Here is a 53,518-nt window from a genome sequence, read left to right as displayed (position 1 = left end):
ACGGTGTCGGGCACCCCGGCCTCCGTCCGTCGCGCGGGATCGTCGGTCCACGCTTTCGGCAGGTAGAGAGCGACGTCGAGCAGGGTGTGCCCGGCTGGTGAGGCATAGGACAGGTGGACCGCGAGCTGGCAGTTCTCGATCTTCCCGGCGGTACCGGAATACTGCCGTTGCACGCCGACGGTGTGCACGCCCTTCTTCAGGTCACCGGTCTCGTCGATCAGCAGCACACCGTCCGGATGCCCGAGTTTGACCGCCACGAAGTCCCGCACGTCGGCGCGGACCTGCGTGTCGTCCCACCTGGCCCGACCGATCAGGTCCTGCATTCCTGCCGGCCCGTCGTCACCGGCGTGTTCCGCGATCGTCCAACAGTTCTTGGTCGGCAGCGGTGCCAGCAGCCCGGCCATAAAGTCCCGCACCCGCCGGCGGGGCTCAGGCCTGCCGAAGCGTGACGCGACCACGTCCATCAGCTCGTCGAACAGCCCCAACCATCGCTGGGCGTCTACTCTGTAGGCGGCAGCCACCGCCGTATCTTGGGTCCACACAACCACGAGACTCAGCGGTGGCTGTTCCATGCCCACGGACAAAACCACACCGCCACAGCAGGTCAGAACGGATCTCCTGCTGGAGTACTAAGGGGGAGTGGGCACCATTACCCACCATCGGCTCGACACCAGGCCAGGGGCGTTCGTCGCTCGAGAGACGGAGTTGGGCGATATCGCCTCGGTGACGGCACCCGCGGCGCAAGGCCGTGGTGGGGCGATGCTCGTCGTGGGTGACGCGGGGATCGGCAAGTCGACGCTCATCGGTGAGGCCGTCGCACGGCTGGACGGATGGCAGGTGCTGCGCGCCGGCGGTATCGAGTTCGAGAGCGAACTGCCCTACTCGGCCCTGCACCAGTTGTGCGCGCCCGTGCTCGACCACCGCACCGGGCTGCCCGCCCCGCAGCGCAGCGCGCTCGACACGGTGTTCGGGCTGCACGCCGGGGCCTCCCCGACCCCGATGCTGGTCGGCCTGGCCATCCTGGGCCTGCTGAGCGCCGTAGGCCGGCGCCGGCCGGTTTTCTGCGCTGTCGACGACGTGCAGTGGATCGACGCCGGATCGCGGCAGGTGCTGGCGTTCGTCGCGGCACGCGTGGCAGCCGAGCGGGTCGCCATGGTCTTCGCCGCCCGTGACGCCGCCTCGGTGTGGGAATTCGGTCGCCTACCCACCCTCACCCTCAGCGGGCTCACCGACTCGCAGGCCCTGACCCTGCTGCGGTATCGGACACCGATGGGCCACGACGCAGCGATCGTGCAACGGATCCTCGCCGAAGCGGCCGGCAACCCGCTGGCCCTGGTGGAGTTCGCCCGCGACACCGGACCGTTCGGTCTACCCGAAAACGCCGGGGACGGCACAGTGGAGCACCGGTTCGTGGGTCGGTTCCTGCGGCTGTCGGCATCCACGCGCTCCGTTCTTGCGCTGGCCGCCGCGGAGCCCACCGGCGACCTCGTACTGCTGCGGCGCGCCATGGCGATCCAGGGCCTGGACGCTGCGGATCTGGCTGCGGCCGAGGACAGCGGTCTGTTGGTGACCGGGCCGCGGGTGCACTTCGGGCATCCGTTGGCGCGTTCCGCGGTCTACCGCTCGGCCGGCGCCGACGCGCGCCGGCAGGCACACGCGGCGCTCGCCGCCGGCACGGACGAGGTCGATCCCGACCGTCGCGCCTGGCACCGGGCGAACGCGGTCATCGGCCCGGACGAGGAAACAGCGGCAGAGCTGGAGCGTTCCGCCGGCCGGGCACAGCGCCGCGGCGGATTCGCGGCCGTGGCCGCGCTCCTCGAACGCGCGGCACGACTGACACCGGGCCGGTCGCTGCAGGCACGCCGTCTCTTGGCCGCGGCCCGGGCACGGTTGAGTTCGGGGGCGCCCTCTGCCGCCCGGGAACTCGTGGACGAGGCAGAGCGTCTCCAGCCGGAGCCGGCCGACCGCTGCGCCGCGCGACTGCTGCGTGCGACGATCGACTATTACGTGACGCGCAGTATCCCGGCGACGGTCGCCCTCATCGACGCGGCCGACGGTGTGGGGCCTGATGAGGTCCGGGAGACCTACCTGGAAGCCTTCGCGTCGCTCATGTTCAGCGTCGACGAGCCCGGGAGGTTGCGGCGGCTCGCCCTGCACGTCCGGGAACGGGTACCCCAGCGGCGGCTGCCGCGTCCGGTCGACCTGCTGTTGCAGGCGTTGGTCGAGCAGAACCTCCGCCCGGTGGACGAGGCGATGCCCATGATGCGCCGTGCGGTCGACGCCTTCCGGGAGCACGGGCGGGCCCCCGACGCGGATCCGTGGTGGATGGAACGCGCCTGCGTGTTGAGCGTCGACAACGGGGACAGCGACGCCATGGAGGAGATCACCGACCGTCAGGTGGAGCTCGCCCGGGCGCAGGGCGCTTACGCGATCCTTCCCCATGCGCTGCGTTTCCAAGCAGTCGCCCGGACGATCGTTGGCCGCTTCGCCGACGCGCAGGTCTGCATCGTCGAGGCGCGTGCGGTCGACGAGGCCGCAGGGACGTCCAACCTCGTCGGGTCCGACCTTATGCTCGCCGCGTGGAGCGGAGACACCGACCGGTTCCGCGAGATCCAGGAGAAGCTGCACGGCTGGGTGGAGGTCAACCCCACCGCGCTGCACTACGCGAACGGCGTGCTGTGCAATGGCAGCCGCGACCACGAGGCGGCGCTCGACGCGTTGTTGCTGGTACGGGACCAGCACCGGCGCGGCGCGTATGTTGTCACCGCCTTCCACCACGAGTTGGTCGAAGCCGCCGCGTCCGTCGGACGTCCCGAGGAGGCCAAGGAGTCGGCCGAATGGATCGGGGATGTCGCACGGGTAAACCCGAACGCGTGGACGACGGGCGCGCATCTGTTGGCGTGCGCGCTGCTCGACCCGGGGCTCGGCGCACAGGACCTTTACCGCGAGGCGATCAGCCGGTTCGCCAGAAGCAGGCTGCGGGTGCACTACGCGCGTGCCCGCCTGCTCTACGGGCAGTGGCTGCGACGGGTCGGTCGCCGTAGCGAGGCGCGGGTGGAACTGCGCGCCGCGCACGAACTGCTCTCCACCATCGGCGCGCGTGGGTTCGCCGCCCGCGCCGCCCGCGAACTGGATGCCATCGGCGAGCCGACTCTGGTCGACGACGCCGATCCGCTCGCCGGGCTGACCGCACGGGAACTACTCGTCGCCCGCAAGGTCGCCGCCGGCGCGGGCACCAAGGAGGTCGCCGCGCTGCTGTTCGTCAGCCCGCGAACGATCGACGCCCACCTGCGCAACCTCTACCGCAAATTGAGCATCACCTCACGCCGGCAGCTGCGCGAACTTCTCCGCTGACGGAGCGGGCCGACCGAGCGACGAGAGGGCCCCGCCGGCACGGGACCGGCGGGGCCGTTGAGTCACGTCAGCGCCGATCCCGGTCGCACTCCCGTTCGGCCAGCGTCTTCAGCTCGGTCAGCCACGTCTCCAGACCCCCGCCGAGAGCCTCGGTGGAGAATCCGACGTCCCGTTCCACCTGCTCACCGCGCCACGTCTCCTCGGTACGCACCAGAACTCGACCGTTGATCTCGGCGAACGTCCACACGTGCACCCCCTGGTCGATACGCAACCCCGCACCGATCGCCGGACCTTCCCACCGAAGGCACTCCTGGTGCTGTAGCTGCCGGACGGTGGACGTGACGACCAGGGTGGTGGCGGGGTTCAACGCGGTCTCGGGTACCGCCGTCGTCCACCGGAACGATGAACCAGAACGCAGCGGGCCACGATCGAGCCGCTTGCTGGACAGGACCGGCTTCTGCCACGACGGCCAGCGTTCCACGTCGGTCTGAATCTTCCAGACGGTCCGTAGCGGTGCCTCGATCGTCGTCTCCGTCCGGTAGCGAATCTTCGCCGCGGTGTCGACCGTCTTTCCCGCACATCGCACCGTCGCGCGGTCGGAGCCGCCATCGCGCCTGGCTTCGGCCCGAGCCGGTGCGCCTGTGGTGCCCACGAGGCCGGACACCACCACTGCCATCGCGACGGCAACCATACGGTTCTTCATGCGGCGGCCACCGCCTCAGCGGTGCGCTTGAGTCGTTCGAGCCACATGGCGAGGGTGGCGTCGAGGCCCTCCTGGAACGGGGCAGGGTCGGCATCGACGGGCGGGCCGGCGAAGGACTCCTCAGTCGACACCTCCACCCCGTCGCTGGCCGAAGTGAGCGCCCAGACGTGGACGCCGAGGACGCCGTTCGGTCCGTCACCGTACCCTCGCCACACGAGGCGTTCCCGCTGCCGTACCTGAACGATCGTCGACTCGATCTCCATGCCCGCGGCGGACCAGCGAAACACGGAGCCCGGCGCGAGCGGACCGGGTGTCTCCACGCGTGCGTACGGGATTTCCGGCAGCCAGGTCGTCCATGCGTCGATGTCCGTGAGGATCCGCCACACGGTGTCCGCCGACGCGGTCACCGTGACGCTGTGACGGCTCACCACCGGGGCCGACACGTCAATGCCGGCCCCGGTGGTGAGCGTAGTTCTCTGCATCGTGAAGCCCTTCTGCGGTCACGGACGATCGGAACGCCGGGCATGAGTGAGCCGATGGATCCACACCCGGCACAAGCGATCGTGCCAAGTCGGCAACCGTTGGACATCGGCAAGATTTACCTAGTTCGTGGCACGTGGGCGTAGACGTCGCCCGAGTTGGCCTCGTGGGGCAGCGCCCGCAGGTACGCCGCCACCTGGTCCGCTGGACGCCAACCGTCGAGTGCGAACGCGCACCTACCGCCAACCAGCCAACAGCCTGGACCCGTCTTGTTCGACCGAGGGATGGCCAGTACCTTCTACTCGGCACGCCCGTTCCCGCGTACGTGACAGCCGCAGCGCAGCTGTTCCGCTACCACGAGCCTGTGTTCATCGGCCCGCCCTGGCCGCAGATCGACACCACCGACAACGAACGACACCAGGACTTTGCCGAAGCCGTACGTACCCCTGACGCCATGGTCGCTGCCTACACCCAACACGGCTACGAGCTCGGCAGGCACCCTGCCCCGCAGCGACGTCGCCTCCCGCGTCCAGTTCATTTGGCGACTCGGTGATGGGCAGGCGAACTCGGTAACGGGCAGGTGGATCGGTACCGCAACAGCGAGAAAATCCCGCTCGGCGTTGCTCGATCAATGACCTCGACGTCCACGCGTGGATCTATCGCGGTTTCGAACCAACCCGCGTCGTCGCGCCGATGGTCGTGGTCGACGAACTCGACCGCGCCGGTCGGCGATGCCGCGACGTAAGTGAACCCGTTCGGTGCGGTCGCGTTCGCGCCCGGGATGAGAAGGGCCTGGCGGGCTGCGGAGATCACCCGCACCCACGCCCGCTCGATGATCATCCGGCGGCCGAGCGCCGGGTCACGAGCAGTGCACGCCCTCAGAGAAGCGCGCGGGCACGTGGGTGCCGTTGGCGTCGCCAACGGTAGAAGCCGAGCCGGGCAGAGTGGGGTTGCGGAAGTTCGCTGGGCTGTTTACCGGAACCAGCGGCGTCGGTAGGCAACGACCACGAGGGCTGCCGCAGTCGTGGTGGCGGCGACGACTGGCACGGATTTCGCGTGTACCAAACTGCCGATCTTGGTGGTGGCGGCGGCGCGAGCGGAGGTGGTCAGGGTGGACTCGGCCTTACCGGTGGTCTGCGCGCCGGCTGTCAGCGAGCCACGTATCGTGCCGACGATGTGCTGTGAATCCTGCTTCGCCGAGGTAGCGCGCTGGGATGCCTTCTGGCTCAGTGTGTGGGCAAGCTGTGTCGCTCTGGTCTTCGCCGACTGACCGGCCTGGGTGATCCGCTGTTGGAGACTGCCGGCGGCGGAGGTCGTCTTGGTGCGCGCGCGGGTCTTGACGTCGGTCTTGGCAGTTAGTGCGGCGATGGTTTCGCCGAGTTCGGCGCGTGTCTGCTGGATATCGTGTCGGGTCTGGTCCAGGTTGCTGCCCTCGAGTGGCGTGCTCATGGCTGTCTCCGACTCGCTGCGCCACGTATCGTCTCGGCGTCGGCTCGCACGCTGTCTTTGGTTGCTGTGGGTGTGACCGGCATTGCCGCGCTGACCTGTTTCCTGCCGCGTTGGGCCGCGATCGCGGCGGCGATGGCGAGGACCACCGTGACGATCAGGGCGGCCACGGCGTCGGGCATGATCGCGGCCAGCGTCAGCACGAGCGTGGTGACGGCGGTCGCCCCGGCGAAGATTCCGAGCATCGCGCCGCCGCCGAGCAGCCCGGCGCCGACGCCCGCGCGTTTACCCTTGGCAGTCATTTCCGCGCGTGCCATCTTGAGCTCGTCGCGCACGAGCCGGGTGATCTGATCGGTGGCACGCTGCACCAGCTCGGCGACCGGCGCGTCTGCGGACGCGGTGCCGGGGTCGGCGCTGGATCGTTCTGACATCAGTGTTCTCATCTCTGTCGAACAGGGAGTGGTCCGAGGCGCTGCGCGGGGGTCACTGGCGCTGCGCCGTCGGCACGCTTTGGGGCCGGTGCGGTGGGGCGTCGATACGCACGCCGGTCATCGATGCGGAGCTGTTGTCGAACTGGCCCGCGACGTCAGCTGCCGGGAAGTCACCATCCTGGCGGCGACTTCGAAGCGTGAGCATGCTCGCCGCTCCGGACACCGCTCCAGCCGCGAAGGCAAGGATGAGCGTTTGCCGTGTGATCGACTTCCTCTTTCGCACCATGACAACCCCTTGTATCCGGCCTGACCATGTAGTCCTATTGTCGGACTGGCTGGCGGAGGTCAGGCATCTAATCGGCGGACTTGCATGAGAGCGACCGGTACTTACGCCGTGGTTGCCGTTTCCTTCTGCGAGAGGCGGCGGTGAGGAAGACTGGGAACCTCGATGTCCGTCGCATGGCGAAGGGGTCGCGTGCCTGCCCCCTCGCGGCTGTTGGCAGACCCCTGACCTGTACTGGCCGTCCTACAGGAGGGCGAGAGTGAGTAACGCGGATCTTGGCGCCCGCAGTGACCGTGGCAGTGCGTACGCCGAGCTGTCCCGCCTGGTCCGGAGCGCGGGTCTCCTCGACCGCCAGCCCTGGCGCTACGCGACGCGGATCGCGTTTGTGCTGGGTTGTCTCGGGGTCCTGGGAGTGGTGTTCGTCCGGCTCGGACCGTCGTGGTGGCAGACGGCTGTCGCAGCCGCCGTGGCGATGTTCCTTGGGCAACTCGCCTTCGTCGGTCACGACGCCGGGCACCGACAGATCTTCCGGTCCCGTCGGGCCAACGAGGTGCTCGGCCTCATCTGTGCGAACCTGCTGACCGGGATCAGTTACGGGTGGTGGGTCGACAAGCACAACCGCCACCACGCCCATCCGAACACTGAGGGCCGCGACCCTGATCTCATGGTGGCTCCGCTGTCGTTCACCCCGGGCCAGGCCGCGACGCAGCGTGGCCTGCGGGCCCTCTTCGTCCGGCACCAGGCGGCACTGTTCTTCCCTCTGCTGATGGGGGAGGGTGTGCACCTGCACGGTGCCAGCGTCCGGGCGATCATCAGCCGTCCTGGGCTCCGGCACCGACCGGTGGAGGCCGGCCTGCTCGTCCTGCACTTCGCCGCGTACCTCGGGGCCGTGTTCGTGGTTCTGAGCGTTCCGCAGGCGATCGTGTTCATCCTGGTCAACCAGGCCCTGTTCGGTCTCTACCTGGGCAGTTCCTTCGCGCCCAACCACAAGGGAATGCCCATCCTCACCGAGGCCGACGACCTCGACTACCTACGCCGACAGGTCCTCACCTCCCGCAATGTGCGCGGTGGCCGACTCCTCGACGCGGTCCTCGGCGGGCTCAACTACCAGATCGAACATCACTTGTTCCCCAGCATGCCCCGACCCAACCTGCGCCACGCCCAACCACTGATCCGCCAGTTCTGCGCAGAACATGGCATCGCCTACCACGAAACCACTCTGATCCAGTCCTGGGCGCAAGGGCTGGCCCACCTGCGGGCGATCGGGACCGGAGCGACCCACCGAGGCGCCGGCTGAATCTGCTCCGCGCCCGTCCTGGTGACCGATCATGGCCACCGAACTGGGACGGCGGATGCGGTGCGGAGGGGGACTTGGCGAAGCGTCGGCCAGGAAGAGGCGGCCCGGCGAGTGGTCACCGGCGCGGAGCCGGCCCGCTGGACTGCCGGATGGTCAGGTGCGTGGGCAGCAGCACGGTCTGACGGGACGCCGTTTCCCCCAGGTGCTCAAGGTGGTCCAGCAGCATCGACACCGCCACCCGGCCGGCCTGTTCGATCGGCGCGGTCAGGGTGGTCAGCGGCGGGCTGCAGAAGTCGGCGCCGAAAATGTCGTCGCAGCCCACCACACTGATCTCGCCGGGGACGTCGACGCCGCGTTCGGCCAGCCGCCGCAGGATGCCGATCGCCAGCAGGTCGTTGAAGGTGACGCCGGCGGTGGCGCCGGTGTTCAGCAGCGCGTCCGCGGCGACCGACCCGGAGCTGCGGGACACGCCGAACGGTCCGACGCGGGCCGCGGTGAGGCCGTGTCGGGCCATCGCGGTCCGCATCGCCCGCCACCGGGCCTGGTCGGCCCAGGAGGACGACGGTCCGGCGACGTACGCGATCGCCCGGTGGCCCAGCGAGACCAGGTGCTCGACGGCTTGCCTCACCCCGTCGGGGCTGTCGATGACGACGCTGCGGACCCGGGGGACGTTGCGGTTGACGGTGACGACCGGCAGTTCGGCGGCAATGTCGGAGAGGGTCTGCTCGGGAAGGCGGGAGGCGGCGAGGATCACCCCGTCGATCGACCGGCGCACCTTGTGCAGCAGGTGGTTCTCCAGCTCGGCCGAGTCCTCGGTGTCGATCAGCAGCAGGGCGTGGCCGGCGGCGCGCAGTTGTTGCTGCGCGCCGCGGATCAGTCCGAAGAAGAACGGATTCGTCGCGTCCGAGACGAGCAGGGCGACCGTTTCGGTACGCCCCGACGACAGCGCCCGCGCCTGGGTGTTGGGTACGTAGTTCAGCTCGCGGGCGGCGGCCTGGATGCGTTCCCGGGTGACCCGGTTGACCCGGTCGGGCCGGCTCAGCGCCCGGGACACGGTGGAGGCGGCAACACCGGTGAGGGCAGCGATGTCGGCGATGGTCACGCGGCCCTCCCGGCGTGACGCCGGACGGGGGGAGGACGCGCCTTCGGGGTTCATACAATCAGCAGAGCATCGATGGCAATTAATGGCAACCGATTGCCATTCGGTTTCCAAGGTTGTTACGTTCCCTCGCACGTCTCATCGAACCGGGGGAATGCCCGGGCGTCTGGCTATGTGTTCTCCACACCAATCTTCTCCGGACAGCCACCACCCAAGGAGCAGAGATGAACGCCACCCGTGCGCTTCTCGCGGCGGCCCTGGCCGTCACGGTCGCCATACCCGTCACCGCCTGCGATCCCGGTAGCTCTGCCGAGGGTGGCGGGACGCTCAACGTGCTCATCGCGGCGAACTCGATCTATCCCGAGGAGCAGAAGCAGTGGTTCGCCGACGTCTCGGCGAAGTTCCAGCAGCAGGCCGGGGCGAAGGTGACGTTCGAGACCTTCGCCAGCCCCACCGACGAACTCACCAAGATCCAGACATCGATGCTCTCCGGGCAGGGGCCGGACGTCTATGCCCTCGGCACCACCTTCACCCCGACGGCATACTCCACCGGCGCCTTCGTCGGCCTCACCGCCGACCAGTGGACGAAGGTCGGCGGCCGGGACCGGTTCCTGCCGGCCACCCTCGGCATCTCCGGCCCGGACGCCACGCACGAGGTCGGCATCCCCTTCAGCAGCCGCCCGTTCGTCATGGCGTACAACAAGGAACTTCTGGCCGCGGCGGGCATCGACAAGCCGGCCAGCACCTGGGACGGCCTGCGGCAGCAGGCCAGACAGCTGACCGGGGCCGGCAGGTACGGCCTGGCCGTGGCCTACGGCGACGGCTTCGACCCGTGGAAGTTCATCTGGGCGATGAGCATCCAGGCCGGCAACCCGCTGATCTCCGACGGCAAGGCACGCCTGACCGATCCGGTCACGGTCAAGGCATACCAGACGTACCTCGGCTGGCTCGCCACCGACAAGGTCGTCGACCCGGCGGCGACCGGCTGGAAGAACGCCCAGGCCATCGCCGCGTTCGGCGCCGGCAAGGCCGCCTTCCTGCCGATGGTCTCGGCGACCTCGAAGGTCACGCTGGACAAGTCCGCGGTCGCCGGTAAGTACGGCTACGCCCTCATGCCGACCGTCCCGCCGGGCGCCACCAGCCTGCCGTCGGGCGGCGTCGCCGCCACCAGCATCCTCTCCGGTGACAACCTGGTGATTGCCAAGTACAGCAAGAACCAGGACCTGGCGCTGCGCCTGGTCAACATGCTGACCACCGCCGAGTCGCAGGAGACCTACTACCGGACCTTCGGCGAGTTGCCGACCAACGCGGAGCTGGCGAACCGGCTGGTCGCCGACCCGGCGCTCGCCGCCATCGTGGACTCGGCGTCGAAGGCGCACGGCACCCCGTTCCACGGCGGGTGGAGCAAGGTGCAGCTCGCGCTGGTCAACGTGGTCGTCCAGTCGGTGCCGAACCTCGCCGCCGGCAAGGTCGACGACGCGTCCCTCAACGACCTGCTCACCCGGGCGCAGTCCGAGGCGCAGGCCGCGCTGGACAAGGCGAAGTAGATGACGGTCACCGACCCAGCGACGGCGGACGCTCCGGGCACCGGCGAAGCGCGCCGGGTCGGGGTGGCCCGCCCGTCCCCGTCGCGCCGCCGTCGCGGCTCGACCGCCGGCGGTGCCGCGGTGTGGCTACTCGCGCCCGGCGGCCTGCTCACCCTGACCGTCATCGTCGTGCCGTTCGTCGTCGCGCTGGTGATGTCGCTGCTCGACCTCGACCAGTACACCTTCCGGCAGTGGCTGTCGGCGCCGTTCGTCGGCGCCGGCAACTACGTGGAAGCGGTGGGCCGCACCAGCCTGCCGCACGCCATCTGGGTCAGCGGCTCCGCGGCGGTGATCGCGACGCTGCTCGCGTTGCCACTGGGGGTCGCCGCCGCGCTGACCACCCACCTGCCGTTCCGCGGGCGGTCGCTGATCCGGTCCCTCTACCTCATCCCGTACGTGCTGCCCGCCTTCGTCGTCGGCACCATCTGGCGGATCATCCTGCAACCCGACGGGGTCGCCAACCAGGGCCTGGCGAGCCTGGGCATCGCTGGCGGCCTGTGGCTGAACGGGCCGAAGAGCTACTTTGCCCTGATCGTCGTGCAGGCCTGGTCGGGCTGGCCGCTGGTCTACCTGCTCGCCCTGGCCGGCCTGCAGAGCATCGACGACAGCCTGCACGAAGCCGCCGCGCTCGACGGCGCGCAGTGGTGGGCGAAGCTGCGCCACGTCATCCTCCCGCTGCTGCGCCCCCCGGTCGCGCTCGCCGCGATCATTTCCCTGCTGCACATGGTGAACAGCTTCACCCTGCCGTTCGTGCTGTTCGGCGTCCCGAGCCCGCACGACGTGGAGGTGCTGCCGGTGCTGACGTACGTGGAGAGCTTCCAGAACCTGCGGTTCGGGCTGAGCGCGGCGATGGCCGTGATCTCGTTGGTGCTGATCCTGGTCCCGCTGCTGGTCTATCTGCGCACCGTCAAACTCGACGCGCCGGAGGCCGCCGCATGAACTCCGTGCATCGCCTGCTGCCGCGACCACTGCAGATCGGCCTGACGCTGATCCTGTTGACCATCGTCGGCGCGCCGGTCGGCTACGTCTTCTTCGCCTCGGTCAACACCGACCTGGCCGTGGCCGGCGGTGACTTCTGGCCGGAGCGGGTCAGCGTCGACAACTACGTCCGGATCTGGTCGACCGTTCCGCTCGGCCGGGGGCTCGCGAACAGCCTGCTCGTCGCCGGCACGGTGGCGGTGACCTGCGCGGCGGTCGCGGTCTTCTCGGCGTACGTCCTGGTCCGGCATCGGTTCCGGGGCCGGCGCACCGTGCTGCGCGCGTTGCTGGGCATGCAGTCGATCCCCGGCACGCTGCTGCTCCTGCCGGTCTTCGTGCTCTTCGCGACGATCGGCAGCAGCCTCGGTGTGCCGACGATCGGCACCCGGTGGTCGCTGGTCGTCACCTACCTCACGTTCGGACTGCCGTTCTCCACCTGGATCATGGTGACCTACCTGCGGGAGCTGCCCGGCGAGCTGATCGAGGCCGCCCGCGTGGACGGTGCCGGGAGCTGGCAGATCATGCTGCGTATCGTCATCCCGCTGAGCTGGCCGGGCCTGGTCGTCGCGGCGATCTTCGCGTTCCTGCTCGGCTGGAACGACGTGCTGTTCGCCTCGGTCATGACCGACGTGGACACCCGCACCGCGGCGGTCGTGCTGCAGGTCTTCGGCGCGGCGCAGGAGGGCGGGGCGATCCCGCCGTACGGGCAGATGATGGCCGCCGCCCTCGTCTGCGCGGCCCCGGTGGTCGCCCTCTACCTCGCCTTCCAGCGGTACATCGTCAGTGGGCTGACCGCGGGAGGTGTGAAGTGACGGCGTGGACGCTGTCCGGGTTCGGCGACGAGATCGATCCCGACCCGGCGGTGCAACTCGCGGTGCTCAATGCCCTCGGTGCCCGGCACATCGAGGTGCGCAGCGCGTGGGGCACCAACGTGGTGGAGCTCGGCGACGCCCAACTGGACGCCCTGGCGGAGGCGGTCGACGCGCGCGGCATGGCGGTTTCGGCGGTCGCGTCGCCCGTCGGAAAGGTCGACGTGACCACCGAGGACGGCGGTGAGCTCCACCGGCTACGCGCAGCCGTGGCGGCCGCGCACCGGCTGGGCAGCCGGTACGTCCGGATCTTCTCCTTCTACCGCCCGACCGGGGTCGCCCCGGCCGAGGTCCGCGCGGCGGTGCTGGCGCGGATGCGGGCCTTCGCAGCCCTCGCCGAGGACTCCGGCGTCGTGCTGCTGCACGAGAACGAGAAGGACATCTACGGTGATGTACCGCGGCGGATCGCCGACCTCGTCGAGTCGGTCGACTCGCCCGCGCTGCGCGTCGCCTGGGACAACGCGAACTTCGTGCAGGTCGGGGTGCGGCCCTACGACGACGGGTACGCGCTGCTGCGCCCGCACCTGGAGTACCTGCAGGTCAAGGACGCTATCGCAGCCACCGCGGAGGTCGTGCCCGCCGGCCACGGCGACGGCCAGCTGCTGCGGACGCTCACCGCGTTGCGCGACGACGGCTATGCCGGCTTCGCCTCCCTCGAACCGCACCTCGCCAGCCAGCACGACCTCGGCGGATTCTCCGGCCCTGCCGAGTTCGGCCGGGCGGCGCGCGCGTTCGTGAACCTCACCGCCTCGATAGGAGTGCATCTTCGATGACCGTTCTCAACGTCGTGATCACGGGCAGCGGGGTCATCGCCCGCACCCACGCCGGGGCGATCCTGCGGCACCCCGGACTGCGCCTCACCGCGCTCGCCGACCCGGACCCGCAGGCCAACGACCGGCTCGCCGGGTGGATCGGCGAGCAGGGCGGCCCGCCGCCGGCCCGGTACGCCTCGTTGGGCGAGGCCCTCGCGGCCGAGGCGGCGGACCTGGTGGTGGTCTGCACGCCCAGCGGTACGCACGCCGACCTCGCCGAGGAGGCCCTCGCGGCCGGCGTGCACGTGCTCGTCGAGAAGCCCCTCGATGCCTCCCTGCCGGCGGCCCGCCGGATCGCCCGGGCCGCCACGGACGCCGAGGCGGCCGGTCAGGTCTGCGCGGTGGTCTGCCAGCACCGGTTCGACCCGGCGAGCGTCGCGGTCGCCGCCCGAGTGCGCGCCGGCGACCTGGGGCGGCTCACCTCGGCGGTGGCCAGCGTGCCGTGGTGGCGGGGCCAGCGGTACTACGACTCGGCGGGCTGGCGCGGCACCTGGGAACAGGATGGCGGCGGCGCCACCATAAACCAGGGCGTGCACACCGTGGACCTGCTGCTGTGGCTGTTCGGCCGGCCCGAGGAGGTGTTCGCCTACACCGGCGTCCTCGCCCACGAACGGGTCGAGGTGGAGGACGTCGCCGTGGCGGCGATCCGGTTCGCCGACGGGGCGCTCGCCGTGCTGCACGCCACCACCGCGGCGTACCCGGGCCTCGGCGTGCGGTTGCAGGTGCACGGCTCGCAGGGGTCCGCGGTGGTCCACGACGACCAGTTGGAATACCTGCACACCGCCGACGGCCCGGACCCGTCCGCGTACGCCGACGGGCCCGACCGGTCCAGCGACGCCGTGCCACCGTCACAGCTGCGGGGGGCGACCAAGCCCGACGACGCCTTCGTGAACGGACACCTGCGGCAGTACCACGACACGGTCGAGGCGATCCTCGGCGGCCGGCGGCCGGGGGTCACGGCGGTCGAGGCGCTGCTCGATGTCGCCGTGGTCAAGGCGGTCTACCTCTCGGCGCACCTGCGTCGGCCGGTGTCGGTGCCGGCGGTGCTCGCCGGTGACTTCGACGATGCGCTCGCCGCCGTCGAGGGCTCCGCGGCCACGGTGTCGTCCGTCCTGCGGGCGGGGGTGGCGCGATGAGGTGGTCGGTGTTCACGGCGTCCACGCCGGACTGGACGCCGGAGGAGGCGGTCGGGCAGTTGGCGGCGCAGGGCTGGGACGGTGTCGAGTGGCGGGTCACCGACCAGGAACCGGCTCGACCGCCCGGGTTCTGGGCCGGCAACCGGGCGACCATCCCGTTGACCGGGCTGGAGGGTGAGCTGACCCGGATCGCCGCGATCACCCGCGAGGCCGGGCTGGCGCTGTCCGGCCTCGGCGCGTACGTGCCGGCGGCCGACCACGGCAACGTCGAGCGGGTGTTGGCCGCGGCCGCCGCGCTGGGCGCGGAACGGGTCCGGGTGACCATGCCGCAACTGGGCAGTGGCGACTATCGGGAGCTGATGGCCGGCGCCCGCCGGGACCTGGCGTGGATCGCCGGTCGGGCGGCGGAGCACGGGGTGACCGCGCTGGTCGAGCTGCACCACGGCACCATCGTCGCCTCGGCGTCGGCGGCGATGCGGCTGCTCGACGGCCTGCCGCCGGAGCATGCCGGGGTCATCCACGACATCGGCAATCTGACCATCGAGGGTTTCGAGGATCCGCTGGCCGGTTTTCAGATGCTCGGCCCGTACCTGGCGCACGTGCACGTGAAGAACGTCGCGTGGCGGGTGAGCGGCACCCGGGACGACGGGGGACCGCGCTGGTCGGCCGAGTGGGCGCCGTTGTGGGAGGGGCAGGCCGACCTGGCGGCCTATCTCGGCGCGCTGCGCCGGGTCGGCTACGACGGGTGGGTGACGGTCGAGGACTTCTCCACCGCCGTGCCGCTGGCTCAGCGGACCCGGGACAACCTGGCCTACCTTCGGGAGTTGGATCTATCGGTACGCGCGGACAAGTGCGAGCCTCTAACGGCCGCTCGTACATCTCGCACCGAATGAACACCGGCAACAAGTTCAGCGTGCAGTACGGCCGGATCGAGGCCCGCATCCGGGTGCCGAAGGGCAACGGGCTCTGGCCGGCGTTCTGGATGATGGGCGCCGACTTCCTCAGCGGGCGGCCGTGGCCGTACAACGGGGAGGTCGACATCATGGAGGTCCTCGGCCGCAACACGCTGGAGGCATACTCCACCCTGCACGCGCCGGCCTACAACGGCGGCAACGGGTACGGTTAGAAGTACCCGTCACCGGGCGGGGTGGCCTCTCCGGCGGCTTCCACGTCTGGTCCGCCGAGTGGGACAGTCGCGGCATCACCTTCAAGATCGACGGGCAGACGGTCTTCGTCGCCCAGCGCGGATGCTCGTCGACTACGTCCGTGTCTACCAGTAGCCCGGCCCCGAAGAAGTCCTCATCTCCCTGCCAACATTTCCGACACCGGCTCGCGGGCGGCTGCGTACCGCTGTGCTCGCCGTGGCGCTTGTCGCCATACTCGGCGGGACGCCGTGACGGTCGTACCTCGCCGGCCCGGCACCGGGCCGGCGAGGCTGTCCGCCCCGCCCGCTGGGCTGCTGCTCGCCCTCGTACCCGGGCAGACCACCGACGAGCGGATCCGGGACCTGGCCGGGCGGATCGCGGAGGGCCGGCGCGCCAACTCGACGACCTGAGGCGGCTGCGCATCGTTGGGCACGGCGGGTGTGGGACGTCGCCGGCTTCCGTGCTCGGTGCCGAGTGGCTCGAGGATGTCTGAGACGTCCGGGGCTTGGGCGGGTTTGGCGATGTAGTACGTGGCGGTGACCTCCTCACTGGAGTGCCCAGGCTCCTGCGGCGCTTTTCGTGTCGGCCTCTTCCTTGATGAGGGTGGCGACGGTCTTGCGGAAGGCGTGGGGGGTGACCCAGGCGAGGTCGGTGTCGGCGCGGGCTTCACGCCACGGGCGGCGGACGTTGTTGGACGAGAGCCCGGTGCCGCGTCGGGAGGCGAAGATGGGCGCTCGTTAGTGATGGTGCCGATGGGGCGGCGGCGACGCTGGTGGCAGAGACGCAGGCGGACTTCGGACTCGCGCGCTGACAGGCGGCGGGGAGAGAGGCGGGAGCGGTAGGCATGGCTGGTAGGCGGCGTGAGAATTGCACGGTGATGGTGACGGTGCCGGTGAGTCCGGACCGCGAGCGTGCGGTCATGGCAATGCGGCGCTGGTTCGAGCTGTGCCCGCCACGACTGCACGGCGCGTTCGGCGCCACCGTGCGTGCGATGCCGAAGGCGGACCTCGATCCGCCTGTGTCGCCTCCCGGCACAGTGCACAGCTCGGTTAGCGCTGCGGTGTTCGATGACCTGTATCGGGAACCCCGCGAGTGGACGGAGACCTACTCGCGGGGGTCGTGGGACGAACTGCTGCGCCGCCTCGGCGAGGTCCCGGATGCGGCATCCTTCGAGGCGCAGACCAGGGACGAGCAGGGACGGTTGAACCAACCGAGGTTCCTTCTGAGTGCAGTCAGCGACGACGGCTACATCAATCTCGTTAGCACTATTGACGACGCGGTGGCTAATGATCCCAGAGGCGAGCGGGAGCTCCTCGCGACCGTCCGTGATGTGGCGAATTTGGCCGCCCCGGTTGCGGTCGCCGTCGCCGTGCGAGGTTCGCTGACGGATACGCCGCTGGAGGAGGCGCTCAGCCGTTCTTCGGCTGACTACCGCAAGCAGCCTGGCAGGGTGCTGCGCAATTACGGTTGGCTGACCGTACTCAGCGATGAGATGGCCGAGCGTGTCGGCGGTGCTGATCGCCTCCGCGTTTCCGGTGCGTTCGTCGAGGTGGAGCCGCTCGCTGCTGGCGGCTGGTGGCTACTGGCGACGAAGACCTGGGACGAGTACGGCCCGGAGCAGGCGAACCGCCTCTTCGAGCTCCTCGCGCCGGCGCTGCCGGCGGGTCGGCCGGAGGTGACGCAGTGGCGGTTCCCGGCCGTCGGTAAGCCAGCCGTTCCGGTCACCCTGCCAAACGTTGTGGCCGAGCGTGACCCACGGGACATCACCGGCTGAGTCCGTACTTTCGAATGTTCCCGTCGTACGCATGCTGTGAGGCGGGCGCGGCGCGGCGGTCAGACTTGGCGCGGTTGCGTGTGGCTCCCCTGCTTACTCCCCGAAAACCCTACCCATCGCTGACGAAGGGTGTTAAGGAGTGATAAGTGCCTTGCGGTGTCTCTGCAGCTCAGCGACCACTCTTGGCAAGCAGGTCTGCCGAGCGACTTTCCGCCCGTGTCCACACTTCCTAAACCGTGTGCTGAGGTCGTCAAGCGTGTCAGCGTCCCGGGGACCACATGGGGACAACGCGTGCTGACGCTGGCGTTCTCGGGCCCGTGATGTAGCGGCGGCTTGGTCACGCTGACAGCCGTACGACGCGGGAGGTCTATACCCACGTGCTGCCGGAGAGCGAGCGGAGACCGCGGAGTTGATGGAGGCAATGCTCGGCGACGCCGCAAGCTGGTCGCCCAGGACGTAGTCGTGCTGGGACCGGCCGCTAACGCATGGTCGTACTGCTTGCCTGCGCCGGTCGTTCCTTTCGGCGGCAAGCCGGCGTCGTGCAGTACTACCGGGTGTGATCTGGTTCGGCTCTCGACCGAGGACCCGAGACCTGCTGATGGCGTCGTACGCACCGTCGTTGTTGCACAATGCTCACAAGCGGCCGCGAGAGCGTGGAGCCGTCGACGCACTCTTATGCCGACGACCGTGCGGGTCGGTAAGCGATGTGCCATCACGTACCGTAGTTCCTTCGACATACTGTGGCACGCGGAGCCGATGGTTGAACGTCAGGGCATGACGTCTACCAGTACCTTGCCGACCGCGCCGGTCTCCACCGCTCGATGAGCGTCGGCGGTGCGGTGCAGCGGGAAGCGGTGCAGTGGCAGGCCATGTTCTTCGCCTACCGGCAGAGCGCCGTCGCGGATCGCGATGGCGACGTCCTCGACGGCTGCGGCACGCGCCTGCGGGCCAGCCGTGTAGAGCACCAGGAACTGTAGGCGCGTGTTCAGCACCATGTTCTGCCCCACGTTCAGTTCGACTGCATGTCCGCCCTGGTTGGCGTACGTCGCGATCGTGCCGCGGGTACGCAGCACGGCCAGATCCAGAGTTAGGTTCGCGCCCAGCGCCACCTCGGCGACGATGTCGACGCCGTCCGGGGCGATCGCACGGATGGCGGCGGCCGGGTCGCCCTCGCGATAGTTGATGACGTGGTGGGCGCCGGCCGCGATGGCGAGCTTCGCCTTCTGCGGCCCGCTGACCGTGCCGATCACGGTGGCGCCGGCCCATCGAGCGAGCTGGATCACTGCGTGCCCGACCGCGCCGGCCCCGCCGGCGGCGAGCACCACCTTGCCGTCGAGTACGCCGGGGTGAAGGCGGCGTGGCCCGTCCTCGGCGACGGTGAGGGCGCGGTGTGCGGTGAGTGCGGGAACGCCGAGCGAGGCGCCGACGTCGAAGCCGGCCGCGTCTGGCAGCGGCACGGCCTGATCGGCGGGTACGACGGTGAACTCGGCGGCGGTGCCGGATGGCCGCCCCGCGGCGGCCATGAACAGCCACACCCGCTGACCGACCCGGCTCGGGTCGACGCCGTCACCGACGGCGTCGATCACGCCGGCACCGTCGAGGTGCGGGGTGATCTCGGAGAAGGGCTTGCGGTGGGCGACGCCGGAGCGGGCCTGCCAGTCGGTCGGGTTGACCCCGGACACGGCAACCCGGACGCGGACTTCGCCGGGTGCGGGCGTGGGCCGGTCACGCTCGACGAGTTGGAGAACGTCGGGACCGCCGTTGTCGCGGTAGATGATCGCCTTCATGATCCATCCAATGTTCGATCTGCATCGTACTGTTTGACGCGCCTCGAACAGTACGATGGAAGTCGAACTTTTCGCAACTTCTGGCTAGGATTCGTCTCGTGACCGAGGTGATCGAACCCGCCATCGAGACCGTGACGATCGACGTCGTGCTCAGCGCGCTTGCCGACCCGGTGCGGCTTACGCTCGTGCGCGCCCTCGACGCCGCTGGTGACTGGACCTGCGGCAGCGACGTCCTCCAGGAAACTGGCCTCACCATCGGCAAGTCAACGCTGTCGCACCACATCAAGGTCCTGCGCGATGCCGGCATGATCCGCACGCGCGTCAACGGTACCCGCCGACTCGTCACGCTGCGCTACGCCGAGGTGGAACAACGCTTTCCGGGCCTGCTGACCATGCTCCGAGGAGACGGCCCTAGCCGTTGCGCCGCGAAGGCGCCCTCCTCAACCGCATGACACGTGAACCGGGGAAGGTGGATGGCGGGTCCCGTCGCGGCCGGCAACTACGGCAACGAACGCCGTGTCGGAGCGCGCTGGCATGAAGGGATCATGGCTCCCGACCAGTGGAACGCGCGGCGGACCCGCCTTTGAGGTCCTGGTCACGTTCCGGCGGACCCGCCTCCAGAGCGCTACCGTTCGCAAGCCTTCGGACGGGCAAGTGCAGCCTGGTTTGAGCCATCAAGGCCCCGTCGACGGATGATCGAGTGTCCGGGATCTGCCGCTGTCTGCGCCCTGCAGGCTTGTCCGTAACGCTCGGTAACCGCGCCGAGGCGCCGGCGCACGCCCTCATGGAGTCAGATGCGCCGCCCGAAGCCTGAGCGCTAGCCAGGATGACGGTGTGTCGTCACCGGGCGTGTGCTGGCTCCAGGCCGAGGGCCTTGGTGATGACCGGGGCAGGGGCGCGCAGGACGAGTTGGCGTAGCGCGGCGACGCGGGCCGCGATGAGTGGGAAGCCGAGATTCCGAAGCCGTCTGTGCAGCGTCTGGTAGGCGACGGGTTGTCCGGCGAGCCGACCAGGGAACAGCAGAGCCGGCGGTGGCGACAAGCTGCCGCAGGATCGCGGCGGGGGGCGCGGGTGGGTCGCCAAGGTGGATGAATAGTTCGCCGTCGTGTTCGGTGACATGGTGGGTGATGAGGTGCGGGATGCGGTTGGGCGGTTGGGCGTAGAGCATGCAGCAGGACAGGCCGCGGTTCGGGTGACCAGGGGCTTGCGCGTCGATGGGACCGGCCGGGTCTCTACCCGGGAAACGGGCCGGGGTGACTGGAACGACCCAGACGCGAAAATTCCTGCACCGTCGGGATCTGCAGAACGCGCGAATCTACAGCGATTTGGTCGTCAGGATCGCTCAGGATGTCACGGAAGTAGACGGCCGGACCGCCCCGGTGCTGGGCCAGTCGGAGGCCAGCATGCCGGGCCGGTACGCGTGGGAATACAACAAGGCTCGTGACGGCGCCCGCGAGGCTGCGGCCGCCTTGGGGCTCAACGAAGCCAACGTCAACCAGCGACAGGACTCGGACAGCTGCCAGCAGGCGGCCGCGCTGATGCTGCTGGACAAGCTGGAAAGCGCTGAGAACGCTGAGCCGGACAAGCGCCCATATCTGTTGTCGGTCGATCGCAGCCGGGATGGGAGGGCCGCGGTAGCCCCCGGAAATCCGGACACTGCGGGGAATACTGCGGTGCTCGTACCGGGTGTAGGCACGGAGCTCGCGGGGATTCGCGGTCCGATCAACCGGGCAAGTCTCCTGCAGGACACCGCAATCGCGCTCAACCCCGTGAGCCGCCCGTAGCGGTCGTGCCGTGGCTCGGATAACGACACGTCATCGGGTACAGCTACGGCTCGACGGTACTGGGCGAGGCTGCCAGCACCGGTAGCGTCACGGTGCCGGGTGGGGCGCCGAGGCCGGCGCACGCTTGGCCCGCTGGATCTGCGCGTAGACGTGGGTCCGCAGCTCGGTGAACCGGGGCAGCGCCCGGGTGGTGAGCTGATCGCGCTCTGACGGGAGGTCGATCACGAGGTCTTCCTGCACCCGGGTCGGCGAGTGGGACAGGACGAGCACGCGCTGGCCCAGATACACGGACTCGTCGATGTCGTGCGTCACGAAGACAGTGGAGATACCGCGGTTCAGGTGCAGGTCGCGTACGAGGTCCTCCAGGTCCGCGCGGGTCTGCGCGTCCACCGCCGCGAACGGCTCATCCATGATCAGCACTTCGGGCCGGTACGCGATGGCGCGCGCGATGGCCACCCGTTGCTGCATCCCGCCGGAGAGCTGCCACGGATGGCTGCGTGCCGACTGCGGCAGTCCGACCGCGTCGAGGGCGTCGGCGACCCGCCGGTCGCGTTCGGCGCGGGAGAGCTTCTTGTGTCGAAGGGGAAGCTCCACATTGCCCCGGACCGTCAGCCAGGGATAGAGGCTGCGGCCGTACTCCTGGAACACCACTGCCATCGCCGGGCTCGGGCCCGTCACCGGAGATCCCTCCATCGTGACGACGCCGCTGGTGGGCCCGAGCAGTCCGGCGAGGCATTTCAGCAGGGTGGTCTTTCCGCAGCCCGACGGGCCGACGACGCACAGCAGTTCGCCGGGCATCATGGTGAAACTGAGATCCCCGATCGCCTCGACCTCGCCCCGGCCGGAGGCGTAGACCTTGCGCAGGTGCTCGACCCGCAGCAGCGGACGTGCGTCAGGCACGGGTGACCTCCCTCATTCCGTGGTACCAGCGCAGGACGCGGCGTTCGACAACGCCGAAGGCCACGGCGAGGAGGACGCCGATGAGGCCGAGCAGGAGGATGCCGCTCCACATCTCGGCGATGAGGTAGTTCCGCTGGAAGTAGGCGATCCGGTAGCCGAGGCCGGCCGAGGACGCGAACATCTCCGAGATGACCATGAGGATCAGGGCCACCGAGAGTGCCTGCCGTACGCCGGTCATGATGCGCGGACTCGCCGCCGGGAGGATCAACAGCCACACCCGTTCCCACCGGGAGATCCGGTACGAGTCGGCGGTCTCCAGCATCACGCTGTCGGTCGCCCGGACGCCCTCGATCGTGTTCAGCAGGATCGGCCAGATCGCGCCGGAGGAGATGACGACGACCTTCATGGTGTCGGTGATGCCGAGCAGGAGCATCGCGACCGGAATCAGCACCGGTGGCGGAATCGCGCGAAAGAACTCCAGCAGCGGTTCGAGGATCTCGCGTAGCGGGCGGAACCGGCCGATGAGGACGCCGGCGGCGACGCCGAGCATGATCGACGCGAACAGGCCGGCCAGCAGCCGGTACACGCTCGGCAGCACGTCGTCGACGAACGCCGGGCCGATCCAGGTCTGCCGGAACGCGTCGAGGAGCGGGCGGGGGCCGACGAGGAACCGGTTGGCCGACCGGGTGGACCAGACGGCCCAGAGCCCCACGGCCAGGATGGGAAGCCCGACCGCGTACAGGACGTCCTCGGCGACCCGGACGCCGAGGCCGCGAGGGGCGGTCCTGCCCGCACCGAGGGCGGTCATCGGGTTGCCTCGTCCGCGAGCACCGACTGGTGCCAGGCCAACGAGCGGCGTTCGGCGAAGCGGAACACGACGTTCACCACCACGCCGAGGAGCCCGGTGACCACGACGAGGCCGTACAGGCCGACGGCGTCCCCGGTGGAGCGCGACAGCTCGATCATGCGTCCGAGGCCGGGGTTACCGATCACCATCTCCGCGGTGACGGCCAGGATGAGCGCGACCGCCGCGGCGAGGCGCAGGCCGGTCATCAGGTACGGCAGAGCGGTCGGAAGGACGAGATACCGCAGCCGCTCGTAGCGGGTGAGGCCGAAGCTCCGCGCGGTGTCCCGGGCGACCGTGTCGACGTCGGCGACACCGTAGATCACCTGCACGAACACCTGCCAGAACGCCGCGTAGACGATGATGACGAGTGCGGCGCGCATCTGCAGGCCGAACATCAGCACGGCGAGGGGGATCAGCGCGACCGACGGCACCGGCCGCAGGAACTCGACTGTCGAGTGCGTGGCGCGACGCAGGAACGGCACCAGCCCGACCACGGTCCCCAGCACGACCGCCGCGAGCGTCGCCACCGTCAGGCCGATCGCCCACGACGTCATGGTGAGCCGGAGCCGCCGCCAGAACGCCAGGTCGCGGACCTCGTGGAGCAGCCACCCGAACACGTCCGTCGCGTACGGCAGGTCGTGCCGGTCGACCAGCCCCAGAGCCGGGATCAGTTGCCAGACGACGAGGAACCCCAGCAGACCCACGGCGCCCAGCAGGATCTTGCGCATCGGCCGGCTACTGCTGCTGAATGAGGCGGTCGAAGTCGGGTCGCCGGTCGAGGACGCGGTACTTCTGGGCCAGCGTCGCCAGTTGCTCCAGGCCGGTCCGGTCGAGCTCCCACCCGAACGCCGGGAGCCGTACCGAGTCGGCCACCGGCTCCGGCAGTTCGAGGTTGTCCTTGATGGCCTGGCGGAGGTCCTTCTCGTTCGCCGGATCCTTGGCCCAGGTGAGCGTCTTCTTCATCGCCGACGAGAAGTCCGCCACCAGCGTGGCGTCGGAGTCCTTCAGCTTGCTCGACGTGATCGTGGTCAGGGTGGTGAGTCCGGGAACGGTGGCCTGGTAGGGAGCGACCACGAGAACGTCACCACGCTTACGCATCTGGGTGATGAACGGCTCGGTCACCCAGGCGGCGTCGATGTTGCCGGCGGCGAGCTGGGCCGGTGCGTCCGGAAAGGCCACTTCGACGAACTTGATCTTGGTGGGATCGCCGCCGTCCTTCTCGACCGCCGCCATGATCGTGACGTCGCCGGCGGCGCCCAGGCTGTTCACCGACACCTTGCGTCCGGCGAGCTGGGCCGGCCGGGTGATACCGGACTTCGCGGACGCCAGCACGGCGTTGATGTCGTCGCCGTCGGCGTAGGACGACGCGTAGTTTCCGATGATCACCACGCCGAGGTTCTGCAGATCGGCGCGGAACGGGCCGAACGGCTGGCCGATGGCGAAGTCGATGTCGCCGTTGATCATGGCCGGGATGGCCTGGGCGCCGCCCTGTGCGGGCACCACCTCCACGTCGAGCCCCTGCTCCCGGAAGATGCCCGCCTTGATGCCGCCCCACAGCGCGGCGGTCTCGCTGATCGGCAGCGCCGCCACGCGGACCTTCCGCAGGTCGCCGCTCGCCCCGGGGGACGGATCGGTGGCATCGGAATCCGTGCAGCCGGTCAGGGTGATCACGACGCCGGCGAGAACAGCGAGGGCGGTGACCTTCTTCATGGACGGGCCCTTCCGTGCGCAGCGCGTGTGCAGCCTGAGGAGTGGGGTCGACGGAGTGCCGAATGCATCCGACCGCGTCGATCAGCGTCATGCAGAAGCGATTGATTGTCAAGAATTCCAAAGGGCGAATCGCATAGCGGTGCGAGTGGCCCGAGGGCGATGAAGACACGTCTTGACGGTCGACGATTTTGTGACCAAACTGTGCGGTTGGTGGCGCGGGGCGGAGAGGGCGACGACGTGGCAATCGTGATCGTGGGCGCGGGTATCGGCGGCCTCACCACCGCTCTCAGCCTGCACCGGGCTGGCTTCCGTGAAATCACCGTCTACGAGCGCGCCGCCGCGCTGCGCCCACTCGGCGTCGGAATCAATCTGCTCCCGCACGCCGTCCGCGAGCTGACCGAATTGGGTCTCGGGGAACGCATGGAAAGGCTGGGCGCCGCACCCGGCACGCTTGCCTACTACAACCGCTACGGTCAGCAGATCTGGAGCGAGCCACGCGGACTGGACGCCGGATATCGCTGGCCGCAGCTTTCCGTGCACCGCGGCCGGTTCCAGCTGGAACTGCTCGACGTGGTGCGGGAACGGCTGGGCGCCGACGCGGTGCGCACCGGGCACCGGCTCGTCGGCGTCCGCGACGGCGTCGCGCACTTCGAGACGGCGACGGGGGAGGTGGGCGTCGCTGGCGATCTGATCGTCGGAGCGGACGGCATCCACTCCGCGCTGCGCCGCCACCATCGGCCCGGCGAGGGGGCGCCACTGTGGAACGGGCTGACACTGTGGCGGGGGACGGCACGGGCACCCGGATTCCTGGACGGGCGAACCATGATCATGGCTGGGGACGCGGACCAGAAGTTCGTGGCGTACCCGATAGGCGCCGGGCTCATCAACGTCGTCGCCGAGCGGCGCGGGCCCGGTTTCGCCGGGCCCAACGCGGACTGGAACCGGACGGTCGACCCCGCGCCGGTCGTCGCGCTCTTCGCGGACTGGCGTTTCGCGTGGCTCAACGTGCCGGAACTGCTGGCCGCGGCCGACGAGATCCTCGAATACCCCATGGTGGACCGCGATCCGATCGACACGTGGACCCACGGCAACACCACGCTGCTCGGCGACGCGGCCCACCCGATGTATCCGAACGGCTCCAACGGGGCGTCGCAGGCGATCCTGGACGCACGTACCCTCGCCTTCCACCTCGCCACCACGCCGACGGTCCGGGCGGCGCTCGACGCCTACGAGGCGGACCGGCGGCCCGCGACCACGGCGCTCGTGCTGAGCAACCGGCGGCAGGGCCCGGAACAGGTGATGGTGCTCGCCCACGAGCGCGCGCCGGACGGGTTCACGCACATCCACGACGTCATCCCGCCGCAGGAGCTCACCGCTATCGCCACCGGCTACAAGAAGGCGGCCGGTTTCCTACCCGCCGACCTCAACGAACGGGCCTCCCTGACGCCGATGGCCTTCCCGGGCGTCCTGCCGTGACCGGCCCGGAGCCGCCCGAACTGGACGCGGTGCGACTGGCGTCGGTGATCTCACCGCTGCGCCGCACGCTGCTCGCCGCAGCCCGGGCCGCCGAGCACCTGCCGGAGATCCCGGACGCGCAGATCGAGATCGTGCGGGCCCTGCCCCGGGGCACCGTGGCCGGCCCCGGTGAGCTGGCCGAGCGGCTGCGCCTGAGCCGATCCACGATCAGCAACCTGCTCACCGCGATGGAGGGCAACGGTCTCGTCGAGCGCCGCCCCCGTCCCGGCAACCACCGCCACGTCGACGTCCTCGCCACAGCGAAGGCCCTCGACCTGTTCGACCGCTTCGACCTCGCGAGCGGAGACCTGGTCGCCCGCGCCGCGGCGACCCTGCCGGCGGCGGACCGCGCGGCCCTCGCCGCCGCGGTGCCCGCGCTGGAACGCCTCCGCGACGCCCTCGCGCACGCCAAGGACACTCCATGAGTACGCGCCGACCCGCCGGTCGGGACGCGGTGACCGCCCCGCCGGTTCCCGGGCTGGAGGCCGCGTTCGAGGTGGAGGTGCGGCTGGGCGCGCTGGAGGACCACGGGCTGACCCGTGCCGGTCACCGTCGCGTGGTGCCTGTTGTCGGCGGCCGGATCACCGGTCTCTTCGAGGCCGACATCCTGCCCGGCGGCGCCGACTGGCAGGTGGTCCGCCCCGACGGCGCGATCGAGATCGACACGCGCTACTCGGCGCGAACCGCCGCCGGCGGTCACGTCTACCTACGTACGTTCGGCGTCCGCAGCGGCCGCCCGGAGATCCTCGAGGCGTTGCTGCGCGGCGACGCCGTCGAGGTGTCCGAGTACTACTTCCGCCTGGGCGTACGACTGGAGACGTCGATGCCCGCGCTGGCCGTCCTGGAGCAGTCCGTTTTCGTGGCGTCGGCGATCCGCGAGGCCGACCGGGTGCGCTACACCGCCTACCGCGTCACGTAGCTGTTCCCGCCCAGGGCTGCGACAGGGCGCGCTTGTCGGTTCGGACCCGGCGGAGGTAGCAGGGCGGGGGTTCGAGTTGCCGCGGACAACGGCGATGCCTTCACCGTCGGAGAGCTGTTCCGCAAGGTACCCCTGTGGACATCTCGGGCGTCTGCGCGGATACCCGACGCCGCACGCGCGGGGTTCGGCCGCCCATCCGCCGGACGAGCGGCCGAACCCCGCCAGTGGTTCAGCTTCCGGCCGGCGCGGGGGAGGTGGGGACCGCAGCGGGACGCCGCCGCGACACCGCGCCCGCTACGACGTCGATGACGAGGAACGCCAGCAGGGTGAGCCCGAACAGCGGCAGCGCCCAACCGATCGCCGCGACCACTGGTACGCCGATCAGCAGTGACCAGAGCGGCAGGCTCCGGACGCCGCCGCGGGCCGGTGGGGTGCCGGCGAGGGCGCGCCGGTCGGTGCGGGTGGGTCGGCGTTGCCACCACATGCGGTAACCCCAGACGATGACGCAGAGCAGCCCGAGGGCGAGCGCGGCGAGCAGGATCTGGTTGACCGGTCCGAAGAGGATGCCCATGTGGGCCTGGATGCCGAGGCCGCTGAGTTGGGCCAGCAGGGGCCAGTCGGCGAAGTCGCTGCGGGCGGTGATCGTACCCGTGGCGGGGTCGACGGCGACCCGGTCCTTGGCGATGGGCCAGGTGTTGTCGACCTGCGTAACGGTCCAGGCGGAGCCCGGCTCCGCCGCCGGGGCGATCTCGACCGGGCCGGAGAGACCCGCGGCGCGGGCGGCCGTCGACACCTGGTCGAAGGTTGCTGACACGACGACTCCGCCCGCTGCGGCGGCACCGTGCGCGTGGCCGCCTTCGGTCGCGGCTGGTACGGCCGGATCGGTGGTGAGGCTGGTGGAGATTTCCGGAGCGCGGGCCTGGAGCGCGTCGAGGCCGGCGCCGAAGTTCGCCCCGGCGTAGCGGGACCAGGTCAGTCCGGTGGCCGAGAGGAACAGCAGGCCGACGGTGAGCCAGATGCCGGTGGTGGCGTGCCAACCCCGGGTGCGACGGACGCCCTTGCCGGCGGACAGGTCCGGCACGAGCAGGTGTCGGGCGGTGGCCCGGTTGGCGCTGCGGCGGCGCCACCAGAGGATGACGCCGCCGAGCGCGATCACCCACAGCCAGCTCGCGGCCAGTTCGGAGTAGTGCCGACCCACCACGCCCAGGTGCAGGTTGCGGTGCAGGTCGTCCAGCCAGGTGGTGGCCGGGGTGGAACCGAACCACGTGGTCAGTTGGCCCTTGACCTGCGCCGTGTACGGGTCGACGTAGACGGTGTGCTGCTTCTCGCCGAGCTCCGGCAGGGAGAACGTCACACGGGTGCTCTGGTCACCGGCGCCGGGCTGCACGATGGCGATGCTGCCGTCGGGATGCGCGTTGCGCGCCGCTCCGATCTGCCCCGCAAGCGGCAGCGGACGGTCGCCCACCTGGGCGACGGTCAGTTGGTCGCCGTAGAGAATCTGGTCCAGCTGCGGGGTGGTGGTGTAGGCCAGCCCCGTCAGTGCGGCGACCACGAGGAAGGGGGCGACGAGGATGCCGGCGTAGAAGTGCAGCCGGAGCAGCAGCGCGCCGAACGGCGACGTACGCCGGGCCGGTCGAACTGGTGTTTCGGTGTCTGTGGTGGGTTCCGGCGTAGGCGCGCCGGACAGTTCGGTGAGAGACATGGTCGTCCGATCGGAATTGGCGAGAAGCACCCAGGGGGTGTTCCTCCTGCTGGCATGGTCGCCCGGTGGTTCGTCGCGTCAGCTCCGGCCTCGTGAGGTAGTCGGCCGAACGGGCCCTGCGGTTCCAGGGAATGTGGCGGACCAGGATGGGTACCGGGGTCAGCGCTGGTCGGGCCTGGTCGTGCGCCGTGGACCGCTGTCGGCCTGCCCTGCCGCGGAGAGGAACGCGTTGTAGCGGGCGAGGTCGTCCTCCTCGCCGGTGGCGTCGGCCCGGTCGGCGGCCCGGTCCACGCGGGCCTGCTCGCGTTGATCGGCGCGGATCCACTGCCGAATGAGGACGATCATGACGACGACGGCGGGCAGTTCGCCGAACGCCCAGGCGATGCCGGCGCCGAGCTTCTGGTCGGTCAGCAGCGACGATGCCCAGGCGGGGTGCACAGCGACATACCAGTCGGGGGCGATGAGGGTGGTGGTCTGCATGAGGATCAGGCCGAAGAAGCCGTGCGCCATCATCGACGCCAGATGGATGATCACCAGCAGCGGATGGGGGAGGCGTCGGCGGCCGGGGTCGACGCCGATGAGCACCCAGAACAGCAGATAGCCGGCGACGACGAAGTGGGCGAGCATCGCGAGGTGTCCGAGGTGGGAGCGCATCAGCACCCCGAGCAGGTTGCTGAAGTAGAGGCCGAACAGGCTGGCGGTGTAGATGCCGAGCGCGACGAGCGGGTGCGTGAGCACTCTCGTGACGCGGCTGTGGATCAGGATCAGCAGCCACTCCCGGGCACCACGTACCTGCGGGTCGGCTGGTCGGCGCAGGGCGCGTAGGGCGAGGGTGACCGGGGCGCCGCCGACCAGCAGGATCGGCACCAGCATCGACAGCACCATGTGCTGGGCCATGTGGGCGCTGAACAGCACGTAGGCGTAGCGGGCGACGCCGAGGTCGGTGGCCGCCGCCAGCAGCAGGATGCCGCCGAGCCAGCTCGCCGTCCGGGCGACGGGCCACCCGTGGCCCGCGACGTGCATCCGTCGTACGCCGGCCAGGTACCCGCCGATGCCGAGGACACTGAGGGTCAGGAAGAACATGTCCGGCAGTGGCTGTCCGAGGAGGCGTCCCGCGCTGGGCGCCGCGGGCATCGGGAAGCCGAGCAGTTCGGTGATCGGGTCGAAGTCGATGCCGGCTTCGGCGACGGGGGTGGGGCTGCGCGAGAGCGCCACTGCCAGCCCCACGGTGGCGGCGAACACGATCAGCTCCCCGGTGGCCAGTCGGCCGAACGCCCACCGCCGTCCGGTGCGCATCGCCGGCAGGGTGCGGGAGCGGTGTACCGCGCCGAGCGCATTGAGGATCAGCAGGGCGGCGACCTTGCCGAGGATCAGCCAGCCGTAGCGGGACTGCCAGAGTTGGTCGAACGTCCCGAGGCGTACGGCGGCGTTGGCCAGCCCGCTCACCGTCACGGCGACGAAGCAGCCCAGGGCGAGGCGGCTGTACCGGGCGGCGGCCTCGACCAACAGGCGGCTGCGCCGCACCATCAGCAGGGCGACGAGCCCACCGACCCACACTGCGGCGGCAAGGACGTGCAGGGCCAGGCTGGTCACTGCGACCTGATGATTTCCCGCTCCGGCGGCGTGACCGGTGAAAGCCGGCGGAAGCACGGCGACCAGCGCCAGGATCGAGACCGTCGCGGCGAGCCCTCGGGACACCCCGACGCGTGCCAGCAGCGCCACGGTCAGGGCGAGCCCGGCCTGCAACATCAGTGACTGGCCTTGCGAGATCGTGGTGGCGAAACTGACCACGGTCGCGGGCTTGAGCGTCCCCAGAGGTTGCCCGAGCAGGTCGGAGACCGTCAGTACAGTCAGCGTCAGTGCCGCGATCGTCCATCCGAGCGCGGCGAGGCTCGCTCGCCGCAGGAGCAGGTAGCCGTGGGGCGAGACGCTGCGTCCGTCGCCGGGCAGCAGAAACGCGGCGGCCACCGCCATGCCGACGGTGAGGGTGCCGAGGCCGTTCGAGAGCAGCCGGATGACCGGTAGGGCCCATGTCGTTGCCGGTCCCGCGTCCGGCAGGCCGGGTATCGCGGCGGTGAGGGCACCGCCGACCCGCAGGCCGAGCAGCAGCAGAGCGAGGCCACCGGCACCGACGGCGGCAGAGCCCAACCAGGGGTACGCCCCGGGTGCCACGCGGTGCGCGTTTCGGGACTGTCCCGCGGAGGTCGCCGGCGCCTCGAAGGTGGTCCGGGTGTTATCAGGATCGTCGGAGGCGAGCTGCCGGGAATCTGTGTCGGACACGTGTTGACCTTGACCTCTGAATCAATGAAGTGACACGACCGCACGCGTGCGGTTCGGTCGTCGACGCTTCGCCAGCGGCAGCCAGGGCGACGATCGAGCGTCGCGGTGAGCCGAAAGGGCCGGTAGTACGCATCAGTTCGTCCTCCGATGGTTGCTTCTGCTCGTTGGTCGGTCGCCACGGCCCGAAAGTTCCAGCGGGCGGGCAATCACCGTCAAGCGGTCAAAACGGCGGACGGTCCGCGCAATGGCCGGCCTTTTCGTGCAGGTCATGCCGCTGGGCGGCCGCAGACGTCTGCCGTGCCCGGGTGGGGTGGTGCCAGGCTGGTGAGCCCTTGATGATCGATCAATCGTGGTGCTGGTGACCGGCGCGGGTGCTCAGGGTCTGGTGAACAGGGTGCCGACGGCGGTGGCGAGCCAGGGCTTGCGACCGCCGGCCAGCAGTCTGCCGCGGGCGATCTGGCTCCACTGGCCGGTGCGACCGAAGCCGACCTCGAGGAACGCGGCGGGGTCGGCGGAGACCCAGCAGTCCGGCCTGGCCTGCGCGGTCGACCTGCCGATCACCGCGGTCCCGTGGTCGATTCCCACCAGATAGCGCGGGCCGCCACGCAGCCTGATCTCGATACTCGCGCGGACGTTCGCAGCGCGTTTCCGGTTCAGGTATCGCGGCATCATCGTCAGTACGCCGTCGAGCACCAGCAGCGCGTCCGACCGGTCGATGCGCCACGGCTGTCCGCTCGCCCGCGCGATGTCCAGCCCGTGCACGACCAGTTCGCCGAGCAGCGCCGAGCCCATCGTCCACCAGCTCAACGCGAGGCCGTTGCTGACGACCAGCGGTTGCGCCGGCGGTTCCACGGCCAGGAATCCCGTCACCGCCGGCAGCAGCCGATCGGCCAGCGAGGCGAGGTCACGATCGAGATCGGTACGCAACTGCGCGGCGTTCGCCTCGGCGTTGCGCCGCGACGGGTGGTCGCCTCCGACGGGGTTGTTCCGTCCCTGCGCGTACGCGGTGTAGTCGACGAACTCGTTCACCAGGTGCGCCGCGGTCTCACCGGCGGTCCAGCTCAGCCCGGGAACTGCGGCGTCTGGAGACTGCGCGGCCCGGATCACCGCTGCCGCGCGGACAGCGGCATTGCGGATCGCGTCGGACAGTGCCGCTCGTCCGGCATCGGGCACAGCGTTGATCTCCGGCATGAGTCATCCCATCGTTTCGTGAGGACCGTGCTGAGTGCCCGAACCGCGACGACGACCGCGCAGCCCGCGATCCGCGTGCAGCTCGGCCGTCACCAGCCCCAGCCGGCCGGCGCAACGCGTGCAGAACAGCGACTGCTGCGGGTCTCACGCCGCGACGGCCTCGATCGCGCTCTCGGCCCGCGGATCGTGCCGGGACGCGGGGTGTACGGCCACCACATCGAAGCCGCTGCGGCCGATCAGCTCCCGGTACTCCCCGTCGGTCCGGTTGCGTCCCTCCACCATGGCCAGCATGAGCAGATCGAAGATCTTGGCCTGGCTCGGTCCGGGGCCGTCCGGGACCACCTTCTCCAGCACCACCAGGCGCGCTCCGGGTCGCATCGCCTCGCGTACGGTCCGCAGGATGGCGACGGCCTTGTCGTCGCTCCAGTTGTGCAGGCAGCGCGCCAGCAGGTAGAGATCGCCATCGCCGGGCACCCGGTCGAAGAAGCTGCCCTCCACCAGTGTCACCCGGTCCGCGACACCGGCCTCGGCGAAGCGGGTGCGCGCCTGCCGGATCGCCTCGGGCTGCTCGAGCAGGACGCCGCGGGTCTCCGGCCGGCCGGCGAGGAGGGCGGCGAGCAGCGCGCCGTCGCCGCCACCGACATCGACCACGGTGCGGGCCCCGCCGACGTCACACCGGGACAGGGCGGCGGGTACCGTCCGATGGCTGCCAAGGGCGGCGTGGAACGTGCGGGCGACCTCGGGGTGAGTGGCGAGGTAGCTGTACATGGGCTGCCCGTACGCCTGGTCGAAGGCCGGGGTGCCGGTCCGGACCGCGTGCGGCAGTTCGGCGAAGGCGCGGAACACCTCCTCGCCCAGCATGACGGCGCTGGCCCGGGCGGACTCGGGCACGTCGCTCCGCAACAGCGAGCCAGCGCCGGTGAGCTCGAACGTCTCGCGTCCCCGCTGGGTGAAGAGTCCGACGGAAGCCAGCGCCCGCAGCAGGCGCAGCAGCGCGTCCGGATCGGCGCCGCACCGCGCGGCCAGGTTCGGCGCGGTCTCCGGACCGTCCGCCAGCAGGTCGGCGATGCCGAGCTTCGCGACCGTGTAGCAGGCCTGGCCCAGCCACGCCCCGGAGAGCAGGCTCTGTAGCAGCGTGGCGTCACTCGGTCGTACCCGTGGCGGGGCCGCCGCCACGGTGTGGTCCGGTTGAGCGTGGAAGGTCGACATCATTTCCCCCCAGCGGGCAGACGTGGAGTGGGAGTTCCGCTCACAGGGCCGCTCCGACGGCGGCCATGACGGCCACCGTGAGGCGGCGGTGCAGCGAGGCGTTGTCCCGGCGATCGGTGACCACCTCGATCAGCCGGGGACCGGGCTGGTCGAGCACCGCGAGCAGATCGGCCGTGCCGGCGACCCGCGTGTACGGCCAGCCAGACGCGGCGGCCACGTGTTCGAAGGAGACGCCGTGCGGCGTACCGAAGAGCACCTCGAAGTCGTCGATCGGCCGCCGCACCGGGAGCAGCGAGAAGATGCCGCCGCCGTTGTTGTTGACCACGACGATGGTGAGGTCCGGCCGCGGTGAGCCGAGGCCGGTGACGAGTCCGTTCTGGTCGTGCAGCAGCGACAGGTCGCCGAGCAGCGCGTAGGCTCGGCCGCCGCCCTGCGCCTGGTGGGCCAGCGCGGCACCGATCGCACTGGACACCGCTCCGTCGATGCCGCTGAGTCCTCGGTTGGCGAGGATCCGGACGTCCTGACGCGGTCGCATGGTCTGTTCCAGATCGCGAATCGGCATGCTGGAGCCGGCGAAGAGCAGCGACCCGTCCGGAATCGCCGCCACCAGGTCGCGGGCGATGCGCGGCTCGTTGAGATCGGTACGGTCCAGCATGACGTCGAGCGCGCCAGCGGCGGCCTTGTCGGCGTCCTGCCACCGGCGCAGCCAATCCGGATCCTGGTCACGCAGCCTCGGCGTACCGAGCCGGGACAGCACCTCGGTGGCGCCGCGGGTGGGGTCGGCCCAGTCGGCGGACGGATCGACGACGAGGTGGTCGCGGGCCTGACCGAGGTAGTCGAGAACCGCGAGGTGGACGCCGGGCCGCCCCATCGTGATCACCATGTCCGGCTCGGCCCTCTTGCGGAACTCCCGATGGCTGAGCAGGTCGCCGTACGTCCGGATGGCGTTGGCACCGTAGCGCGCACCGCTCTGCGGCTCGGCGAGCAACGGCCATCCGGCCTCCTCGGCGAAGGTGACGGCGGCGTGCGGATCGCTCGCGCCGTCGCCGACGATGATCACCCCGCGGGCGGGCACGTCCAGTGTGCGCGGTGGCTCCGGAGCACGCCGGACCCGGGTCCAGGGTTCCCCCGGTGGGCGCGCCGACGCCAGGAGGGCCGCCTCGTCCGGCAGTGGGGCCGGTGCGTCGTACGGCTCGTGCAGGCCGATGTTGAGATGCACCGGCCCGTGGGCGCAGCTGCCGAGGGCCCGGGACACTGCCGACCGCCAGTACCGCACCGTGGCCGCGGTGGGTGGCTCGGTGTGCAGTTCGGTGTAGTGGGGCGTCGCCGTTCCGTACAGCCGTACCTGGTCGGTCGCCTGGTTGGCGCCCGTGTCGCGCAGCGCGGGCAGTCGATCGGTGGTGATGACGACCAGCGGCACGCGGCTGTGCCGAGCCTCCAGCACGGCGGGATGCAGGTTGGCTGCCGCCGTCCCCGACGTGCACACCACGGCGGCGGGGCGGCCGCTCGCCCGGGCGAGCCCCAGAGCGAGGAAGGCCGCGGACCGTTCGTCGATGCGTACGTGCAGCCGCATGCCCGGGCACTGGTGGACGGCGTTTGCGAGCACTCCGGAGTGCAGTCCGGGCGAGGCGACCACGTCGGTGACACCACACCGCGCCAGTTCGTCGGCGACAGTGCTGGTCAGGGGATCCGAGAAGTGCACGATGTCCTTTCCGGAGACGATCAGTCGTCGGCTTCGGGAGCCAGAGCCAGCGACGCTCGGCTCGGTGCCTCGTCCACGAACTGGACCACCGCCTGCACCACCTCACGGGTGATGAGAATGCGCTGGTGGCCCAGCCGGTCGGTGACGAGCAGCCGGGCCGGACCGGCGTAGTCGGCGATGAGCCGGTTGGCGTGATCCATTCCGACCGTGGTGTCCGAGCGGTCGTGGATCACGAGCATCGGGACGTCGGCCTCGGCTCGCGCGCCGGGCGACTGCTGCCCGCCGCCCTGCTCGGCGGAGAAGACTTCCTGCTGGACGCGCCGGTGCAGGCGGCGCACGACCCGTTCGTTCACCCCCAGCCGCCGGTGGAACTCGTCGACCAGGAATCCGAGGTCCGCGACCCCGCTGATGGCCACGAGTCTTCGCGTTCGCACGCCGTTGCGTACGGCCAGCAGGGCGCACGGCACGCCGTACGAGTGGGCGACGATCGCCTCGAAGGTTCCGAAGCGCCTCTGCACCTCCTCGATGATGCGGCCGTACTCCGCCACGGTGGTGGCCTCGCCGCCCGAGTGGCCGTGGCCGGGAGCGTCGAAACTCAGCGGGCTGTACCCGTGGTCGAGCAGCCGGGGTACGAAGGAAGCGAACCGTGACGCCCGCGAGCGCCACCCGTGCAGCAGCAGGACCGGCTTCACGCCGTCGCCCCAGCGGTACGTGACGACCCGCTTGCCCCCGACCTCGACGACGTCCCGGATGGCCGACGCGTGCACCTCCTGTTCGGTGACCCGCAGGTTCGCCCGTTTCCAGGTCTTGCAGAAGGTGACGTACGCGCCGTGGCCGGCGAGCGCCGGCGCTATCCAGGACGCGATGTTGAGGCCCGTCCGGACGGACGAGGCGGTCAGTAGTCTCCTGGCCATGGTGGACGGTCAGCCGCGCCGGATCGCCGGGCAGTACTCCGGGTCGGAGTAGTCGGAAAGGCCGTCCGCCTGGCGACGCCGGGTCGTGTCGTCGCCGGGGGTCACGCGCTCACCTCGGTGTCCTGGGCGACGGCCTCGTACAGTGCCTTGATGTTGTTGCTGCCGAACGAGCGGGCGCCGTGCCGGTCGACGAGCTCGGTGAAGTAGGTGCCCCGCACGTGCACGGGCTTGGTGAAAATCTGGAACAGCTCGCCCCAGTGGTCCCGGTCGACCAGCACGTTGGTGGCCCGCAGCCGCTCGACGGGGACGTCGGTCCGGCCGAGGCGTTCCTCGATGGAGTGGTAGTAGCTGGCCGGCGTGCTCAGGAACTGGACGCCGCGGACGTTGAGGTCGCTCACCGCGGCCACGATGTCGCCGGTCAGCAACGCCAGATGCTGCACGCCCGCGCCCTGGTGCTGATCCAGGAACCGGTCGATCTGGCCCGGCCGGTGTCCGGGCACCGGCTCGATCAGGGTGAACGTCACGGTCCCCGCGTCGTTCTGTACGACCTTGGAGTCCATGGCCTGGGTGCCGACCTCGATGAGCTCCTCGAAGATCTGGCGAAAGCCGAACACGTCACGGTAGTACTGGACGGTCCGCCCGAGGTCTCCGGCCCGAAGGCACACCGCCGCGTGGTCGACCACGGAGAAGTGCTGTTCACGGGGCTCCGGCTCAGACGTGAGGATGTCCATGACCCCCGGAAGGAAGGCGCGCTCCGAGCCGTGCCGCTCGACGAGGCGGTGATGGACGTCGCCGAAACCGGCGACGGTCGCGGTCACCACCCGTGCCTCGTCGTCGACGGCAGTGGACAACGGCTCGACGGCTCTCGCCCCACGGGCGACGGCCTCCTCGAATGTCCGGCCGGCGTCCGGCGTCGCGAAGGCGATGTTCGCCACGCCGTCGCCGTGCCTGGCGACGTAGCGAGCCGCCGGGTGGGCGGGGGTCAGGCCCGAGGTGAGCAGGAACTGCGCGTCGCCCTGGCGCAGCAGCAGCGATCGCTGGTCCGCGAGGCCGGTCTCCGGCCCGGCCTGGCCGCACAGTTGGAACCCGAAGGCAGTGCACCAGTAGAAGGCCGATTGCTGGGCATCACCGACATAGAATTCGATGTGGTCGATGTCGTTGATCTGCATTGCTGGCTCCTCTTCGCGATGTCGGGTGTGCCGCGGTTCAGCCGTCGGTCACCGCGGTACGACGACGGCGTGTGCTGGCCTCACCCATGAGCAGGCTCACGTTGTGGCCGCCGAAGGCGAAGGAGTTCGATATCGCGTTGCGCACCCGGCCGGTGCGCGGCTGCTTCCGTACGTGGTCCGCCTCGCACTCGGGGTCGACCTCGTCCAGGTTGTACGTCGGCGGCAGCACGCCCCGGGACACGGCCAGCGCCGTGATCGCGGCCTCCACCGCACCTGATCCGCCGAGCAGGTGACCGGTCACCGACTTGGTGCTGCTGACCGCCGGCGGTACCGTGCCGAAGACCCTGCGTAGCGCCTTGACCTCGGCCACGTCACCCAGCTTGGTGCTGGTTCCGTGCGCGTTGACGTAGTCGACCTCGCCGGGTGGGAGGTCGGCGCGACGTAGGGCCGCCGCTATCGCCTTGGCCGCGCAGGTGCCGTCCGGGAGGGGCGTCGTCGGCCGGTACGCGTCGGTCGTGACACCCCAGCCCAGCAGGTCGGCGTATCCCGCCGCGCCCCGGGCATCCACGTCGCTGGCTCGCTCGACGACCAGGATGCCCGCGCCCTCGGCGAGCACGAAACCGTTGCGGCGCACGTCGAAGGGACGGCTCGCGGCGGTGGGATCCGCCCATCGCGTCGCCAGCGCGTGACCGTGCCGGAAGCTCAGCGAGCCGGTCGGGTTCAGTGGCGCCTCGGACGCTCCGCAGATGACCACGTCGGCGTCCCCGTGTGCGATCAGGCGGAACGCCTCCACTATCGCGTGTGCGCCGGCCGAGCACGCCGTCGACATGGCGGAGCTGAAGCCGTGCGCTCCGTACTGGATGGCGATGCGGGCCGCCGCCATGTTCCCCAGGAATCCCGGCAGCATGTACGGACTCACCGCGGTACGGCCGCGGGCTGCGTACGCGTGGCTCTGCTCCTCGAAGATGTCCAGCCCGCCCGCACCGCTGCTGACGACCACGGCCACCCGGTCGGGATCCACGTCGGTGCCGACGGTCAGCCGGGCGTCGGCCATCGCGTCCGCGGCGGCGGCGAGAGCCATCAGCACGAACCGGTCGACGAGCCGGCCCTCGGCGGGGGGCAACACCTCGGACGCCTCGATCTCCGGCGCGAAGCCGGCGTAGCCGATGGCCGGGGCGAGCCGATGGTCGGCGGGCACCTGCCGGATGCCGGACCTGCCGGAGCAGACGGCATCCCACACCGTATCGACGGCACGACCCACCGGGGTGAACAATCCGATGCCGGTGATGACGGGACGGGCGCTCATCACCGCGCCACCGCTGCGGTCACGCCGAGCAGTTCCCCGCTCAGAAGCCGGTCGCGCAGCAACGCCTTGCGCACCTTGCCGGTGGCGCCGAACGGCAGCACGCCGTCGTCGGCCGTCAGTACGCCTGCCACGGTCGCCGCCACCGCGGGTTCGAGCGCCTCGGTCACCTTCGCCACCAGGTCCGGCTCCGGCTCACCGCCGTCACGCAGCGTCAGCAGAATCACCGTACGGACGTCGCCGGGTTCGCCGACGGCCACCACCGTGCAGTCGAGCACCTCCGGGCAGGCGGCCAGGACGCGCTCCTCGGCGAGGGCGGTGTACACCCAGTTGCCGTCGCCGATGTCGACCGCGTCGACGAGCCGGTCGACGTGGAAGAAGTAGCCCGCCTCGTTCCGGAAGACCAGGTCCCCGGTGAGGAAGTAGCCGTTGCGGCGGGTCCGGTAGGTCAGCTCCGAGTCGTTCCAGTAGCCGAGCGAGAGGGTGGGTGCCTTGATGCCGAGTTGACCGACCTGCCCGACCGGTAGCTCGCGGGCTTCGTCGTCGTACACCACGGCGTCGGTGTAGACGTGCGGCCGGCCGATGCAACGCCGGTACCGGTCGGTGTCCGGGGTGTGCGTGATGAAGAACTGCGAGTGACCCATCTCCGAGGAGCCGAGCCCGTCGATGAAGACCGAACCGGGCTTCTGGGTCACGCCTTCGCTCGTCATCACGTACCGCCGGCCGGCGCCGACGAGGTGACGGATGTGCGGCTCGTGCGCGCAGTCCCCGGTGTTCCACCAGGCCTGGACCGAGCTGAGGTCCCGGGTGGCGAGGTCGACGCCGGCCAGATCCGACCACGTCGCCGAGAAGCCGAGCACGCTGATCGGGCGCCACATCTCGATCATGTCGAGGACGTACGCGCCGTTCTGCCGCGAGCACAGCGCCAGCTCAACGTGATTGCACAACGCCACGCTGAGCGCGATCACCATGGCCGCGTGCCCGGGCGGCAGGATCACCAGCATCCGGTCCAGCGCCGCCGCCTTCGGCAGGGTCAGGCGGTGCCGTACGGCCGCGAAGAGGCTGTGGTGCGAGTGGGCCACCGCCTTGGGCAGACCGGTGGTCCCGGACGAGTGGGTGATGACGACCGGATCGTCCGGGTGGTGCTGGAACGGCGGTGGCGCCAGCCGCGGGTCGCCGGCGCCGAGTGTCGCGACATCGACCATCCACTGGCTGGCGAGCCCTTCGTCGCGCAGTGCCTGCTTGTGCGCCGCGTCGGTGATGACCACGGGAGAGGCCAGCCGCTTCCGGATGTACTCGGCGGCGAGACCACTGTCGAGGTTGCCGTTGATCAGGGCCGGGACGGCGCCGATCCGGGCCAGCGCGAGGAAACTCAGCGCCTGGTCAGCCGCGGCGCGGACGTAGACCGCCACCGGATCCCGCGGCCTGATGCCCAGCCGGTGCAGCTCGGCGGCTCGGGCGGTGACCCGATGCTCCAGCTCGTTGAGCGACATGGGCTGCCAGGACGGATGGTCGTCCACCGGAGTGTCGAAGGTCAGCGCCGGGTCGTCCAGCCCTTCACCACGCGCGATCAACGTGGTCAGCAGGTTGCCGGTGCCCAGCGCCGGATCCGCGGCGAGCTCGGCCCGCATTCTCTTGACGTCCATGTCTCGGCTCCCTGGGAGATGTCGTGTGGGCGTTCGTCAGCACGGCCGGATGCCTCGCTAGCAGCACGCCTGTCCGTCCAGCGACTGTCGGAGCAGGCAGGCGGGCATGTCCACAATGGACAGTTGGGGCAGAATTTCGTCGGGTCTTGCCGGTCCGGAGACGCGGCAGCGGTCATTTCTGCTCCATGCGCGTTGTGATCTCATCTGCCAGGTCACCCACGGTCATCATGGCCAGCCGCTCGGCCTCGTCCTCGTCGAACTGCACGCCGTAGGCGTCCTCCACCTGAATGGAGACCTCGGCGACCGCCAGGGACTCCAATCCCAGACCTTTGGCTCCCAACGCCGTTTCCCGGGTCACCGAGGAGATGTCATAGTTCATGTTCTTGAGCGCGTCGACAAGAAACGCGAATACGTCGGCAGGCATGCGAATTCCCTTCGGTTGGCATGGCGCGACCGCTTGATCCGGCGCACCGTTTTCGGTGAACCTTCGGCTAACTCGGAGCGTGCGCTGCCCGAGCCCGTCAGCGAATAGCGGCGTCCCGTGCGACGCCGCGCAATACGACTGGATTCCGGACGAATTTGCCGTTGGCGGTGCGGGGAAGATTGCCCCGAATATGCAGCGAACGGGGCCGCTTGTAAGCGGCTGGGCGCTCGCCGAGGTCCGTCTGGATCTCCTCGGCCGGTCGGTCGCCGAGGACGGTCACGTAGGCCATGACGACCTTGTCGGACAGCACGACCGTGCTGGTGGCCACGGGTAAGCCGGCCAGCACGGTCAGGTCGGCCGTCAGGCCACCGATGGAGACCTGTGGGTCCAGCCGGCCGCTGATGGCGAGCGGGCTGTTCGCCGCGTCCAACGTGCCGGCGTCCGGGGTGCGCGGCCAGTCGTGCGCCCACCGGGACGGGTCGACCGGACCGACGTGCGGCGACGTCTTGAGCCGGGACAGCGCCAGGGGGATCGCGGCAGCGGCCAGGCGGTGATCGAGGAGCGTGACCTGGGCGCCGGCTCGCCAGGCAGCCAGCATCGTGGTGATGCCCGCCGGCGAAGGTGGCAGGCGGAGCGCCACCGTCCCGCCGGCGCGAAGCCCGGCGGCGTGCAGGTGGGTCTGGCGTTCCGTCACCAGGTTGCGCAGGATTGCCCAGGTGACCGACTGGTCGAGGATCAGCCAGCACTCGTTGTCGGGGCCGGCCAGGAGGTCGTCCACCCACGGGCCGTCCGGAGGGACCGGCCCGTCGGCTAAGAGTGAAGCAGTATTCATATATTCCCCGTAATGTATCTACCTGCTTAGATGCGGCGAGCCTCGCTGCCTCGCACTCGATCGCAGCCGCGTCGAGCGGCGAAACCAGATTCGACCGTACAAGATCACATAGATAAATTCGAATCGACTCTAGCAGTGGCCATCCATGAGGGTCAACCGTGGAAACACGTTGGTAAGTTTTGGGTGCGTGACCGATCAATTAGGAAAGTTGGCCTTAATGAGCGGGTCATCGGGGCACCCGGGTAGCATCCGAGTCAATCCCCCAGTAAAACGCAAATCGGCCAGGCGACGCTCGCCACCGGCGACTCGATCCGGCGTGGCCCGGACCGCAATCGGCGCGGTGACGATGCTCTGCGCGCCGCACCGTTGGCCGCGCGGCGGTCCGGTTTCTCCGCCGAACGGCATAGCTGGGAACGGGCGAATGCGGTGCCCGGGACGTGGATCCGCCAGGTCCAGCCGACCTCCGCGGTGAGCACCGGCCAGGCACCGAGCCAACCGGGCCTCGGTGCGGGAGGTCCGCCGAGCGGCGCCAGCATCAGCCCCGCGGCCGTTGTTGGGGCAAGGAACCGTGACGCAGATTCGACCATGGCCGGAGGCGCCGCAGAACGCTGGCCGAGGGGACGAACCTGATGTCCGAGATGGACAGTTACGGCTCCGGCGCGAGCGCTGGACGGGACATCCGCATCAGGGGCGAGTACGCGGCCGGACCCGGTGGTGGTGAATCTCTCCGGACCGGGCGGGATCGGCAAGTCGGCGTTAGCCGTCCGGGTGGCCCACCGCCTCCGTGACCGCTTCCCCGACGGTGTCCTGTACGCAGCCCCCGGACCCCAGTCCTGGCAGACCGCCGACATCGTCGCCGAATTTCTCTACCTGCTGGGCCGTTGGCCCAGGCCCAGGCACCCGGTCCGGCGGCCCGGTTCTCCCTGCAGCGGCTGATCGAGAACGCCCGACGGTTGGGAAACCCAGTGCTGGAGGACGCGGCGACGCGACTGCTCGACCGTCGATGAACAGCGCCGCTGTGGTGGTCGTCCAGCGCACCCGCCGCCTCGCTGCCTTCCTGAGCGACTGGAGCTAGCCGGCGTCCGGGCCACCGATGTGCAGGTCCCGGCCGGCGGCGTACCGGCCGGAGACGCGCACGTCGCGGCCCGCGACCGCGCCGCTCTCGTTCGCCTGGATGATCGTCGGGCCGGCCTCGGCAAGCGCATCCCGCAGCGCCGCAGCGAACTCCGGGTCGGCGGTGATCTGCCGGGTCAGCCGCAGCGTCAGCCGATCTTCGGCGGCCTGCGTCGGCGCGGTGGTCACCTCGTCGAGGGCGTCCAGCGTGCCCGGATCGCCAGCGAACCGGTGCCGGATCACCTGGGTCACCCGGTCTGCCCCGGCGAGAGGCCGCTGCGCTGCCCACCGGCCACGCCGGTGGAAAGGGCGGTCAGCGCCCCGACGGCGACGGTTGCCAGGTCCAGCGGTTCCATCTTGCCTCCTGGTCGGGGCGGTCGTCCTGGTCCGGCCAGCGTAGCCCTTCTTCCACAAGGGATTCACCGATCGACGCCCTCGACAACGTGCTCACAGCGTCTCCCAGCAAGGCCGTCGAGTGGAACGTCCATTTGGACCCCCATCGAGTCGCCCGGCCTGCACTGCCCCGGGCGGTGGAGGAGAATCGAATGATGTTTGTCATCAAGGAGCGGTTCTTCTCGATCGGCGACGACTTCGACGTGCTCGACGAGCACGGCACCAAGGTCTTCCACGTCGACGGCAAGGTGCTCAGCGTCCGCAACAAGGTCGTCATCGAGGACGCCTCCGGCCATGAGGTCGCCACGTTGCACCGGCACCTGGTGGCGCTGCGCCCCACCTACGAGATCCGGATCGGCGGCGAGAAGGCCGCGGAAGTCCGCAAGAAGCTGTTCACGCCTTTCCGCGACAGGTTCACCATCGACGTGCCGGGGCCCGACGACCTGGAGATGAAGGGTGATCTGCTCGACCACGAGTACGTGATCGAACGCGACGGGACCGAGGTGGCTGCGGTCTCCAAGCGGTGGCTGACGATTCGGGACACCTACGCCGTGCAGGTCAGTCCTGGCGTCGACCCGCTGCTCATCATCGGCAGCGTCCTCGCGCTCGACCTGGCCACGGATCGCGACAAGAAGAAGGACGACAAGAAGAAGGACGACGAGGACTGACCTCCTGCTCGGCGTCGGGCTCGCGGCCGGGGCACCTTGTGCGTTCAGCGGCGACGGATCGTTCTCCTGGGCCAGCAGGGCCGCCTTGGTGCTGTCGCCGCAGCCCCGCTCGGCGCGGCGGACAACCCGCCGCGCCCGGCGGTACACCGATGACGGCGTATGTACGCCGGCGATCAGTGCCGATGGTCCGAGGCGTCGTTGCACATCAGATAGATGCCGAAACTCCTGCGGACGTCAGCGGCGAGCGAGTTGACGTTGCCCGACCTGGAGCCGGTGGACAGCCGGCGAAGGGTCACCGTTGCTATGACTGGGTGTTCGTCACCCTGCCCAGCCGGGTGCCGAGGTCACGCACCGCCTCATCGAACGTCCGGTCGGCCTCACACGGGCTGTGTCCCCTGATCGGGGGCGGGAAGATGTCTCCGGTCGACGGCGTGACGCCGTGCGGGTCGCGAAGCCGTCGGTCCACCGGTGAGGTTCGATCGGACGCGTCGGGCACCTCGTTCGCTTGCTGGGGCGGGAAGACGCGGCCGCCGATGGGGTCGGTGTCCCGCCACAGGTTCACCCACCGCCAGTCGACCCGTTCGGCGATCTCGCCGATCACCTCGTCGCTGACGTACGACGGGAAGAGGCGGGCGTACAACCGGCGCAGTGGCGAGCCGTGGGTCAGCAGGGCGATTCGGTCGGTGACCCGTGGTGGCAGTTGGAGAACGGTCGCGGCGAGCAGGACGGAGCCGTGGCTGTGTCCGCTGAGCACCACCGCGTTGCCGGAGTCGACGAGGTAGGTGATCCGGCAGGTCAGTTCGGGGACGGCCCGTTCGGCGTAGCACGGCGGCGCGAACGGGTGCGCGGCTCGGGGCCAGAAGGTGCCCAGGTCCCACAGCACGCCCACGTACCGGCGAAATCCCGGGGTGCGGTAGGCGAAGATCCCGCCCAGGACCAGGCCGAGAAAGATGGCGGCGATCAGATAGCTGCCGGCGCCGATGGCGAAGTTGACGAAGCTGACCGGCAGGCCCACGTAACGTTGGATCAGTTCGCGGGGGGACGTCGGCAGCAGGCCGAGCGCCACCGCTGCCATGCCGATCCCGGCAAGGCCGGCGTAGAGCACCGCGATCGGCACGAGCCTCTCGGTGAACCGGGCATGGGCGATGGTTCTGCGCACCTGCCGCAACCGGGGTGCGGCATCGGGCGGTGCGTCCGGGAAGTCGTCAGCGACGATCGCCGACGCGGCACGGATCCGTCCCGGGCGGGACGCCAGTGATATCACGCCGGCGACGACGACCGTCAGCAGCACCGCCAGGGCGAAGCCGAGGATCGCCCAGACGCAGGCCCGTGGGGGGCTGGTGATCAGCCCCTCCGCAGTCGGTGCGCCCCGGTTCAGGATGTCGGACACCCGGTAGACCAGTTCGGCGGAGAACGTGAGCGCCAGACTGATCGCGGTGACGGACGCCGCCAGGGCACCGAACCACAGCGAGGGCGCGGCGTCCGGCTGGCGATTCCGATGCCAGAACAACGCCACTCCCAGAGCGAGCAGCAGCACCGCCTGACCGATGTACAAACCGACGACTGTCAGGTTGTAGCCGGGTAGCCCGTTCCTCTCCGGCCAGGAGGCGGAACTGGCCAGAACGTGGATCCAGACCAGCCCGGTCAGGCCGAGGGCGATCGCGCGCAGCGCGCTTACCAGCCGGTCGAGCCGCCGTTCCGCACGCGCGGACAGGGGTGGCGTGCAGAGCAGGGCCGCGCACGTGACCAGCAGGAGTCCGGTGCCTGCCGCCAGCGCGATGGTGCGGATCGAGAAGCCCTGGGCGGCCCGGGCGCCGAGTAGGCTGAGGTCCAGCGTGGCGAACGCCGCCGCGACGTGGATCGAGCGCAGTCGACCGACGATCGGCTCGTTGTCCCACCGGCCGATGGCGGTGAGCCGGGGTGCCGGAGGGGGCTGGCCGGCCGAACGGGGTACGTGGAGCGGGAGTGCCGGGCGAGCGGTGATCGCCCATACGAGGCCGATCGCGGCCACCGGCACCAGCGCGAGCACCGCCAGGCGCAGTCCGGCCGGGCGTCCCCCGAGCCAGGAGAGCCAACTGCGTCCGGCCAGGCACTCCGGTGCGGACATGCACTTCCACGCGATCACGTCCAGCGCGATCCCCACCATGCTCAGCACGTACATCCCGGTCAGGGTGAGCGCCAGCAACCGGCAGAGAGCCTTGATCAGCGGGTCGCCGCCGATTCCGGCCGGACGCATCCAGATGGCGAGGTTGATCAGCATAAAAGGCAGCAGGATCACCATCGACAGCGTTCGCACCGCGTTTCCAGCGGGCAGATTGTTCCAGCGGTAGGCCTCCAGCGTCACCCCGTCTGCGTCGCCGCCCTCGTGAATCGCCAGCCGGGGTCGGTAGAAGCCACCCCTGTGATCACCCGCCACCTGCCGCACGTGTGGTTGGTCCAACAGTTCAGCCGGGCCGATGGCGGACACCCCGTGCACCCGCAGTTCCACGAGGCGGCCAGCCCGAGAGCGGCCGCCCGCCTCTCGCTGATCCATCCGGTACCGGCCTCCCGGCGTGTACGACGGCTCGCACCGACCCGTACGGCTGATCCGACGGCGCAGGCGCGGCGAGACGGGCGTACCCCACGAATGGTGAAACAACCCCGAGCTGCGGGTGAGCCCGGCATCGTCGCTACCGACGACGCCGTCCATGCCAAGGGGAGACCGCACGTGCTAGCTGCGGGGAAGTACGGTGATGGCCACGATGGCGCTGCTGACGACAGTGGCCGTCACGGTGCGGGTCACCGCTGCCGCCGCGGCGTCGGCGCCCCAGTCGCCCTGCTCGAGTTGCTTGGCTCGGCTGATCACCGCAGAGGTCCACGGGATCTCGCGGTGGAACTGCGGGAGCGTCCCGCTCGCCGAGAGCAGCGCCGCGAGCGCGGCGACCCGGGCCGACGGCTCCGCGCCGTCCACGAGGACCTGCCGTACGTCGGCGAGCAGGCGAGCCCGTCGTTCGGTGCGGCCGTCGCGCAGGGCCGTCGTCCGGAAGAGGCCGAGCACCTTGCGGGACTCCTGGTCGATGTCACCGCGTGCGACGAGCCGCCGCAGGACCGGCTCGCGCAGGGCGGGACCGATCGCCGCCAGCGCCGTCTGCACGCCCCGCGGTTTCTCGGCGAGGTAGTCCCATGCCCGGCGCAGGAGGTCGTCCGACGGCGGGTGACCTGTCACGCTGCTGACCTGCCCCGTGGTCGCCGTGGTCAGGTGCTCGCCGAGGGCGAGGTCCGCGAGGACGGCTCCGCCGAGTACGTAGAAGAGGGTGTTCTCTCCCGCGATGGTGCCGGACCTGGGTTGGAACAGGAGCAGGAGCAGGTCTTCCGCGAGGGTCGGGGTGTCGGACCGGGGTGCGCTGCTCATCGGCGGGGCTCCCAGCGGAAGAGTCGGGTGGCGAGCGCGACGGCGATGACGACCCAGCCGAGAGTGGGCGCGAGCAGCGGCAGGGAGTCGGTCACGGCGACGCCGCCGTTCCACGCGTTCATGGTCAGTTCGGTAGCAGCTCCGCCGGGCAGCAGCCGCTTGAGGAACGCGAGGTTCTCGGTGCCGGAGATGCCGACCCAGCTGGCCATGGCGATCACACCGAGGGTGACGGGCAGGGTGGTGACCTGCGCGTGCTCGGGAGAGTTCGTCAGCCCCGCGGTGGCCAGGGCCAGACCGATCATCATGGCCAGGGTCGCGAGGATCGCCACCACCAGCAGGGCGACGTTTGACGGCCCTCCGGCCACCACGGCCAGAGCGGTCAGGATCGCGGTCACCTGCACCACGGAGAGGACGAGTACGGGCAGCAGCAGGCCGGCGATGATGCCGGCGTCGCCCTCGGCGGTGGAGCGCAGCCGCTTGAGGAAGAGATTCTGACGGCGGGAGGCCAGGGTGGTGACGGCGGTGGCGTAGAGGCCGAAGGCGGCCACGGTGAACAGCACGATCGCGGCGATGTAGCCGAGGCTCCCGAGGGCCGCGTACGTCTCGTGCTGGCGGACGAAGAACACGCAGACCACGACCGGGATGATGAGGCTGGTGATCAGCACCAGGCGATTGCGGAAGATCTGGATCAGTTCGCTCGAGGCGATGGACAACACGTCGGGGCTCCTCTGGAAAGCGCGGATCAGTTGCTGATGGCGCGGAAGACGTCGTCGAGCCGGGTCGGCCCCGCCGCCAGGTCGCGCAGTTCCACGGCGTGGTCCTGCGCCCAGCCGAGCAGGAGGTGCAGGTCCTTCTGCATCTCGAAGGACTCGACCGTGACCTTCCCGTCGGCGTCGACGGCGGCCGGCAGCGGCAGCGGCGGCACCGGCGCGACGAGGGTGAAGCGGATCATGCCGGGGAGAGTGTGGGTCAGTTCGGAGACGGTGCCCTCGCGGTGCAGGGTGCCCTCGTGCATGAGCCCGATCCGGTCGGCGCGCTGCTGCGCCTCCTCCAGGTAGTGCGTGGTGAGCACGATGGTGGCGCCGTTCTCCCGCAGCCGGTCCACGGTCGCCCAGACGGCGTCGCGGGACTGGATGTCGAGGCCGGTGGTCGGCTCGTCCAGGAAGATCAGCTCCGGGGTGCCGTAGATCGCGGTGGCGAAGTCCAGTCGGCGCTTCTCCCCGCCGGACAGCTGGGACACCTTGCGGCCGGCCCGCCCGGTGAGGTCGACCACGTCGAGCACCCGGTCGACGTCGTCGGTGCGCCGGGTCAGCCGCCCGACCAGGCCGACGGACTCACGGACGGTGAGGTCCGGGGAGAATCCGCTCTCCTGGAGCATGACGCCCATCCGGGGACGGACCGCCCGCCGGTCGTCGGGCCGGTGCCCGAAGACGCGAACCGTGCCCGAGGTCGGCTGCCGGTGCCCCTCGACCACCTCCAGGGTCGAGGTCTTCCCGGCTCCATTGGTGCCCAGCAGCGCGTACAGCTCTCCGGGTCGTACCTCCAACGAGAGGTCCTTCACGGCGTGGAAGTCGCCGTAGGTGAGATTCAGCCGTTCGACTTCGATGACGGGTGTGGTGGACATGGGCCAATGACAGCCCGCGCACGGCCGTCCGGTCAGTGGCGCCATGTCATCACCGCATGTGACGTGGTGTCACTGGCCGTGGCATCTCACTGCCCGATACTGGTCTGGTGACCGCGAGATCGCCGCGCTTCACCGAGTCGACGCAGGGAAGGCTGCGCCGGCTCAACCTCGTCACGTCACTACCACCCGTGGTGTTCGCTGCGGTGGTCCTGCTCTACACCGACGCGCGTACCTGGTGGCACGTCGTCGTGTTGGCGCCGGGAGCCGTGGCGGGCGTGGTGGCCTTCGAACGGTGGACGGCCAACGACCTCGCCAGGGTCGCGCTGCCCTGCCTGGTCGTGGCGGCGGTGGTCTGGCCGCTCGGGGTCCTGCTGATCGGCAGCCCCAACGCCTACTGGGGGTTCTGCGCTGTAGGTTCGCTTGCCCTGCGCGAAGTGCGACGGCACCGGAAGCTGGCGCTGACCGGGCTGTTCACCTACGTCGCGGCCGTCGGCGCGGTGCGGCTGCTGGTGCAGCGGGACGACGTCGGCCACGTCCTGCTCACCTTCGTTCTCGTCCCGACCGTCCTCACCATCGTCGTGACGGTCTTCACCGTCTTGGGCGAGCGGTTCTTCGACCTCATCCGGGAGCTCGAACAGACTCGGGAACGCGAGGCGGAGCTGGCCGTGGTCCGGGAACGCGTCCGGTTCGCCAGCGACCTGCACGACATCCAGGGCCACACCCTGCACGTGGTCAAGCTGAAGATCGCCCTGGCCCAGCGGCTGCTGCTCCGCGACACCGCTGCTGCGGACAAGGAGCTACGGGAGACGTACGCGCTCGTCAGCGACACCATCGCGCAGACCAAGGAGCTGGCCTACGCGCAACGGCGGCTCAACCTGACCGCGGAGATCGAGAACGCGAAGAACCTCTTCGAGGCCGCCGGCATCCGGGTGCGGGTGACCCGGGAGGCCGAGGTCGATGCCCGCGTCAGCGAACTGCTCGGTCAGGTGCTGCGGGAGACGACCACGAACATCCTGCGGCACGCGCAGGCCAGACAGGTGCAGATCACCCTCTCCGAGTCGAGCATCACCATCGTCAACGACGGGGTGACTGCCACCGCACCCCCGGAGCTGCGGGGGCTGGCGGCACTCCGACAACGGGTGGCGGGCGACGGAGGTGAGCTGACCGTGGAACAGGAGGACGAGAGGTTCCTGACCGCAGCGGTCTTCCCACCCGCCCGAGCCGGCGTGGCTCCCGGGAAGGACGGCCGATGACCACAATCGTGCTCGCCGACGACGAGGCGCTGCTGCGTACGGCTCTGGCCGCGCTACTGCCGATGGAGGGCGACATCTCCGTCCTCGCCGAGGCATCCGACGGCGAGACGGCCGTCGAGGCCACCCTTCGGCACGAGCCCGACGTGCTTGTCATCGACCTGGAGATGCCGGGCCTGGACGGGCTGGGCGCGGTCGCCGTGATCCGCCGCACGCGCCCGGAGCAGGTGGTCCTCATGCTGACCCGGCACGCCCGTCCGGGTGTGCTGCGCAAGGCGTTGAAGCTCGGTGTCCAGGGCTTCGTCAGCAAATCCGCCGAGCCGGCGCACATCTCCTCGGTCATCGCCACCCTGCACGCGGGCAAACGCTGGATCGACCCGGACGTGTCCGCGCTCGCGGTCACCGAGGACAACCCCCTCACCGACCGTGAGGCCGACGTCCTGCGGGTCACCGGCGAGGGCTACTCGGTCGCCGACATCGCCGCTCGGCTCCACCTCGCCCCGGGCACGGTACGCAACTACCTCTCCAACGCGATGCGCAAGACCCAGACCCGGACCCGCCACGAAGCGGCCCGCTACGCCCGCGAACACGACTGGCTGTAACCGGCGGGCCGACCGGTGCGGTACCGGCCCGACGAGCGGGTCGTGTACGTCGGAATGTCACGGTGCGGTGGTGACACGGTGGCACTGCCCGTCGTACGCGGTGCGCGCTGCAATGGGACGTCCAGCATTTGTGGAAAGGACTCTCCGCATGAACACCGCACGATCCGACGGACCCTGGAAAGGGACGGAACATCCAGGCCCCTCCGACGCGGGACGCTCGCGCCTCCTGACGTCGGAACGAACCGGGACGGCCGTCGACAACTCCCGGCCCTTCGGCGCCCACCTGCGCATGAGCTGGTGGAAGCCGCTCGCGGTCATCCTGGTGCCGCCGCTGGTGATGCTGGTTCTTCAGGTGGTGCTCTACCAGGTCGTGGGCGTCATCGAGGGCAGCGACGCCCCGATGTCGGCGACGCTCACGCCGTTGAAGTTGTTGGCCATCAACATCAGCATCGGCGCGGCAGGCGTTCTGGCGATCCTGCTTCTGGTGTGGATCGCCAAGGTGCCGTGGCGGAGCCTGATCAGCTTTCCCCGAGCCTTCGACGCCCGCCGCCTGACGTACTACCTGACCGGAGCGGCATTGCTGGTGGGCGTGGGGATCGGTGTCGTGGCCCTGGTTGCGCCCGATGCCCCGGGCTGGACCGCCTTCGGTCTCACCGGCACGACCATCGGCGTGCTGGTGGTAACCGTACTGACTACGCCGCTGCAGTCCACCGGCGAGGAGCTGATGTTCCGAAGCGCTGCGCTGCCCGCCGCCGCGTCCTGGGTGCGCGCGGTGCGCCCAGGCCTGGGCGTCGGGCTCGTCGTCTCCGGCCTGGGCTTCGCCGTGCTCCACGGGTCGGCCGACCCCTGGCTTTTCGGCTACTACACGTTCATCGGCATCAGCACCGGCCTGATGGCCATCATCAGTGGCGGCATCGAGGCGCCGGTTGCCTTCCACGTCGCCAACAACGTCCTGTTCGGGATCGTCAACACGGTGCTGGCGGACGGTCAGCCCTACGCGATCGACCGGTCCACCGACTCCGGTGACGCGACCCTGCTGATCCTCGGCGCCGTCAACATCGCGATGGTGGTGCTGGTCTGGCTGCGCGAGCGGCGAGCCCGGGCCACCAGCGCGGACCAACCTCACCAGGGCAGGTAGCGCCGACCGTCCGGCGGGAGTTCAGGGACGACGCCAGTTCCTGGAGCACGCCGCTCAAACTGGCTGACCCATGTCAGCGGCTGGGCTGCCACCCGAGTACGGGGCCGAGCCGGGTCGCCATGTCGGTGAGGATCTGCGCGTAGTCGGCCGGTGCGAAGGTGAAGGGCAGGGCGAACGCAACCTCGTCGACCTCGCGGAACGCGACGTTGTCGAGCAGCCGTTCGGCGATCAGCTCCGACGGGCCGACGAGGTCGGGGGCGAACATCATCCGGGCCGGCCCCTGGGGTGACGCCGTTCGAGGCGTGCGTTGTTGTGCGTACTCCTCGTAGCGGGCACGTTGGGTCGGGGTGGCGGTGTCGGTGGGGATGACGACGAGCCCTTGCGAGACACGAGCCAGGTCGCCGTCCGGGTGGTGGGCGCGAAACGTCCGGATGTGCGAGAGCTGGATCTCGGCGAAGTCGGTGGACTCCTCGGCTTTGACGACGCTGCTGGTGAGCAGGTTCATGCCCTGCTCACCGGCCCAGCGAGCGGAGCCGAGGCTGCCGGCGCCGTACCACATCCGGGCAGCCAGGCCGGGGGAGTGCGGTTGCACCCGGCGGGAGAACTGCTCGAAACCCTCGAAGCCCTCGACGTCGCTGGCCGGCTCACCGCGAACGAGGTCGAGCAGGCGCCGTACCCGCGTGTAGCTGAAATCTTCCGCCTCGGCGGTGTCCGGGTACAGCGATCGGCGGACCCGGTCGTAGTGCATCGGCGGGCCCACGCTCACCCCGGGGTTGAGGCGCCCGCCGGAGAGGATGTCGACCGTGGCCAGGTCCTCGGCCAGCCGCAGCGGGTTCTCCCAGCCGAGCGGGATGACCGCGGTGCCGAGCTCGATGTGCCGGGTTCGCTGTGAAGCCGCCGCCAGGACGGCGATCGGTGAGGAGATGCCGTACTGGAGGTGACGGTGGCGTACCCAGGTGCTGTCGAAGCCAAGCTGCTCGCCCAACTCGATGAGCTGGAGTGTCGCCTCGTGGCCGGTGCGAGGGTCGGCCTCGTCGAACAGGCCGATGGTCAGGAAGCCGAGCCTTCGCAGTGGCACCGACTGTTTCGACACAGGTGTTTCACTCACCGTCTGCCTCCGAGGATGCTCACCCGAGGATTTGAAATCCTATCCGTTCGGTAGGAAAATCGATCGTATGCTGCCCGTTCGGCTCACGTTCCGTCGGGTCGTCGCCGGGATCACCGCAGGCGCGGGCAATGGCTGAGGGATCCTGGTGACCTGGCAGAGCGGAGCCCTCGGATTCGCCGCAGGCCTGCTCATCTCTCTGATCACCTCGCCGGTAGGAGTGTCCGGTGCCGTGTTCCTGCTTCCGGTGCAGCTCAGCCTCCTACACGTGCCGAGCCCGGCTGTCACCCCCACCAATCTGCTGTTCAACATCGTCGCCGGGCCCGGAGCGCTCCTGCGCTACCGCCGAGCCGGCGAACTGGCCGGTCCGCTGATCCGGCTTCTCCTCGCCGGCACCCTGCCCGGCGTCGTCATCGGCGCCTGCGTCCGCGTCTTCGCCATCCCCGGCCCACGCGCCTTCCGACTCGTCGTCGCCGCGGTCCTGCTACCCCTCGGCATCTGGCTGATCGCCCGCGCCACACGCTCTGGGACTCCGGATCGGCAACCGCTCACCCGCCGCGCCATCCTCGGCCTCGGCGCGGTGGTCGGCACCGTCGGCGGCATCTACGGCATCGGCGGCGGCTCCCTGCTCGGCCCTCTTCTCGCCGGTCGTGGCACCCCGATGACAACCATTGCCCCTGCGGCGTTGGCAAGTACGTTCCTCACCTCGATCGTCGGTGCCGCCACCTACGGCCTGCTCGCGCACGCGACGGACGGCGACATCGCACCGCACTGGACCCTCGGCCTGCTCTGCGGGGCCGGCGGCCTCATCGGCGGCTATCTGGGTGCCTGGCTGCAACCACGACTGCCCGAACGCGCACTTCGGCTGCTGCTCGGCAGCCTCGCCACAGCCCTCGCGGTCCTTTACCTCAGCTAGCTTGATCTTTAACCTGGGGTTGGTTTGTATCGACCCCGGCTGATCATGGCCGCAGCCCTTGATTGATCATTCTTCTTGTCTAGGGAAGAAG

The 53,518-nt window shown here is 69.9% G+C and carries 53 protein-coding genes; 22 read left to right on the top strand and 31 right to left on the bottom strand.

The window, feature by feature from the left end:
* A partial coding sequence (locus ABZU91_RS29280; protein WP_355247339.1) for a transposase occupies window positions 1–464 on the bottom strand: 464 nt, incomplete at its 3' end.
* 175 nt (window positions 465–639) lie between these two features.
* On the opposite strand from ABZU91_RS29280, the gene ABZU91_RS29275 reads away from it, so the two are divergent.
* Window positions 640–3,354, top strand: coding sequence for an AAA family ATPase (locus tag ABZU91_RS29275; protein WP_355247330.1), 2,715 nt, complete (start codon window positions 640–642; stop codon window positions 3,352–3,354).
* A gap of 67 nt (window positions 3,355–3,421) precedes the next feature.
* Here the strand turns inward: ABZU91_RS29275 and ABZU91_RS29270 are convergent, their stop codons facing one another.
* Both ABZU91_RS29270 and ABZU91_RS29265 read right to left on the bottom strand, forming a co-directional pair.
* Entirely contained in the window at window positions 3,422–4,057 is a 636-nt protein-coding gene (locus ABZU91_RS29270; protein ID WP_355247327.1) for an SRPBCC family protein, read from the bottom strand.
* Window positions 4,054–4,539 (bottom strand): SRPBCC family protein, encoded by a 486-nt coding sequence (locus ABZU91_RS29265; protein ID WP_355247324.1) that lies wholly within the window; start codon window positions 4,537–4,539, stop codon window positions 4,054–4,056. Before ABZU91_RS29265 ends, ABZU91_RS29270 begins: the two co-directional genes overlap by 4 nt.
* A 134-nt stretch (window positions 4,540–4,673) precedes the next feature.
* Here ABZU91_RS29265 and ABZU91_RS29260 point away from each other — a divergent pair, with 134 nt between their 5' ends.
* The gene (locus ABZU91_RS29260; RefSeq protein ID WP_355247321.1) at window positions 4,674–5,090 is read left to right on the top strand and encodes an AAA family ATPase; all 417 of its coding nucleotides are present in this window, start codon (window positions 4,674–4,676) and stop codon (window positions 5,088–5,090) included.
* Here ABZU91_RS29260 and ABZU91_RS29255 read toward each other — a convergent pair.
* The 4 genes from ABZU91_RS29255 to ABZU91_RS29240 all read right to left on the bottom strand — a co-directional run bounded on the left by ABZU91_RS29255 (window position 5,072) and on the right by ABZU91_RS29240 (window position 6,700).
* A complete protein-coding gene (locus ABZU91_RS29255; RefSeq protein ID WP_355247318.1) occupies window positions 5,072–5,377 on the bottom strand; it encodes a hypothetical protein in 306 nt (101 codons plus the stop codon). The two genes, ABZU91_RS29260 and ABZU91_RS29255, sit on opposite strands and share 19 nt — an antisense overlap.
* Window positions 5,378–5,509: 132 nt before the next feature.
* Window positions 5,510–5,986, bottom strand: a complete 477-nt coding sequence (locus ABZU91_RS29250) for a DUF3618 domain-containing protein (RefSeq protein WP_355247315.1) — start codon at window positions 5,984–5,986, stop codon at window positions 5,510–5,512.
* Window positions 5,983–6,414: a phage holin family protein gene (locus ABZU91_RS29245; RefSeq protein ID WP_355247336.1), complete on the bottom strand. Its 432-nt coding sequence runs from the start codon at window positions 6,412–6,414 to the stop codon at window positions 5,983–5,985. The genes ABZU91_RS29250 and ABZU91_RS29245 overlap by 4 nt, the downstream gene beginning before the upstream one ends.
* Window positions 6,415–6,466: 52 nt before the next feature.
* On the bottom strand, window positions 6,467–6,700 hold the full coding sequence (locus ABZU91_RS29240) for a hypothetical protein (RefSeq protein ID WP_355247312.1): 234 nt from the start codon (window positions 6,698–6,700) through the stop codon (window positions 6,467–6,469).
* A gap of 256 nt (window positions 6,701–6,956) precedes the next feature.
* Between ABZU91_RS29240 and ABZU91_RS29235 the strand changes: the two genes are divergently transcribed.
* Window positions 6,957–7,994, top strand: a complete 1,038-nt coding sequence (locus ABZU91_RS29235) for an acyl-CoA desaturase (RefSeq protein ID WP_355247309.1) — start codon at window positions 6,957–6,959, stop codon at window positions 7,992–7,994.
* A 115-nt stretch (window positions 7,995–8,109) separates the two neighbouring features.
* Here ABZU91_RS29235 and ABZU91_RS29230 read toward each other — a convergent pair whose 3' ends face one another.
* On the bottom strand, window positions 8,110–9,096 hold the full coding sequence (locus tag ABZU91_RS29230) for a LacI family DNA-binding transcriptional regulator (protein WP_355247306.1): 987 nt from the start codon (window positions 9,094–9,096) through the stop codon (window positions 8,110–8,112).
* Between the two features lie 221 nt (window positions 9,097–9,317).
* Here ABZU91_RS29230 and ABZU91_RS29225 point away from each other — a divergent pair, with 221 nt between their 5' ends.
* The 9 genes from ABZU91_RS29225 to ABZU91_RS29185 all read left to right on the top strand — a co-directional run bounded on the left by ABZU91_RS29225 (window position 9,318) and on the right by ABZU91_RS29185 (window position 17,393).
* Window positions 9,318–10,640 carry an extracellular solute-binding protein gene (locus ABZU91_RS29225; protein ID WP_355247303.1) on the top strand — a complete coding sequence of 441 codons (1,323 nt, stop codon included), beginning with the start codon at window positions 9,318–9,320 and terminating at the stop codon, window positions 10,638–10,640.
* Window positions 10,641–11,618, top strand: coding sequence for a sugar ABC transporter permease (locus ABZU91_RS29220; RefSeq protein WP_355247300.1), 978 nt, complete (start codon window positions 10,641–10,643; stop codon window positions 11,616–11,618).
* On the top strand, window positions 11,615–12,469 hold the full coding sequence (locus ABZU91_RS29215; RefSeq protein ID WP_355247298.1) for a carbohydrate ABC transporter permease: 855 nt from the start codon (window positions 11,615–11,617) through the stop codon (window positions 12,467–12,469). The genes ABZU91_RS29220 and ABZU91_RS29215 overlap by 4 nt, the downstream gene beginning before the upstream one ends.
* Entirely contained in the window at window positions 12,466–13,299 is an 834-nt protein-coding gene (locus tag ABZU91_RS29210; protein ID WP_355247295.1) for a TIM barrel protein, read from the top strand. Before ABZU91_RS29215 ends, ABZU91_RS29210 begins: the two co-directional genes overlap by 4 nt.
* Window positions 13,296–14,474, top strand: a complete 1,179-nt coding sequence (locus ABZU91_RS29205; RefSeq protein ID WP_355247292.1) for a Gfo/Idh/MocA family oxidoreductase — start codon at window positions 13,296–13,298, stop codon at window positions 14,472–14,474. Before ABZU91_RS29210 ends, ABZU91_RS29205 begins: the two co-directional genes overlap by 4 nt.
* Window positions 14,471–15,367: a sugar phosphate isomerase/epimerase family protein gene (locus ABZU91_RS29200; protein WP_355247289.1), complete on the top strand. Its 897-nt coding sequence runs from the start codon at window positions 14,471–14,473 to the stop codon at window positions 15,365–15,367. Before ABZU91_RS29205 ends, ABZU91_RS29200 begins: the two co-directional genes overlap by 4 nt.
* Window positions 15,364–15,600, top strand: coding sequence for a glycoside hydrolase family 16 protein (locus tag ABZU91_RS29195; protein ID WP_355247286.1), 237 nt, complete (start codon window positions 15,364–15,366; stop codon window positions 15,598–15,600). The genes ABZU91_RS29200 and ABZU91_RS29195 overlap by 4 nt, the downstream gene beginning before the upstream one ends.
* A 267-nt stretch (window positions 15,601–15,867) precedes the next feature.
* A complete protein-coding gene (locus tag ABZU91_RS29190; protein WP_355247283.1) occupies window positions 15,868–16,029 on the top strand; it encodes a hypothetical protein in 162 nt (53 codons plus the stop codon).
* 464 nt (window positions 16,030–16,493) lie between these two features.
* Window positions 16,494–17,393, top strand: coding sequence for a hypothetical protein (locus ABZU91_RS29185; RefSeq protein ID WP_355247280.1), 900 nt, complete (start codon window positions 16,494–16,496; stop codon window positions 17,391–17,393).
* A 767-nt stretch (window positions 17,394–18,160) separates the two neighbouring features.
* Here ABZU91_RS29185 and ABZU91_RS29180 read toward each other — a convergent pair.
* Window positions 18,161–19,180, bottom strand: coding sequence for an NADPH:quinone reductase (locus ABZU91_RS29180; protein ID WP_355247277.1), 1,020 nt, complete (start codon window positions 19,178–19,180; stop codon window positions 18,161–18,163).
* 98 nt (window positions 19,181–19,278) lie between these two features.
* Here ABZU91_RS29180 and ABZU91_RS29175 point away from each other — a divergent pair, with 98 nt between their 5' ends.
* Window positions 19,279–19,632 carry a metalloregulator ArsR/SmtB family transcription factor gene (locus ABZU91_RS29175; protein ID WP_355247274.1) on the top strand — a complete coding sequence of 118 codons (354 nt, stop codon included), beginning with the start codon at window positions 19,279–19,281 and terminating at the stop codon, window positions 19,630–19,632.
* 388 nt (window positions 19,633–20,020) lie between these two features.
* On the opposite strand, the gene ABZU91_RS29170 is transcribed toward ABZU91_RS29175, so the two are convergent.
* Window positions 20,021–20,221: a hypothetical protein gene (locus tag ABZU91_RS29170; RefSeq protein WP_355247271.1), complete on the bottom strand. Its 201-nt coding sequence runs from the start codon at window positions 20,219–20,221 to the stop codon at window positions 20,021–20,023.
* A gap of 212 nt (window positions 20,222–20,433) precedes the next feature.
* Between ABZU91_RS29170 and ABZU91_RS29165 the strand changes: the two genes are divergently transcribed.
* Window positions 20,434–20,964 (top strand): alpha/beta hydrolase, encoded by a 531-nt coding sequence (locus tag ABZU91_RS29165; protein ID WP_355247268.1) that lies wholly within the window; start codon window positions 20,434–20,436, stop codon window positions 20,962–20,964.
* Window positions 20,965–21,051: 87 nt separating this feature from the next.
* On the opposite strand, the gene ABZU91_RS29160 is transcribed toward ABZU91_RS29165, so the two are convergent.
* From ABZU91_RS29160 to ABZU91_RS29145, 4 genes are read right to left on the bottom strand one after another with little or no spacing between them, the layout of a single operon-like run.
* Window positions 21,052–21,864, bottom strand: a complete 813-nt coding sequence (locus ABZU91_RS29160) for an ABC transporter ATP-binding protein (protein ID WP_355247265.1) — start codon at window positions 21,862–21,864, stop codon at window positions 21,052–21,054.
* Complete coding sequence (locus ABZU91_RS29155; RefSeq protein ID WP_355247262.1) at window positions 21,857–22,672, bottom strand: ABC transporter permease; 816 nt, start codon at window positions 22,670–22,672, stop codon at window positions 21,857–21,859. The genes ABZU91_RS29160 and ABZU91_RS29155 overlap by 8 nt, the downstream gene beginning before the upstream one ends.
* On the bottom strand, window positions 22,669–23,439 hold the full coding sequence (locus ABZU91_RS29150) for an ABC transporter permease subunit (RefSeq protein WP_355247259.1): 771 nt from the start codon (window positions 23,437–23,439) through the stop codon (window positions 22,669–22,671). Before ABZU91_RS29150 ends, ABZU91_RS29155 begins: the two co-directional genes overlap by 4 nt.
* Window positions 23,440–23,446: 7 nt before the next feature.
* Window positions 23,447–24,421, bottom strand: coding sequence for an ABC transporter substrate-binding protein (locus ABZU91_RS29145; RefSeq protein ID WP_355247256.1), 975 nt, complete (start codon window positions 24,419–24,421; stop codon window positions 23,447–23,449).
* A gap of 237 nt (window positions 24,422–24,658) precedes the next feature.
* Between ABZU91_RS29145 and ABZU91_RS29140 the strand changes: the two genes are divergently transcribed.
* The 3 genes from ABZU91_RS29140 to ABZU91_RS29130 are packed head-to-tail and all read left to right on the top strand — an operon-like array spanning window position 24,659 to window position 26,855.
* Window positions 24,659–25,897: a flavin-dependent oxidoreductase gene (locus tag ABZU91_RS29140; protein WP_355247253.1), complete on the top strand. Its 1,239-nt coding sequence runs from the start codon at window positions 24,659–24,661 to the stop codon at window positions 25,895–25,897.
* Window positions 25,894–26,361, top strand: a complete 468-nt coding sequence (locus ABZU91_RS29135; RefSeq protein WP_355247250.1) for a MarR family transcriptional regulator — start codon at window positions 25,894–25,896, stop codon at window positions 26,359–26,361. The genes ABZU91_RS29140 and ABZU91_RS29135 overlap by 4 nt, the downstream gene beginning before the upstream one ends.
* A complete protein-coding gene (locus ABZU91_RS29130) occupies window positions 26,358–26,855 on the top strand; it encodes a DUF3237 domain-containing protein (protein ID WP_355247247.1) in 498 nt (165 codons plus the stop codon). The genes ABZU91_RS29135 and ABZU91_RS29130 overlap by 4 nt, the downstream gene beginning before the upstream one ends.
* Window positions 26,856–27,084: 229 nt before the next feature.
* Here ABZU91_RS29130 and ABZU91_RS29125 read toward each other — a convergent pair whose 3' ends face one another.
* The 12 genes from ABZU91_RS29125 to ABZU91_RS29070 all read right to left on the bottom strand — a co-directional run bounded on the left by ABZU91_RS29125 (window position 27,085) and on the right by ABZU91_RS29070 (window position 42,592).
* Entirely contained in the window at window positions 27,085–28,557 is a 1,473-nt protein-coding gene (locus ABZU91_RS29125) for a PepSY domain-containing protein (RefSeq protein ID WP_355247244.1), read from the bottom strand.
* Window positions 28,558–28,716: 159 nt separating this feature from the next.
* On the bottom strand, window positions 28,717–30,729 hold the full coding sequence (locus tag ABZU91_RS29120; RefSeq protein WP_355247333.1) for a cytochrome c oxidase assembly protein: 2,013 nt from the start codon (window positions 30,727–30,729) through the stop codon (window positions 28,717–28,719).
* Window positions 30,730–31,212: 483 nt separating this feature from the next.
* Window positions 31,213–32,028, bottom strand: a complete 816-nt coding sequence (locus tag ABZU91_RS29115) for a maleylpyruvate isomerase N-terminal domain-containing protein (RefSeq protein WP_355247241.1) — start codon at window positions 32,026–32,028, stop codon at window positions 31,213–31,215.
* Window positions 32,029–32,172: 144 nt separating this feature from the next.
* Window positions 32,173–33,237 carry a methyltransferase gene (locus ABZU91_RS29110; RefSeq protein ID WP_355247238.1) on the bottom strand — a complete coding sequence of 355 codons (1,065 nt, stop codon included), beginning with the start codon at window positions 33,235–33,237 and terminating at the stop codon, window positions 32,173–32,175.
* Window positions 33,238–33,277: 40 nt separating this feature from the next.
* A complete protein-coding gene (gene menD, locus ABZU91_RS29105) occupies window positions 33,278–34,939 on the bottom strand; it encodes a 2-succinyl-5-enolpyruvyl-6-hydroxy-3-cyclohexene-1-carboxylic-acid synthase (protein ID WP_355247235.1) in 1,662 nt (553 codons plus the stop codon).
* A gap of 20 nt (window positions 34,940–34,959) precedes the next feature.
* Entirely contained in the window at window positions 34,960–35,853 is an 894-nt protein-coding gene (locus ABZU91_RS29100) for an alpha/beta hydrolase (RefSeq protein ID WP_355247232.1), read from the bottom strand.
* Window positions 35,854–35,954: 101 nt separating this feature from the next.
* Window positions 35,955–37,022 carry a 4-hydroxyphenylpyruvate dioxygenase gene (gene hppD, locus ABZU91_RS29095; RefSeq protein WP_355247229.1) on the bottom strand — a complete coding sequence of 356 codons (1,068 nt, stop codon included), beginning with the start codon at window positions 37,020–37,022 and terminating at the stop codon, window positions 35,955–35,957.
* A 37-nt stretch (window positions 37,023–37,059) separates the two neighbouring features.
* A complete protein-coding gene (locus ABZU91_RS29090; protein ID WP_355247226.1) occupies window positions 37,060–38,328 on the bottom strand; it encodes a beta-ketoacyl-[acyl-carrier-protein] synthase family protein in 1,269 nt (422 codons plus the stop codon).
* Window positions 38,328–39,971, bottom strand: a complete 1,644-nt coding sequence (locus ABZU91_RS29085; protein WP_355247223.1) for a class I adenylate-forming enzyme family protein — start codon at window positions 39,969–39,971, stop codon at window positions 38,328–38,330. Before ABZU91_RS29085 ends, ABZU91_RS29090 begins: the two co-directional genes overlap by 1 nt.
* Before the next feature lie 172 nt (window positions 39,972–40,143).
* A complete protein-coding gene (locus ABZU91_RS29080; protein ID WP_355247220.1) occupies window positions 40,144–40,395 on the bottom strand; it encodes a phosphopantetheine-binding protein in 252 nt (83 codons plus the stop codon).
* Between the two features lie 97 nt (window positions 40,396–40,492).
* Entirely contained in the window at window positions 40,493–41,173 is a 681-nt protein-coding gene (locus ABZU91_RS29075) for an AMP-binding protein (RefSeq protein WP_355247217.1), read from the bottom strand.
* A gap of 1,125 nt (window positions 41,174–42,298) precedes the next feature.
* The gene (locus ABZU91_RS29070; RefSeq protein ID WP_355247214.1) at window positions 42,299–42,592 is read right to left on the bottom strand and encodes a hypothetical protein; all 294 of its coding nucleotides are present in this window, start codon (window positions 42,590–42,592) and stop codon (window positions 42,299–42,301) included.
* A 293-nt stretch (window positions 42,593–42,885) separates the two neighbouring features.
* Between ABZU91_RS29070 and ABZU91_RS29065 the strand changes: the two genes are divergently transcribed.
* Window positions 42,886–43,401, top strand: a complete 516-nt coding sequence (locus tag ABZU91_RS29065; RefSeq protein WP_355247211.1) for an LURP-one-related family protein — start codon at window positions 42,886–42,888, stop codon at window positions 43,399–43,401.
* 301 nt (window positions 43,402–43,702) lie between these two features.
* Here the strand turns inward: ABZU91_RS29065 and ABZU91_RS29060 are convergent, their stop codons facing one another.
* The 4 genes from ABZU91_RS29060 to ABZU91_RS29045 all read right to left on the bottom strand — a co-directional run bounded on the left by ABZU91_RS29060 (window position 43,703) and on the right by ABZU91_RS29045 (window position 48,416).
* Entirely contained in the window at window positions 43,703–45,934 is a 2,232-nt protein-coding gene (locus ABZU91_RS29060) for a hypothetical protein (protein ID WP_355247208.1), read from the bottom strand.
* 177 nt (window positions 45,935–46,111) lie between these two features.
* Window positions 46,112–46,792: a GPP34 family phosphoprotein gene (locus ABZU91_RS29055; protein WP_355247206.1), complete on the bottom strand. Its 681-nt coding sequence runs from the start codon at window positions 46,790–46,792 to the stop codon at window positions 46,112–46,114.
* Window positions 46,789–47,508 carry an ABC transporter permease gene (locus ABZU91_RS29050; RefSeq protein WP_355247204.1) on the bottom strand — a complete coding sequence of 240 codons (720 nt, stop codon included), beginning with the start codon at window positions 47,506–47,508 and terminating at the stop codon, window positions 46,789–46,791. Before ABZU91_RS29050 ends, ABZU91_RS29055 begins: the two co-directional genes overlap by 4 nt.
* 26 nt (window positions 47,509–47,534) lie before the next feature.
* Entirely contained in the window at window positions 47,535–48,416 is an 882-nt protein-coding gene (locus ABZU91_RS29045; RefSeq protein ID WP_355247201.1) for an ABC transporter ATP-binding protein, read from the bottom strand.
* Between the two features lie 107 nt (window positions 48,417–48,523).
* Between ABZU91_RS29045 and ABZU91_RS29040 the strand changes: the two genes are divergently transcribed.
* The 3 genes from ABZU91_RS29040 to ABZU91_RS29030 all read left to right on the top strand — a co-directional run bounded on the left by ABZU91_RS29040 (window position 48,524) and on the right by ABZU91_RS29030 (window position 51,406).
* The gene (locus ABZU91_RS29040; protein ID WP_355247198.1) at window positions 48,524–49,669 is read left to right on the top strand and encodes a histidine kinase; all 1,146 of its coding nucleotides are present in this window, start codon (window positions 48,524–48,526) and stop codon (window positions 49,667–49,669) included.
* Complete coding sequence (locus tag ABZU91_RS29035; RefSeq protein ID WP_355247196.1) at window positions 49,666–50,268, top strand: response regulator transcription factor; 603 nt, start codon at window positions 49,666–49,668, stop codon at window positions 50,266–50,268. The genes ABZU91_RS29040 and ABZU91_RS29035 overlap by 4 nt, the downstream gene beginning before the upstream one ends.
* 70 nt (window positions 50,269–50,338) lie before the next feature.
* Window positions 50,339–51,406, top strand: a complete 1,068-nt coding sequence (locus ABZU91_RS29030) for a type II CAAX endopeptidase family protein (protein ID WP_355247193.1) — start codon at window positions 50,339–50,341, stop codon at window positions 51,404–51,406.
* 73 nt (window positions 51,407–51,479) lie between these two features.
* On the opposite strand, the gene ABZU91_RS29025 is transcribed toward ABZU91_RS29030, so the two are convergent.
* Entirely contained in the window at window positions 51,480–52,484 is a 1,005-nt protein-coding gene (locus ABZU91_RS29025) for an LLM class flavin-dependent oxidoreductase (protein ID WP_355247190.1), read from the bottom strand.
* 175 nt (window positions 52,485–52,659) lie between these two features.
* Between ABZU91_RS29025 and ABZU91_RS29020 the strand changes: the two genes are divergently transcribed.
* Window positions 52,660–53,427: a sulfite exporter TauE/SafE family protein gene (locus ABZU91_RS29020; protein WP_355247187.1), complete on the top strand. Its 768-nt coding sequence runs from the start codon at window positions 52,660–52,662 to the stop codon at window positions 53,425–53,427.
* Window positions 53,428–53,518: the final 91 nt, after the last annotated feature.

Source organism: Micromonospora sp. NPDC005174 (genome assembly GCF_040608495.1).
GTDB lineage: Bacteria > Actinomycetota > Actinomycetes > Mycobacteriales > Micromonosporaceae > Micromonospora.
The sequence above is the reverse complement of the archived record's forward strand: the minus strand, read 5'-3'. Positions and strand labels throughout refer to the sequence as shown.

Coding starts and splice junctions, on each gene's coding strand:
- ABZU91_RS29270 (WP_355247327.1), bottom strand. CDS start 4,057: ATGAAGAACCGTATGGTTGCCGTCGCGATGGCAGTGGTGGTGTCCGGC.
- ABZU91_RS29265 (WP_355247324.1), bottom strand. CDS start 4,539: ATGCAGAGAACTACGCTCACCACCGGGGCCGGCATTGACGTGTCGGCC.
- ABZU91_RS29255 (WP_355247318.1), bottom strand. CDS start 5,377: ATGATCATCGAGCGGGCGTGGGTGCGGGTGATCTCCGCAGCCCGCCAG.
- ABZU91_RS29250 (WP_355247315.1), bottom strand. CDS start 5,986: ATGAGCACGCCACTCGAGGGCAGCAACCTGGACCAGACCCGACACGAT.
- ABZU91_RS29245 (WP_355247336.1), bottom strand. CDS start 6,414: ATGTCAGAACGATCCAGCGCCGACCCCGGCACCGCGTCCGCAGACGCG.
- ABZU91_RS29240 (WP_355247312.1), bottom strand. CDS start 6,700: ATGGTGCGAAAGAGGAAGTCGATCACACGGCAAACGCTCATCCTTGCC.
- ABZU91_RS29225 (WP_355247303.1), top strand. CDS start 9,318: ATGAACGCCACCCGTGCGCTTCTCGCGGCGGCCCTGGCCGTCACGGTC.
- ABZU91_RS29220 (WP_355247300.1), top strand. CDS start 10,641: ATGACGGTCACCGACCCAGCGACGGCGGACGCTCCGGGCACCGGCGAA.
- ABZU91_RS29215 (WP_355247298.1), top strand. CDS start 11,615: ATGAACTCCGTGCATCGCCTGCTGCCGCGACCACTGCAGATCGGCCTG.
- ABZU91_RS29205 (WP_355247292.1), top strand. CDS start 13,296: ATGACCGTTCTCAACGTCGTGATCACGGGCAGCGGGGTCATCGCCCGC.
- ABZU91_RS29200 (WP_355247289.1), top strand. CDS start 14,471: ATGAGGTGGTCGGTGTTCACGGCGTCCACGCCGGACTGGACGCCGGAG.
- ABZU91_RS29195 (WP_355247286.1), top strand. CDS start 15,364: ATGAACACCGGCAACAAGTTCAGCGTGCAGTACGGCCGGATCGAGGCC.
- ABZU91_RS29180 (WP_355247277.1), bottom strand. CDS start 19,180: ATGAAGGCGATCATCTACCGCGACAACGGCGGTCCCGACGTTCTCCAA.
- ABZU91_RS29155 (WP_355247262.1), bottom strand. CDS start 22,672: ATGACCGCCCTCGGTGCGGGCAGGACCGCCCCTCGCGGCCTCGGCGTC.
- ABZU91_RS29150 (WP_355247259.1), bottom strand. CDS start 23,439: ATGCGCAAGATCCTGCTGGGCGCCGTGGGTCTGCTGGGGTTCCTCGTC.
- ABZU91_RS29145 (WP_355247256.1), bottom strand. CDS start 24,421: ATGAAGAAGGTCACCGCCCTCGCTGTTCTCGCCGGCGTCGTGATCACC.
- ABZU91_RS29130 (WP_355247247.1), top strand. CDS start 26,358: ATGAGTACGCGCCGACCCGCCGGTCGGGACGCGGTGACCGCCCCGCCG.
- ABZU91_RS29125 (WP_355247244.1), bottom strand. CDS start 28,557: ATGTCTCTCACCGAACTGTCCGGCGCGCCTACGCCGGAACCCACCACA.
- ABZU91_RS29115 (WP_355247241.1), bottom strand. CDS start 32,028: ATGCCGGAGATCAACGCTGTGCCCGATGCCGGACGAGCGGCACTGTCC.
- ABZU91_RS29110 (WP_355247238.1), bottom strand. CDS start 33,237: ATGTCGACCTTCCACGCTCAACCGGACCACACCGTGGCGGCGGCCCCG.
- ABZU91_RS29100 (WP_355247232.1), bottom strand. CDS start 35,853: ATGGCCAGGAGACTACTGACCGCCTCGTCCGTCCGGACGGGCCTCAAC.
- hppD (WP_355247229.1), bottom strand. CDS start 37,022: ATGCAGATCAACGACATCGACCACATCGAATTCTATGTCGGTGATGCC.
- ABZU91_RS29090 (WP_355247226.1), bottom strand. CDS start 38,328: ATGAGCGCCCGTCCCGTCATCACCGGCATCGGATTGTTCACCCCGGTG.
- ABZU91_RS29085 (WP_355247223.1), bottom strand. CDS start 39,971: ATGGACGTCAAGAGAATGCGGGCCGAGCTCGCCGCGGATCCGGCGCTG.
- ABZU91_RS29080 (WP_355247220.1), bottom strand. CDS start 40,395: ATGCCTGCCGACGTATTCGCGTTTCTTGTCGACGCGCTCAAGAACATG.
- ABZU91_RS29065 (WP_355247211.1), top strand. CDS start 42,886: ATGATGTTTGTCATCAAGGAGCGGTTCTTCTCGATCGGCGACGACTTC.
- ABZU91_RS29060 (WP_355247208.1), bottom strand. CDS start 45,934: ATGGATCAGCGAGAGGCGGGCGGCCGCTCTCGGGCTGGCCGCCTCGTG.
- ABZU91_RS29055 (WP_355247206.1), bottom strand. CDS start 46,792: ATGAGCAGCGCACCCCGGTCCGACACCCCGACCCTCGCGGAAGACCTG.
- ABZU91_RS29045 (WP_355247201.1), bottom strand. CDS start 48,416: ATGTCCACCACACCCGTCATCGAAGTCGAACGGCTGAATCTCACCTAC.
- ABZU91_RS29035 (WP_355247196.1), top strand. CDS start 49,666: ATGACCACAATCGTGCTCGCCGACGACGAGGCGCTGCTGCGTACGGCT.